This is a genomic window from Actinomadura rifamycini DSM 43936, assembly GCF_000425065.1.
Lineage (GTDB): Bacteria > Actinomycetota > Actinomycetes > Streptosporangiales > Streptosporangiaceae > Spirillospora > Spirillospora rifamycini.
The window spans coordinates 56,264-109,587 of record NZ_AULB01000026.1 but is presented as its reverse complement, the minus strand read 5'-3'; the positions used below and the strand labels follow the sequence as shown (position 1 = coordinate 109,587).

67 protein-coding genes (2 of these 67 running past the window's edge) are annotated in these 53,324 nt (G+C 73.1%); 21 read left to right on the top strand and 46 right to left on the bottom strand.

From position 1 onward, the window contains the following. Positions 1-133 carry the 5' portion of an alkaline phosphatase PhoX gene (locus H505_RS0124585; RefSeq protein ID WP_026404103.1) on the bottom strand. The gene continues 1,256 nt to the left of window position 1, outside the view, so the window shows 133 of its 1,389 coding nt (coding positions 1-133); the start codon lies at positions 131-133; its stop codon lies beyond the left edge, outside the window. Between the two features lie 125 nt (positions 134-258). Here H505_RS0124585 and H505_RS44115 point away from each other — a divergent pair, with 125 nt between their 5' ends. The 3 genes from H505_RS44115 to H505_RS44110 are packed head-to-tail and all read left to right on the top strand — an operon-like array spanning position 259 to position 6,733. Then, positions 259-2,481 (top strand): DUF4132 domain-containing protein, encoded by a 2,223-nt coding sequence (locus tag H505_RS44115; RefSeq protein WP_051301111.1) that lies wholly within the window; start codon positions 259-261, stop codon positions 2,479-2,481. Beyond that, entirely contained in the window at positions 2,481-4,541 is a 2,061-nt protein-coding gene (locus H505_RS0124575) for a DUF4132 domain-containing protein (protein ID WP_026404102.1), read from the top strand. Before H505_RS44115 ends, H505_RS0124575 begins: the two co-directional genes overlap by 1 nt. Continuing rightward, entirely contained in the window at positions 4,538-6,733 is a 2,196-nt protein-coding gene (locus H505_RS44110; protein ID WP_034519613.1) for a DUF4132 domain-containing protein, read from the top strand. The genes H505_RS0124575 and H505_RS44110 overlap by 4 nt, the downstream gene beginning before the upstream one ends. 77 nt (positions 6,734-6,810) lie before the next feature. Here the strand turns inward: H505_RS44110 and H505_RS0124565 are convergent, their stop codons facing one another. From H505_RS0124565 to H505_RS50690, 4 genes are read right to left on the bottom strand one after another with little or no spacing between them, the layout of a single operon-like run. Next, on the bottom strand, positions 6,811-7,611 hold the full coding sequence (locus tag H505_RS0124565) for a methyltransferase domain-containing protein (RefSeq protein ID WP_034519611.1): 801 nt from the start codon (positions 7,609-7,611) through the stop codon (positions 6,811-6,813). Next, on the bottom strand, positions 7,608-7,733 hold the full coding sequence (locus H505_RS52490) for a hypothetical protein (RefSeq protein ID WP_267898520.1): 126 nt from the start codon (positions 7,731-7,733) through the stop codon (positions 7,608-7,610). The genes H505_RS0124565 and H505_RS52490 overlap by 4 nt, the downstream gene beginning before the upstream one ends. 20 nt (positions 7,734-7,753) lie before the next feature. Further along, positions 7,754-8,155 carry an ATP-binding protein gene (locus H505_RS50695; RefSeq protein ID WP_034519610.1) on the bottom strand — a complete coding sequence of 134 codons (402 nt, stop codon included), beginning with the start codon at positions 8,153-8,155 and terminating at the stop codon, positions 7,754-7,756. Next, the gene (locus H505_RS50690) at positions 8,152-8,418 is read right to left on the bottom strand and encodes a hypothetical protein (protein WP_026404100.1); all 267 of its coding nucleotides are present in this window, start codon (positions 8,416-8,418) and stop codon (positions 8,152-8,154) included. The genes H505_RS50695 and H505_RS50690 overlap by 4 nt, the downstream gene beginning before the upstream one ends. Positions 8,419-8,517: 99 nt before the next feature. Between H505_RS50690 and H505_RS44100 the strand changes: the two genes are divergently transcribed. Beyond that, positions 8,518-9,363, top strand: coding sequence for a helix-turn-helix domain-containing protein (locus tag H505_RS44100; RefSeq protein WP_034519608.1), 846 nt, complete (start codon positions 8,518-8,520; stop codon positions 9,361-9,363). 16 nt (positions 9,364-9,379) lie between these two features. Next, a complete protein-coding gene (locus tag H505_RS0124545; protein ID WP_026404099.1) occupies positions 9,380-9,649 on the top strand; it encodes a DUF397 domain-containing protein in 270 nt (89 codons plus the stop codon). A 104-nt stretch (positions 9,650-9,753) separates the two neighbouring features. On the opposite strand, the gene H505_RS0124540 is transcribed toward H505_RS0124545, so the two are convergent. Both H505_RS0124540 and H505_RS0124535 read right to left on the bottom strand, forming a co-directional pair. Beyond that, positions 9,754-10,098, bottom strand: a complete 345-nt coding sequence (locus tag H505_RS0124540; RefSeq protein WP_026404098.1) for a VOC family protein — start codon at positions 10,096-10,098, stop codon at positions 9,754-9,756. A 238-nt stretch (positions 10,099-10,336) separates the two neighbouring features. Further along, entirely contained in the window at positions 10,337-10,954 is a 618-nt protein-coding gene (locus tag H505_RS0124535) for a LysE family translocator (protein ID WP_026404097.1), read from the bottom strand. A 116-nt stretch (positions 10,955-11,070) separates the two neighbouring features. Here H505_RS0124535 and H505_RS0124530 point away from each other — a divergent pair, with 116 nt between their 5' ends. Next, positions 11,071-12,255, top strand: coding sequence for an MFS transporter (locus tag H505_RS0124530; RefSeq protein ID WP_026404096.1), 1,185 nt, complete (start codon positions 11,071-11,073; stop codon positions 12,253-12,255). A gap of 28 nt (positions 12,256-12,283) precedes the next feature. Here H505_RS0124530 and H505_RS0124525 read toward each other — a convergent pair whose 3' ends face one another. Next, positions 12,284-12,607 (bottom strand): hypothetical protein, encoded by a 324-nt coding sequence (locus H505_RS0124525; RefSeq protein ID WP_026404095.1) that lies wholly within the window; start codon positions 12,605-12,607, stop codon positions 12,284-12,286. Positions 12,608-12,759: 152 nt separating this feature from the next. Between H505_RS0124525 and H505_RS44095 the strand changes: the two genes are divergently transcribed. Next, complete coding sequence (locus H505_RS44095) at positions 12,760-14,238, top strand: MGH1-like glycoside hydrolase domain-containing protein (protein WP_064743697.1); 1,479 nt, start codon at positions 12,760-12,762, stop codon at positions 14,236-14,238. A gap of 33 nt (positions 14,239-14,271) precedes the next feature. Here the strand turns inward: H505_RS44095 and H505_RS44090 are convergent, their stop codons facing one another. The 3 genes from H505_RS44090 to H505_RS0124505 all read right to left on the bottom strand — a co-directional run bounded on the left by H505_RS44090 (position 14,272) and on the right by H505_RS0124505 (position 17,015). Next, positions 14,272-14,964 (bottom strand): DNA alkylation repair protein, encoded by a 693-nt coding sequence (locus H505_RS44090; RefSeq protein WP_051301109.1) that lies wholly within the window; start codon positions 14,962-14,964, stop codon positions 14,272-14,274. A 300-nt stretch (positions 14,965-15,264) separates the two neighbouring features. Continuing rightward, a complete protein-coding gene (locus H505_RS0124510) occupies positions 15,265-16,035 on the bottom strand; it encodes an ABC transporter permease (RefSeq protein ID WP_026404094.1) in 771 nt (256 codons plus the stop codon). Continuing rightward, a complete protein-coding gene (locus H505_RS0124505; RefSeq protein WP_026404093.1) occupies positions 16,032-17,015 on the bottom strand; it encodes a daunorubicin resistance protein DrrA family ABC transporter ATP-binding protein in 984 nt (327 codons plus the stop codon). The genes H505_RS0124510 and H505_RS0124505 overlap by 4 nt, the downstream gene beginning before the upstream one ends. An 84-nt stretch (positions 17,016-17,099) precedes the next feature. Between H505_RS0124505 and H505_RS0124500 the strand changes: the two genes are divergently transcribed. Genes H505_RS0124500 through H505_RS44085 form a run of 3 tightly spaced genes read left to right on the top strand, consistent with a single transcriptional unit; the run spans position 17,100 to position 20,217 of the window. After that, complete coding sequence (locus tag H505_RS0124500) at positions 17,100-18,182, top strand: TetR/AcrR family transcriptional regulator (protein WP_026404092.1); 1,083 nt, start codon at positions 17,100-17,102, stop codon at positions 18,180-18,182. A 2-nt stretch (positions 18,183-18,184) separates the two neighbouring features. After that, positions 18,185-18,757, top strand: a complete 573-nt coding sequence (locus tag H505_RS0124495) for a hypothetical protein (RefSeq protein WP_026404091.1) — start codon at positions 18,185-18,187, stop codon at positions 18,755-18,757. Beyond that, positions 18,754-20,217, top strand: a complete 1,464-nt coding sequence (locus H505_RS44085; protein ID WP_064743696.1) for a pyruvate, phosphate dikinase — start codon at positions 18,754-18,756, stop codon at positions 20,215-20,217. Before H505_RS0124495 ends, H505_RS44085 begins: the two co-directional genes overlap by 4 nt. A 6-nt stretch (positions 20,218-20,223) precedes the next feature. Here the strand turns inward: H505_RS44085 and H505_RS0124485 are convergent, their stop codons facing one another. Continuing rightward, complete coding sequence (locus H505_RS0124485) at positions 20,224-20,841, bottom strand: permease prefix domain 1-containing protein (RefSeq protein WP_026404090.1); 618 nt, start codon at positions 20,839-20,841, stop codon at positions 20,224-20,226. Further along, the gene (locus H505_RS0124480) at positions 20,838-21,164 is read right to left on the bottom strand and encodes a helix-turn-helix transcriptional regulator (protein WP_026404089.1); all 327 of its coding nucleotides are present in this window, start codon (positions 21,162-21,164) and stop codon (positions 20,838-20,840) included. The genes H505_RS0124485 and H505_RS0124480 overlap by 4 nt, the downstream gene beginning before the upstream one ends. Before the next feature lie 84 nt (positions 21,165-21,248). Between H505_RS0124480 and H505_RS0124475 the strand changes: the two genes are divergently transcribed. From H505_RS0124475 to H505_RS0124460, 4 genes are all read left to right on the top strand, one after another. Next, positions 21,249-21,665 carry a hypothetical protein gene (locus H505_RS0124475; protein WP_026404088.1) on the top strand — a complete coding sequence of 139 codons (417 nt, stop codon included), beginning with the start codon at positions 21,249-21,251 and terminating at the stop codon, positions 21,663-21,665. 80 nt (positions 21,666-21,745) lie between these two features. Then, positions 21,746-23,962 (top strand): MMPL family transporter, encoded by a 2,217-nt coding sequence (locus tag H505_RS44080; protein ID WP_084550732.1) that lies wholly within the window; start codon positions 21,746-21,748, stop codon positions 23,960-23,962. A 5-nt stretch (positions 23,963-23,967) separates the two neighbouring features. Continuing rightward, positions 23,968-25,149, top strand: a complete 1,182-nt coding sequence (locus H505_RS0124465) for a sensor histidine kinase (protein ID WP_026404087.1) — start codon at positions 23,968-23,970, stop codon at positions 25,147-25,149. Position 25,150: 1 nt separating this feature from the next. Further along, the gene (locus tag H505_RS0124460) at positions 25,151-25,804 is read left to right on the top strand and encodes a response regulator (protein ID WP_026404086.1); all 654 of its coding nucleotides are present in this window, start codon (positions 25,151-25,153) and stop codon (positions 25,802-25,804) included. Positions 25,805-25,840: 36 nt separating this feature from the next. Here H505_RS0124460 and H505_RS0124455 read toward each other — a convergent pair whose 3' ends face one another. From H505_RS0124455 to H505_RS44075, 4 genes are read right to left on the bottom strand one after another with little or no spacing between them, the layout of a single operon-like run. Beyond that, positions 25,841-26,557, bottom strand: coding sequence for an ABC transporter permease (locus H505_RS0124455; RefSeq protein ID WP_026404085.1), 717 nt, complete (start codon positions 26,555-26,557; stop codon positions 25,841-25,843). Then, positions 26,554-27,465: an ABC transporter ATP-binding protein gene (locus tag H505_RS0124450; RefSeq protein ID WP_026404084.1), complete on the bottom strand. Its 912-nt coding sequence runs from the start codon at positions 27,463-27,465 to the stop codon at positions 26,554-26,556. The genes H505_RS0124455 and H505_RS0124450 overlap by 4 nt, the downstream gene beginning before the upstream one ends. Then, a complete protein-coding gene (locus H505_RS0124445) occupies positions 27,462-28,340 on the bottom strand; it encodes an ABC transporter permease (protein WP_026404083.1) in 879 nt (292 codons plus the stop codon). The genes H505_RS0124450 and H505_RS0124445 overlap by 4 nt, the downstream gene beginning before the upstream one ends. Further along, positions 28,337-29,278 (bottom strand): ABC transporter ATP-binding protein, encoded by a 942-nt coding sequence (locus H505_RS44075; protein ID WP_051301108.1) that lies wholly within the window; start codon positions 29,276-29,278, stop codon positions 28,337-28,339. The genes H505_RS0124445 and H505_RS44075 overlap by 4 nt, the downstream gene beginning before the upstream one ends. Positions 29,279-29,515: 237 nt before the next feature. Here H505_RS44075 and H505_RS0124435 point away from each other — a divergent pair, with 237 nt between their 5' ends. Both H505_RS0124435 and H505_RS44070 read left to right on the top strand, forming a co-directional pair. Further along, complete coding sequence (locus H505_RS0124435; RefSeq protein WP_026404082.1) at positions 29,516-30,175, top strand: HNH endonuclease family protein; 660 nt, start codon at positions 29,516-29,518, stop codon at positions 30,173-30,175. Between the two features lie 23 nt (positions 30,176-30,198). After that, complete coding sequence (locus H505_RS44070; protein ID WP_034519606.1) at positions 30,199-30,507, top strand: hypothetical protein; 309 nt, start codon at positions 30,199-30,201, stop codon at positions 30,505-30,507. A gap of 68 nt (positions 30,508-30,575) precedes the next feature. Here H505_RS44070 and glmM read toward each other — a convergent pair whose 3' ends face one another. From glmM to rplM, 3 genes are all read right to left on the bottom strand, one after another. Next, positions 30,576-31,919, bottom strand: a complete 1,344-nt coding sequence (gene glmM / locus H505_RS0124420; RefSeq protein ID WP_026404081.1) for a phosphoglucosamine mutase — start codon at positions 31,917-31,919, stop codon at positions 30,576-30,578. Positions 31,920-32,104: 185 nt separating this feature from the next. Beyond that, positions 32,105-32,620 (bottom strand): 30S ribosomal protein S9, encoded by a 516-nt coding sequence (gene rpsI / locus H505_RS0124415; protein ID WP_026404080.1) that lies wholly within the window; start codon positions 32,618-32,620, stop codon positions 32,105-32,107. 190 nt (positions 32,621-32,810) lie between these two features. Further along, entirely contained in the window at positions 32,811-33,263 is a 453-nt protein-coding gene (rplM, locus tag H505_RS0124410; protein WP_026404079.1) for a 50S ribosomal protein L13, read from the bottom strand. Positions 33,264-33,658: 395 nt separating this feature from the next. On the opposite strand from rplM, the gene H505_RS0124405 reads away from it, so the two are divergent. Genes H505_RS0124405 through H505_RS44065 form a run of 3 tightly spaced genes read left to right on the top strand, consistent with a single transcriptional unit; the run spans position 33,659 to position 37,479 of the window. Beyond that, positions 33,659-34,774: a CAP domain-containing protein gene (locus H505_RS0124405; RefSeq protein WP_051301107.1), complete on the top strand. Its 1,116-nt coding sequence runs from the start codon at positions 33,659-33,661 to the stop codon at positions 34,772-34,774. Positions 34,775-34,803: 29 nt separating this feature from the next. Next, positions 34,804-35,799, top strand: a complete 996-nt coding sequence (locus H505_RS0124400; protein WP_026404077.1) for a hypothetical protein — start codon at positions 34,804-34,806, stop codon at positions 35,797-35,799. 24 nt (positions 35,800-35,823) lie between these two features. Next, positions 35,824-37,479, top strand: coding sequence for a hypothetical protein (locus H505_RS44065; RefSeq protein WP_034519603.1), 1,656 nt, complete (start codon positions 35,824-35,826; stop codon positions 37,477-37,479). Positions 37,480-37,519: 40 nt separating this feature from the next. Here H505_RS44065 and truA read toward each other — a convergent pair whose 3' ends face one another. The 8 genes from truA to infA form a co-directional block, all read right to left on the bottom strand. Further along, entirely contained in the window at positions 37,520-38,422 is a 903-nt protein-coding gene (truA, locus tag H505_RS44060) for a tRNA pseudouridine(38-40) synthase TruA (RefSeq protein ID WP_064743695.1), read from the bottom strand. A 194-nt stretch (positions 38,423-38,616) separates the two neighbouring features. Continuing rightward, entirely contained in the window at positions 38,617-39,117 is a 501-nt protein-coding gene (gene rplQ / locus H505_RS0124385) for a 50S ribosomal protein L17 (protein WP_026404076.1), read from the bottom strand. Positions 39,118-39,212: 95 nt separating this feature from the next. Next, positions 39,213-40,226, bottom strand: a complete 1,014-nt coding sequence (locus tag H505_RS0124380) for a DNA-directed RNA polymerase subunit alpha (RefSeq protein WP_026404075.1) — start codon at positions 40,224-40,226, stop codon at positions 39,213-39,215. 121 nt (positions 40,227-40,347) lie between these two features. Next, positions 40,348-40,974 (bottom strand): 30S ribosomal protein S4, encoded by a 627-nt coding sequence (gene rpsD, locus H505_RS0124375; protein WP_026404074.1) that lies wholly within the window; start codon positions 40,972-40,974, stop codon positions 40,348-40,350. Between the two features lie 21 nt (positions 40,975-40,995). After that, positions 40,996-41,397, bottom strand: a complete 402-nt coding sequence (rpsK, locus tag H505_RS0124370) for a 30S ribosomal protein S11 (protein ID WP_021596710.1) — start codon at positions 41,395-41,397, stop codon at positions 40,996-40,998. Between the two features lie 55 nt (positions 41,398-41,452). Continuing rightward, entirely contained in the window at positions 41,453-41,833 is a 381-nt protein-coding gene (gene rpsM, locus H505_RS0124365) for a 30S ribosomal protein S13 (RefSeq protein WP_026404073.1), read from the bottom strand. Between the two features lie 197 nt (positions 41,834-42,030). Beyond that, entirely contained in the window at positions 42,031-42,144 is a 114-nt protein-coding gene (gene rpmJ / locus H505_RS0124360) for a 50S ribosomal protein L36 (RefSeq protein ID WP_026404072.1), read from the bottom strand. A gap of 106 nt (positions 42,145-42,250) precedes the next feature. Continuing rightward, entirely contained in the window at positions 42,251-42,472 is a 222-nt protein-coding gene (infA, locus tag H505_RS44055) for a translation initiation factor IF-1 (protein WP_034519601.1), read from the bottom strand. 271 nt (positions 42,473-42,743) lie between these two features. Here infA and H505_RS0124350 point away from each other — a divergent pair, with 271 nt between their 5' ends. Together H505_RS0124350 and H505_RS0124345 are read left to right on the top strand one after the other, a co-directional pair. Continuing rightward, on the top strand, positions 42,744-43,301 hold the full coding sequence (locus H505_RS0124350) for a hypothetical protein (protein WP_026404071.1): 558 nt from the start codon (positions 42,744-42,746) through the stop codon (positions 43,299-43,301). Positions 43,302-43,570: 269 nt separating this feature from the next. After that, positions 43,571-44,386 carry a phosphodiesterase gene (locus tag H505_RS0124345; protein ID WP_026404070.1) on the top strand — a complete coding sequence of 272 codons (816 nt, stop codon included), beginning with the start codon at positions 43,571-43,573 and terminating at the stop codon, positions 44,384-44,386. On the opposite strand, the gene H505_RS0124340 is transcribed toward H505_RS0124345, so the two are convergent. The 18 genes from H505_RS0124340 to rpsC form a co-directional block, all read right to left on the bottom strand. After that, positions 44,387-44,818, bottom strand: coding sequence for a DUF1707 SHOCT-like domain-containing protein (locus H505_RS0124340; protein ID WP_026404069.1), 432 nt, complete (start codon positions 44,816-44,818; stop codon positions 44,387-44,389). Between the two features lie 30 nt (positions 44,819-44,848). Continuing rightward, entirely contained in the window at positions 44,849-45,664 is an 816-nt protein-coding gene (map, locus tag H505_RS0124335) for a type I methionyl aminopeptidase (protein WP_026404068.1), read from the bottom strand. A gap of 82 nt (positions 45,665-45,746) precedes the next feature. Then, positions 45,747-46,397, bottom strand: a complete 651-nt coding sequence (locus H505_RS0124330; RefSeq protein WP_026404067.1) for an adenylate kinase — start codon at positions 46,395-46,397, stop codon at positions 45,747-45,749. Then, positions 46,397-47,692 carry a preprotein translocase subunit SecY gene (gene secY, locus H505_RS0124325; protein ID WP_026404066.1) on the bottom strand — a complete coding sequence of 432 codons (1,296 nt, stop codon included), beginning with the start codon at positions 47,690-47,692 and terminating at the stop codon, positions 46,397-46,399. Before secY ends, H505_RS0124330 begins: the two co-directional genes overlap by 1 nt. A gap of 214 nt (positions 47,693-47,906) precedes the next feature. Further along, positions 47,907-48,389, bottom strand: coding sequence for a 50S ribosomal protein L15 (gene rplO, locus H505_RS0124320; RefSeq protein ID WP_034519599.1), 483 nt, complete (start codon positions 48,387-48,389; stop codon positions 47,907-47,909). Between the two features lie 2 nt (positions 48,390-48,391). Beyond that, complete coding sequence (rpmD, locus tag H505_RS0124315) at positions 48,392-48,574, bottom strand: 50S ribosomal protein L30 (protein ID WP_026404064.1); 183 nt, start codon at positions 48,572-48,574, stop codon at positions 48,392-48,394. After that, on the bottom strand, positions 48,571-49,197 hold the full coding sequence (gene rpsE / locus H505_RS0124310; protein WP_125618398.1) for a 30S ribosomal protein S5: 627 nt from the start codon (positions 49,195-49,197) through the stop codon (positions 48,571-48,573). The genes rpmD and rpsE overlap by 4 nt, the downstream gene beginning before the upstream one ends. Positions 49,198-49,240: 43 nt before the next feature. Next, positions 49,241-49,627, bottom strand: coding sequence for a 50S ribosomal protein L18 (gene rplR / locus H505_RS0124305; protein ID WP_026404062.1), 387 nt, complete (start codon positions 49,625-49,627; stop codon positions 49,241-49,243). A gap of 2 nt (positions 49,628-49,629) precedes the next feature. Continuing rightward, a complete protein-coding gene (rplF, locus tag H505_RS0124300) occupies positions 49,630-50,166 on the bottom strand; it encodes a 50S ribosomal protein L6 (protein ID WP_026404061.1) in 537 nt (178 codons plus the stop codon). A gap of 16 nt (positions 50,167-50,182) precedes the next feature. Further along, positions 50,183-50,581, bottom strand: a complete 399-nt coding sequence (gene rpsH / locus H505_RS0124295) for a 30S ribosomal protein S8 (RefSeq protein ID WP_026404060.1) — start codon at positions 50,579-50,581, stop codon at positions 50,183-50,185. Between the two features lie 136 nt (positions 50,582-50,717). Then, on the bottom strand, positions 50,718-50,903 hold the full coding sequence (locus H505_RS0124290; RefSeq protein ID WP_019632606.1) for a type Z 30S ribosomal protein S14: 186 nt from the start codon (positions 50,901-50,903) through the stop codon (positions 50,718-50,720). A gap of 2 nt (positions 50,904-50,905) precedes the next feature. Continuing rightward, positions 50,906-51,481, bottom strand: coding sequence for a 50S ribosomal protein L5 (gene rplE, locus H505_RS0124285; RefSeq protein WP_051301106.1), 576 nt, complete (start codon positions 51,479-51,481; stop codon positions 50,906-50,908). Then, complete coding sequence (rplX, locus tag H505_RS44050; RefSeq protein ID WP_084550729.1) at positions 51,474-51,824, bottom strand: 50S ribosomal protein L24; 351 nt, start codon at positions 51,822-51,824, stop codon at positions 51,474-51,476. The genes rplE and rplX overlap by 8 nt, the downstream gene beginning before the upstream one ends. Beyond that, positions 51,824-52,192 (bottom strand): 50S ribosomal protein L14, encoded by a 369-nt coding sequence (gene rplN / locus H505_RS0124275; protein WP_026404058.1) that lies wholly within the window; start codon positions 52,190-52,192, stop codon positions 51,824-51,826. Before rplN ends, rplX begins: the two co-directional genes overlap by 1 nt. A gap of 64 nt (positions 52,193-52,256) precedes the next feature. Beyond that, positions 52,257-52,526, bottom strand: a complete 270-nt coding sequence (gene rpsQ / locus H505_RS0124270) for a 30S ribosomal protein S17 (protein ID WP_026404057.1) — start codon at positions 52,524-52,526, stop codon at positions 52,257-52,259. Beyond that, positions 52,523-52,762 carry a 50S ribosomal protein L29 gene (gene rpmC / locus H505_RS0124265; RefSeq protein ID WP_026404056.1) on the bottom strand — a complete coding sequence of 80 codons (240 nt, stop codon included), beginning with the start codon at positions 52,760-52,762 and terminating at the stop codon, positions 52,523-52,525. Before rpmC ends, rpsQ begins: the two co-directional genes overlap by 4 nt. Beyond that, on the bottom strand, positions 52,762-53,181 hold the full coding sequence (rplP, locus tag H505_RS0124260) for a 50S ribosomal protein L16 (RefSeq protein WP_026404055.1): 420 nt from the start codon (positions 53,179-53,181) through the stop codon (positions 52,762-52,764). The genes rpmC and rplP overlap by 1 nt, the downstream gene beginning before the upstream one ends. Before the next feature lie 8 nt (positions 53,182-53,189). Further along, on the bottom strand, positions 53,190-53,324 hold the end of the coding sequence (rpsC, locus tag H505_RS0124255) for a 30S ribosomal protein S3 (RefSeq protein ID WP_026404054.1). 687 nt of this gene lie beyond the right edge of the window; only the last 135 of its 822 coding nucleotides appear in the window; the start codon falls outside the window, past its right edge; its stop codon occupies positions 53,190-53,192.

Below are 53,324 nucleotides of genomic sequence, written 5' to 3'. Positions count from 1 at the left end.
CGGGGCCGACGACGGCGTCGGCGCCGTCCCCGAACGTGGTGCCGCCGAACAGGTGGTCGACGGCGCCGATGACCGCGATGCCCGCTCCGAACGTGCCCGTCCCCGCGAGGACCTGCCGACGCGTCACTGCCATGCCCGAATCCCCATTTCCACGGAACGATCCGCTGTCACCCGGTCGTCGTAATCTGCATGATCTCCCACGGTGTGCGACCGCCTGCTCACTTTGTCGCCGCCGGACCCGACCATGAAACGGAAACGATGCCGGAAACACCCCGCGTCCCCGAGGCCGCCGCGAGCGATGTCCCGGCCCTGCTGGCCGAGCCTCCGTGGACCCGCCGCCGGACGCCGCCGCCCGCCGAACCGATCGTCGTGAAGGGCCTGAAGCGCCCGAAGGCGCCCGCCGCCGAGTCGTGGCCGCCCGGGCTGCGGGAGGAGTTCGCGAGCGCGCCGAGCCCGTACGGGGCGTCGGAGACGCCCGTCCCGGACGACGTCGACTGGGAGGCGATCGCCGACTACTACCGCGGCGGCGAGGCCCTGGAGGGCCTGCGCGGCGGGGACCGCAGCATCCGGTGGCGCTGGCTGGTCCTGGACGGGCCGGACGACCTGGCCGTCGAGCTGCTCGCGGACGAGCGGTACTTCGACGACCATTCCGGCTGGGTGTACGTCGACGACCTCAAACGGGTCGCCGCCCGGCACGGGCTCGCCGCGCACCGGCTGCTCCTGCACGCCGCGAAGGAGCACATCACCTGCGCGGAGGCGCTGGTCCCGTTCGTCGACGACGCGACCGCCCAGTTCATGCTGAAGGGCTGGAAGCGGAACGAGGCGGCGGGGCGCGCCTGGGCGGCGTGGCACGGTCCGGCGGCGGTACCGTTCCTCGTCCCGGAGGCGCTGCGCAAGCCCGGCCCGAAGCGGACGCACGCCGAGGAGGCCATCGCGGTCATCGTCCGCGAGCACGGCGGTGACTGCGTCCTCGCAGCGGCGCGGGAGTACGGCGACGAGGCCGTCGCGGGAATGGAGGCGCTCGGCCTCGACCCCCTCGACCGGTTCCCCGATCCGCTGCCGGAGCCCGACGAGGAGTTCGTCCGCGAGAAGCTGCCGCCGGTGCTGCTGCGCGGCCGGGAGGCGGCCCTGCCGGTGCCGGCGGTCCGGAACCTCGTGACGATGCTGCGGATCTCCTCGGTCAAGGACCCGTACGCGGGCTGCGAGCAGGTCTTCGAGCACCTCGATCCCGCGTCGCTCGCGGAACTCGCCTGGGCGATGTACCTCGCGGAGGGGTACGTCCCGAACGCTTGGGCGTCGCCGGGCACCGAGTACGCGGTGCAGCGGCTCGGGGACGCCGAAACGGCCGCGCGGCTCGCGGCGGCGATGGTCCGGTGGAGCAAGAACCGGGTCTATTCGGGCGGGCTGCGGGCGCTGGACGTGCTGACGGCGATCGACTCCCCCGACACGCTGCGGCACCTCGACCGGCTCGCGCGCAAGGCGGCCGACGTCAAGCGGATGCAGGTGCACGCGCACTGGCGGCTGCAGGCCGTCGCTCAGAGGCAGGGCATCACGACCGAGCAGCTCGCGGACCGGCTCGTCCCGGACTTCGGCCTCGACGCCGACGGCGGGATGACGCTCGACTACGGGCCGCGCCGCTTCCGCGTCGGGTTCGACGAGGAACTCGAACCGTACGTGCTCGACGGGAGCGGCGAGCGGCGCGCGACGCTCCCGAAGCCGGGCGCGAAGGACGACGGCGCCCTCGCCCCGGCCGCGTACCGGCGGTTCGGCGACCTCAGGAAGGAGGTCCGGGACGTCGCCGCCGACCAGATCACCCGGCTGGAGCGGGCGATGGTCACCGGACGGTCGTGGGCGGCGGACGAGTTCCGCGAGGTGCTCGCGGAGCATCCGCTGATGCGGCACCTCGCCCGCCGGCTCGTCTGGTCCGCCGGGCCCGACCCGTTCCGCATCGCGGAGGACGGCACGTTCGCCGACGTCCGCGACGACGCGTTCGCCCTCCCCGCGGACGCCTCGGTCACGCTCCCGCACCCGCTGCTGGTCAAGGACCGCGCGGGCTGGGCCGAGGTGTTCGCCGACTACGAGATCCTCCAGCCGTTCCCCCAGCTCGGACGGGTCGTGCACGAGCCCGCGCCGGACGAGCGGGCGGCGTCGCGGCTGGCCCGGTTCGAGGGCGCGCGCGTCCCGAACGGGCCGATCTTCGGGCTCGTCCGCGCGGGCTGGGTCTTCGGGGCGAAGGAGACCGGCGGGTACCAGCGGGACGTCTCGCTCGAACTGGTGAAGGACCGGTTCGTCACCGTCCACATCGAGCCGGGCATCCGCGTCCTCACCCCCGAGGACGCGCCCGTCCAGGAGATCGCCCAGGTGCGGCTCGGCGCCTCCCGGTACGGGAGCCCCCTCACGCTCGACGAGTTCGGGCCCGTCCTGGCGTCGGAGGTGCTCGCCGCGCTGACGAAGCTGACCGGAGCGGACCGGGACGCGTGATGGACGCTCCCCCCGTGCCGGACGCCGCCCCGCGGGCCCTCCCGCCCCTGCTCGCCGACCCGCCCTGGGCCCGGGCGGCGCGCGCCGGGGAGCCGGTCGTCCTGCGCGGGCTGGAGGCCCCGGCGGCGCCGCCCGCCGAAGCGTGGCCGCTCGGGCTGCGGCAGGGGTGGGAGGCCGTGCCGGACGCCGCCCTGCACGACCTGCTGCCGGCGCCGCCCGCCGCCACCGACTGGGCGGAGGTCGCGGAACGCCTCCGCGGCGACCCGGCCGGGTCGCGCCGCGAGTACTACTGGCTGGTCATGCGCGGCCCGGACGATCTCGCGCGGGAGCTGCTCCGGGACGAGCGGTACTTCGACGCCTGGTCCGGCGCGGAGTCCGAGGCGGCCCTCCTGCGGATCGCGGCCCGCCGCGGCCTCGCGGCGCTCGCGCTGCTGCTCCGCGCGGCCGAGCGGCACGGCCTCGTGACGGCTCTCGCGCCCTTCCGGGACGCCGCCGTCGCCCGCGTCATGGTCGGCGCGCTGGACGGCGACTCCGCCCGCGCGGACCAGGCCCGCGTCTGGTTCATGTGCCACGGCCGGGACGCCGCGGTGTTCGTCGTCCCGGACGCGCTGCGCGACCCCGGCCCCGAGCGCGACCGGGCCGGACGGGCGCTGGCGCTGATCGCGCGGGTGCACGGCGTCCGGTGCGTCGTCGCGGCGGCGCGGGAGTACGGCGCGGAGGCCGCCGCGGCGGTGGAGGCGCTCGGCCTCGACCCCTTGCTGCAGTGCCCCGACCCGCCGCCCGAACCGGACGAGGCGTTCGTCCGCGAGCGGCTCCCGCGGGTGCTGCTGCGCGGGCGGGCCGCGGCGCTGCCCGTCCCGGCGGTCCGGGCCCTGGTCACGATGCTGCGGATGTCGACGGTCGAGGAGCCGTACGGGGGCTGCGAGCAGGTCCTCACCCGCCTCGACCGCGCGTCCCTCGCCGACCTCGCCTGGGCCCTGTACGAGCACCGGGACCGCGCGGACGGCCGCTGGGCCGCGCCGGACGTCCGGTACGCGCTGCAGCGGCTCGGCGACGGCCGGACGGCCGCGCGGCTCGCCCGCGAGATGGGCGGCTGGGACGACGCGGCGGTCCCGCCGGGGGCCGGGCACGAGGCCGTCGAGGTGCTGGCCGTGATGGCGCCGGACGACGCCCCCGCCCACCTGGACCGGCTCGCCCGCACCGCGGCCGCCGCGGAGCTGCGCGCCGCCGCGCGGGACCGGCTCGGCACGGCCGCGCGGGTCCGCGGGCTGACGCCCGCGCAGCTCGCGGACCGGCTGGTCCCGCGGCTCGGCCCGGACGCCCCCGCGGACGACGTCCGCGCCGTCCTCGCCGAGCAGGCGGGACGCCTCGAAGAGGCGATGCTGTCCGGGCGTTCGTGGGCGGTGGACGAGTTCCGCGAGGTGCTCGTCGCGCATCCGCTGCTCGGACGCCTCGCCCGGCGGCTCGTCTGGTCCGCGAGCCCGCCCGGCCCGGACGGTTCGGCGGCGTTCCGCGTCCTGGACGACGGCGCGTTCGCCGATGTCCGGGGCGTCCCGTTCGTCCCGCCGGAGGGCGCCCGGATCACGCTGCCGCACCCGGTCCGCCTGGACGGCGCCGAGGCGTGGGCCGACGTCTTCGCCGGGCACGCCGTGTCGCAGCCGTTCGCGCAGCTCGCCCGTCCCGCCCATGTCCTGACCGACGGCGAGCGGGCGTCGGTGTCGCTGGGCCGGCTCCGCGGCACCAGGGTCCCGACCGGCCGGATCGTCGCGCTGACCGCGCGCGGCTGGAGCCTCCCGGCCCCGCCGCTGCGCATGGTCCGGCAGCGGCAGCTGCACCGCACGACACCCGACGGGCACGCACTGATGGTCACGTTCGAACCCGGGATCCACGTCAGGCATCCCCACCGGTACGCGGAGCAGGAGCTCCACGCCGTCCTCCTGGTGGGCGCGCGGCAGGCGCGGTGGGGCGACGTGGACCCCGTCGCCGTGTCCGAGCTCCTCACCGCCCTCACGACCGACCCGACGCCACCGGCCGTCCAGAACCCGAAAGCAGAGACATGACGGAAACGCCCCGCCTCCCGGAGGCCCCCGCGAGCGCCCTTCCGCCCTTGCTCGCCGACCCGCCGTGGGCGCGCGCGTCCCGGACCGCGGAACCGGTCGTCCTCAAGCTGAAGGCCCCCAAGGAGCCCACGGCCGTGCGCTGGGCCCCGGGCGTGCGCGAGGAGTGGCTGACCGACCCCGAACGACTGAAGCGGCTGCCGCGGCTGCCCGACGACACCGACTGGGAGCGGATCGCCGGGATCTTCGAGAGCGGCGGGGCGCTGGAGGAGGACCTCCCTCGGCGGCGGCTGTCGTTCGTCGCGCTCATCATGCAGGCGCCCCTGGAGATCGGGGAGAGGCTCCTCGCGGACGAGCGCTACTGGGACACCTGGACCGAGCATCCCTCGCACCTCCTGTACGAGGGCGCCGCCGCCCGGCACGGGCTCGCGGCCCTGGGCTTCATCATGCACCGGGCGAAGAAGCACCGGCAGTTCTTCGGGCTCCTGCCGTTCCTCGACCCCGCCGTCGCCCAGCTCATGGTCAAGTCGTTCGGCGAGTGGCCGAACGACCGCCAGGCGACGGCCTGGTACGAGATGCACGGGGCCGACGCCGCGCGGCTGACCGTCCCGGCCGCGCTCCGCAAGCCCGGCCCGACCCGGCGCCGCGCCGAGGAGGCGCTCCGCTTCGTCGCGCAGCGGCACGGGCACGAGGCGATCGTGGAGGCGGCGCGGTCCTACGGGGAGGAGGCCGCGGCCGCCATCTCGACCCTGACCACCGACCCGCTCGACCGGTACCCCGACCCGCTGCCGGACGTCCCTGCTGAGCTCGACCCCGGGCAGCTGCCGCAGGTGCTGCTGCGCGGCCGCGAGCAGGCGCTGCCCGCGTCCGCGACCCGGCACTTCATCACCCTGCTGGCCATCGCGCAGGCCCAGCCGTCCTACCCGGGGATCGAGCCGGTCGTGGAGGCGCTCGATCCCGGGTCGCTCGCCGACTTCGCCTACGCGCTGTACGTCGCCGACCGGTACCCGGACCGGTGGGCGTCCCCGGCCGCAGAGACCGCGCTGCTGAAGTTCGGGGACGACCGGGCCGCCGACCTCATGGCCCCGATCGCCAAGCGCTGGGACGGGTGGGACACGTGGAACCGGGGCGGCACGGAGGTGCTGAGCCTGTTCACCCGCCTCGGGACGCCCACCGCGCTGCGGCACCTGAAGATGCTCTCCGAGAAGGCGGCCGACCAGAAGCGGCTCCGGCGGTTCGCGAAGTCGGCCCTGGAGCGGGTCGCGAAGGAGCGCGGCTACACCACCGAGCAGCTCGCCGACCGGCTCGTCCCGCCCTTGGGCCTGGACGTCGACGGCACGATGACGCTCGACTACGGGCGCCGCTCGTTCGTCGTCGGGTTCGACGAGCACCTCAAACCGTTCGTGACGGATGAAGCGGGCAAGGGCCGCAAGACCCTGCCGAAGCCGGGCGTCAAGGACGACCCGGAGCTGGCACCCGCCGCTTACAAGCGCTTCGCCGAACTGAAGAAGGGGGCCCGGGCGGTCGCGTCCGAGCAGATCAAGCGCCTCGAACGGGCGATGGTCACCGGACGGTCGTGGACCCCTGACGAGTTCCGCACGATCTTCGCCGAACACCCGCTGCTCCGCCACATCGTCCGCCGCCTCGTCTGGGCCGCCGACGCGACCACCTTCCGCGTCGCCGAGGACGGCACGTGCGCCGACGTCCACGACAACGCGTTCGTCCTGCCCGACGACGCGTCCGTGACGATCCCGCACCCGCTCCGCTTCGACCTCGCACCATGGGGCGAGGTCTTCGCCGACTACGAACTCCTGCAACCGTTCGAGCAACTCGCCCGTCCCGTCCACACCCTGACCGACGACGAGCGCGGCGCGACCCGCCTCGCCCGGTTCAGCGGCAAGACCGTCGACTTCCGCCGGATCATGGGCATGACGTCGCGCGGCTGGGAACTCGGCGAGAAGGAGGACGGCGGCTTCCGGCGCCAGGTCATGCTGATGACGCCGGACGGCAAGCACGTGATGGCGTTCTTCAGTCCCGGCATCCGCGTGATCGCCCCGGAGGAGTTCGCCGAGCAGGACTTCCGCGACGCGATCGTCCTGTCCGGCCGCCACTCGGGGACCACGATCCCCTTCGGCGACCTCGACCCCGTCGTCGCGTCCGAGGTGATCGCCGACCTCACCCGCGTCACGTCCTGAACCCCGGCGGGCGCCGGTTCCGAGGGAACCGGCGCCCGCCCCCCCGGTGTGGCTTCGTGCGACCGCGAGGTCCTCGTCTAGGAGACGGGCCGCGTCTCGACCGGATTGCCGGGTTCGTCGAGCCACACCGTCTGCCCGTCCGGCGTCACCGTGACCCCGAACCTGGAGGCGTCCGGCCTCCCCCGCGCCTCCCACCGCTCCTGCGTCTCGTCCAGCACCGCCTGCGGGAGCCGCTGCCCGTGCAGCGGCATGAACCAGACGGGGACCGAGAACCGCCCTTCGGCGGTGCCGTCCTCCCGCACAGTGAGCACGGCCAGCGGCCCGGACGGATGGAACGTCGCCGCCCACGGCACCACGACGAGCCCGCCCGGCCTCGTCTGCTCGATCCACGCGTAGGGGACGGTGTGCGCCGCCGCCGTGGCCAGCACCCGGTCGAACGGCGCCCGCGCCGGGACGCCCGCCTCCCCGTCCCCGGTGATCACGGCCACGTCCGGACGGCCCGCGGCGCGCAACGCCCTCCGGGCGTGCTCGGCCGCCTCCCCGTCGATCTCGACCGACACGACCTCGGCCCCGAGCGCGGCCAGGCAGGCGGCGTTGTAGCCGGTCCCCGTGCCGATCTCCAGCACGCGCATGCCGGGCGCCAACCGCAGGACGCCGATCATCCGGGCCATCACCGAGGGCCCGGACGTCGACGAGGTCGGCCACGTCCCGTCCTTGAGCCGCGTCGCGACCGGCTCGTCCGCCGCCACGAGCCGTTCCCACGCGTCCGGCTCGTCGGCGCGCGACAGCCGCACGAACCGGCCGTCCCGCACCGCCCAGACCGTCTCGGGGACGAACAGGCGCCGATCGACCGGCGGAAGCCCCGGAAACCCGCTCACCCCTGCCCCGTTCCGCTGCAGGTGCCGCAGGTGATCTTCTGCTCCTTGCTGTCCAGGTTCACCTTCACCCATCCCTTGCCACCGCACGCGCCGCACGCCTGCTTCTTCCCGTGCTTGCCCATCGCGTCTCCTTCGCTTGTGCTCACGACTCGGCTTCCAGGGGCGCGACCACGAACCAGACCTCGGTGCCGCGCGTGGAGCGGCGGCTGAACCTCCAGCGCACGGCCAGTTCGTCCAGTAACGCGACGCCGCGCCCGCCCTCCTTCGACGTCCCGGCCCGTCGCAGGCACGGCGCCCCGGGCGCGCCCTCGTCGGTGACCGCGGCCCGCACCCACCGGACCGTCCAGCGGATGTTCACCAGGAACGAGCCGCCCGGACGGCCACTGCGCGAGTGCTCGATGGCGTTCGTGCCGATCTCGGACGTGAGCAGGACGGCGTCCGCGCGTCCCGGGTGCTCGCCGAGGACGTCGCGGACGAACCGGCGCGCCGCCGACACCTCGATCGCGAGCCCCGGCAGCCGGATCTCCTTTTCCTGGGTGCTCACCGCGCCACCGCCGTCCCGACGGTGTCCGCCGCGAGCGGGTCGGTGACGAGCACCCAGCCGCCCGAGTAGACGAACGCCCACGTGTCGTGCTGCGGGACGGGCACGCACGCCACGTGCCGGACGCACCGGGCGCGTGCGCGCAGGATGCCCACGCCGTCCACGTCCAGCACCTCCGCCGCGATCCCGCGCCCGTTGAGCTGCCCGGCCAGCCAGGCCAGCAGCACCGCGCGCCTCTCCCGCACCGTCTCCGGCGGCCCGTTCATCCGTATCCCACCCCTCACCCGCTCCGTAGCCGTATGGTGACAGAGTGTTCCAGGATGATGACTGATCGCATGTGCTTCGACGCATAATGTGAGGACGCGATGCCGTACACCGCCACCGTCCGAGGCCGACGCCTCGCCCGCGAGCTGCGGAAACTACGCCAGGAGGCCAAACTCAGCGGCGACCAGGTCGCCCGGGAGCTCGAATGGGAGCAGTCCAAGATCAGCCGAATGGAGAACGCCAAGATGCGGATCACCTCCGGCGAGGTGATGGAGCTCCTCGAGCTGTACGGCATCACTGGCGACAAGCGCACCGAGCTCGTCCAACTCGCCCGCGAGGCCCGCAAGAAGGGCTGGTGGCACAGCTACGAGGACGTCCTCAGCACCGGCTTCAGCGACTACCTGGCATTCGAGTCAGAGGCGCTGACCTACCGCACCTTCCAATCCCAGCTCATTCCAGGGATCCTTCAGACGGCGGACTACGCACGCGCGATCTTCCGGGGCGCACGTCCCCGAACCACGGAAGAGATCGAACGCGCGGTAGAAGCCCGACTGGCTCGACAGGAGCGACTCACAACGTCCACGAATCCGCTACACGCCAGGCTTGTGATCGACGAGTCAACATTGCACCGGTCGGTCGGCGACACCACCGTCATGCGAGCACAGCTACGTCGAGTACTTGAGCTGGGCGAGCTCGCGAACGTTTCGGTCCAGGTCCTCCCGTTCGAGGCCGGCGTTCACGCCGCGATCGACGGCCCGTTCACTTTGCTCACCTTCAAGAGGTACCCGGAGGTGCTTTACATGGAGCACTTCATGGGATGGATTTACTTGGAAAAGCCGTCCGAAACCGAGCGGAGTAACGTGGTTTTCGACCACCTGACCGCTTCCGCCTTGAACACGAGCAAGTCCGCAAGGCTTATCCACCAGATGGCCAGCGGCTCGTCCTAGGACCCGGAGGACAAGCATGACCAGCCACGACTTCACCTGCACGAACTGGCGCAAGAGCAGCCACAGCGGCAACAACGACTGCGTAGAAGTCGGCGCCGCCGGCCCCGCCCCTGCAACCTGGCGCAAGAGCACTCACAGCGGCACCGGGGACTGCGTCGAAGCGGCCTCGCTGGAAGGCATCATCGGCATCCGGGACTCGAAGGACCCGGACGGGGGCGTCATCGTGCTCGGGCGACGGGAGTGGGCGCGGCTCGTCGGCACCCTCAAGGCGACCACCGGCAAGTGACCCGCCCTTCCGGGACGCCGGAACACACGGCCGACGGGGGCCAGGAGAGCAATGGTGGGCGCGATCGGCCGATCTGTTCGGCGGCACTCGGATCGCGGAAGGCGTTACTGGGACAGGACGTTGATGACGCGGCCGTTGGGGTCGCGGACGAAGAAGCGGCGGACGCCCCACTCCTCGTCCTGCAAGGGATGGACGATCTCCGCGCCGGCCTCGCGCATCGCCGCGTAGGCCGCGTCCACGTCCTCCACCTCGACGCTCATGTCGGGGACGACCGGCGCGGTCGCGTCGTGCGTCAGGAAGGTGACCTGGGCGGTGGGGTTGGACGGGGAGGCGAGCGTCATCACCCAGCCGTGGTTCATGACCTCCTCGAAGCCGAGGAGGCCGTAGAAGTCGCGGCTCTCGTCCATGGCCTCGGTATGGAAATCGGGCATGGCGCGGCGGATGGGCATGGCGGCTCCCTCGGCGGACGGTCGGTTCCCGTTCAGGGTCTCATTCCCCTCGTCGTGCAGGGCTTCGAGTCGCGCGCGGCGGTAGCCGTCGCCCCAACCGGTCATGAGGCACATCGTCCGGCGGCGGTCGGGTCGGCGGCGCGCTCGGCGCGCCGCCGGTGCGGGACGCGTGGTTCCTCGCGTTCGAGCCGGGCGTCCAGGCCGCGCTCCCGGCAGTGTCGCCTACGGCCCGCGCCGCTCAGCGTTCGGCGGCGAGGGTGACGCCGAGGCCGATGAACGTGCCGCCGGTGGCCGCGTCGAGGCGGCGGCGGACGGTCTCGCGGGTGCGGAGCCAGCCGCCGATGCGGCCCGCGAGGACGCCGACGGTGCCGTCCGCGAGGAACTCGAGGGTGATCAGGACGCCGCCGAGGATCGCGACCTGGAGCCAGACGGGACCGGCGGCGGGATCGATGAACTGCGGGAGGAAGGCGACCATGAACGTGAAGGTCTGCGGGTTGGCCGCCGCGGACACGACGCCGTTGAGGAACGCGCGGCGGCCGGACGTCCCGTCGGGGGCCTGGTTGCTCCCGCGGTTCCGGATCAGCTGGACGCCGAGGTAGATCAGGTACGCGGCGCCCGCGATGCGGATCACGGTGAACGCGACGGGGAACGCCGTCAGGAGCGCGGCGAGTCCGGCGGTGGCCGCGACGATGTAGAGCGCGTCGCCGGTGATGACGCCGAGCGTGGCCAGCAGGCCCGCGCGGGCGCCGCCGCGCACGCCGCAGCCGAGGACGAACAGCATGTCGGGGCCCGGGGTGACGAGCGCGACGATCGTGGTCACCGTGAACACGGCGAGCAGGTGGGGGTCGACCGGCATCCGTTGATCTTCTCATCGCGGGCGGGACGGTTGAGGTCGCGAACCCGCCAGACCCTCCGCGGCGGCGCTTGTTGGGTGGGAGGCGTCCACCTCCACCGACACAGGACGGGGTCGCGATGACCACGCTCGTCGAACCGGGCGGCCGTCCGGCCGCGCCGCCGGGGCCGGCCGGGTGGCCGGCGGTGCTGTCGGTGACGCTCGGGATCTTCTCGATCGTCACCACCGAGATCCTCCCGATCGGGCTGCTGACGTCCGTCGGTTCGAGCTTCGCCGTCTCCGACGGCACGGCCGGGCTGATGATGACGATGCCCGGGTTCCTGGCGGCCCTCGCGGCCCCCGCGCTCACCGTCGCGACGGCGCGGGTCGACCGGCGGGCGATGCTGTGCGCCCTGATGTTCCTGCTGGCGGCGGCGAACTTCATCGCCGCGGCCGCACCCGCGTACTGGGCGATGCTCGTGTCGCGCGTCCTGGTCGGCGTCGTCATCGGCGGGTTCTGGTCGATCGGCGCGGGCCTGGCCGGACGGCTGGTGCCCGCGCGCTCCGAGCGCCGGGCGACGGCCGTCGTGTTCGCGGCGGTCCCGCTGGGGTCGGTGCTCGGGGTTCCGCTGGGGACGCTGATCGGGAGCGTGGGCGGGTGGCGGGTCAGTTTCGCGGTGCTGGGCGTCCTGTCGGCGGCGGTGCTCGTCGCGCTGGCCGTGCTGGTGCCGCCGCTGCCCGGGGAGCGGGCCACCGGGCTGGACGCGCTGCGCGGCGCGGCCCGCGGCAGCCGCTTCGCGCTGGCGGCGACGGTGCTGGTCGTCCTCGCGCACTTCGGCGCCTACACCTACGTGGCGCCGTTCCTGGAGGGGGTCACGCGGGTGTCCGCGGGATCGGTCACGGTGTTCCTGCTGGCGTTCGGGGCCGCGGGCATCGTCGGCAACTTCGTCGCGGGCGCCGCCGTCGCGCGCCGTCCGCGCGCCGCGTTCGGCACGGCGGCGGGACTGATCGCGGTGGCCGCGCTCGCGCTTCCCGTCCTGGGCAGGTGGGAGGCGGGCGCGGTGGCGCTGCTGGTGGTGTGGGGCCTGGGGTACGGCGCCGTGCCGGTGTGCTCGCAGACGTGGTTCGTCAGGGCCGCCCCGCACGCGCCGGAAGCCGCGTCGGTGCTGTTCACCGCGTCGTTCCAGGCGACCCTGTCGACCGGCGCCCTGGTCGGCGGCATCGTCGTGGACCGCACGTCGCCGTCGGCGGTGCTGCTGCTCGGCGGGGCCACCGCCGCGGTCATGGTCGCGGTCGTCGCGGGCCGCTCGCGCGCGGCGCGCTGACGGACGGCTCAGCGGGCGCGGGCGGCGATCAACTCGACCAGGACGTCCGGTGTGTCGGGTTCGAGGGCGGCGAGGCGGCGCAGGTGCGGGAGGTCCTCGCCGTCGGGGGCGGCCGGCCGAGGCGGGGGCGACGCGTGCAGGTCGGCGGGGTCGAGGGGGGCGGGCGGTCGTGCGGGGCGTCCTGGAACTCGACGAAGCCCGCGACCGTCCGGATCGTCTCCATGCAGGCCCGGTAGGCGTCCGGGAGCGGGAGGCCGACCCGGACGAACACGCCGATCAGCGCGTCGACGTTGCGGAGCATCGCGGGGTGGCGGGCGAGGGTGACGTTCTCGCCGAGGGCGAGGGTCGTCATGCCGGACCCAAACGCCTGAAAAGGCAAAACTTCCTGTGCGGGCCACGAAATTACAAGTTCAGGTCATACCATGACAATGAGTGGTCGATGGACGGTGCATGTTCGGTCAACGCGCCCCCTCGACATGCCCCTGACCTGTGAGGAGCCCCCGAGTGGACCGCGCCGCACCCTTCGCGGGACCCGGTGAGGTCGACGTGCGCGCCGGCCTCCCCCCGGCGACGCGCCCCGGACCCGACGAGCGGCGCCGGCTGGCCGAGGCCGCCGTCGCCACGCTGGCCGGCAACTGGACGGGCGCCGCGACGCTGCCGTCCCGCACGCAGTACCCGCACCAGTGGAGCTGGGACTCGGCGTTCATCGCGATCGGGCTGGCCCGCGTCGACCAGGACCGCGCGCAGCGCGAGCTGCTCGGCCTGCTCCGCGCTCAGTGGGGCGGCGGACGGCTGCCGCACATCGTCTACGGCGACACCGAGGACGAGTCGTACTTCCCCGGCTCCGCCTTCTGGGACAGCCGCGGCGTCCCCGACGCCCCCGCCGTGCGGACGTCCGGCATCGTGCAGCCGCCCGTGCACGCGCGCGCGGCGCTGACCGTCTGCACGCGGGCGGACGACGAGGCCGCGGCCGTCCGGTTCCTCGCCGAGGCGTACCCGAAGCTCGCGGCGCAGCACCGCTACCTGCTGGAACGGCGCGACCTCGACGGCGGCGGGCTGGCGTGCATCGTCCACCCGTGGGAGTCCGGCACCGACAACAGCCCCGCGTGGGACCCGTTCCTGGCGCGGTTCACCGAGGCGGAGTGCGCGTTCGTCCGCCGCGACATGGTGCACGTTCCGGCGGACGAGCGGCCCAGCGACGCGGACTACTCGGCGTACATCGCGCTGGCCGAGAGCTACCGCGACATCGGCTACGACGACCTCAAGCTGCTCGACAAGCACGGCTTCACGGTCGAGGACCCGCTGTTCAACGCGATCCTGCTGGACGGCGAGCTGTGCCTCGCCGAGATCGCCCGGCGGCTCGGCCGCGACCCGGAACCGCACCTGCGGTCCGCCCGCGCCGTCCACCGGGGGCTGATGGAGCGGCTGTGGGACGAGGAGCGCGGCACGTTCGTCGCCCGCGACGTCCGCACCGGCGTCCGGGGGACGGTCGCGACGGTCTCCGGGTTCGCGCCGCTGCTCGACCCGTGGCTGCCCGCCGAGGTGCGCGACCGGCTGGCCGGGCTGCTGCTGTCGCCCGCGTTCATGGACGGCTGCCGCCACCCCGTGCCCACCTACGACCTGCGCGAGCCGAACTTCGACCGCCGCTGCTACTGGCGCGGCCCGACCTGGGTGAACACCAACTGGCTGCTGTGGGTGGGCGCGCTGCGCGCCGGGCGGCCCGACATCGCCCGGACGATCTCCGCGTCGACCCTCGACCTGGTGGGGCGCTCGGGGTTCCGCGAGTACTTCGACCCCGTGGACGGCTGCGGGCGCGGGGCGCACGACTTCAGCTGGTCGGCGGCGCTCGCCCTCGACATGGTGGCCGCGGACGACGGCGCCGTGCCGCTGCCGTCGATCGTCCACGACGGCGCGCGGCGGCTCGACGCGTCGACGCCCGCCCGGTTCGGCGCCGCGGCGCGGACGTCCGCCGCGGAGCGCTGACCCGCGAGGGTCAGGCGGCGGCCCCGCCGGCGCCTACTCTCGAAGAGATCGCTCGATGTGGCTCGGAAGCAGGTACGTCGCGAGGCGCAGGGTCGGGCGACTCATCCGGTGTCGGTGCTCGGCGAGGAAGTCGAGCAGGCGCTGCCGGTCGATCTTGCCGACCTCGCGCAGCGCGGTGCCGACCGGTTTGGTGACGAGTCCGCTGGGGTCGTCGAGCAGGAGATCGGCCAGGGCGAGCGGATCGTCGAGGTCGCCTTGCCGGATGAGCCAGAAGGAGGCGGTGATCGCGGTCCGCCGCTCGATCGCCGCATCGGACCGCGCGAGATCGAACAGCGGCCGGCGCGACTTGTCGAGCAGGTACCAGCCGACGACGCGCGGGGCCGAGCGGTCGACGAGATCCCAGATGTCGATGAACTCGTGGTGGTTCATGTAGGTCTCGTAGAGCCGACGCCGTCCGTCGTCGTCCAGACCGCGGCGCCGCGCCTTGAAGTCGAGGATCGAGACGCCGACCATGCGCATCTCGTACCACGGGCTGGCCAGCAGGTCGGGGACGTGGGAGAGGTCGATGTCCGTCCACTCCTTGGCGGTGTCGAACACCTCCTTCATCCGCACACCGATCACGTCCAAGCCGCTGTCGGGCGGCAGGCGTCGCACGATCTTGTCCCGCTCCGCGGGGCTCCGCCGGTTGCTCAAGGCGTCCTGGATCCGCTCAAGGGGCTGCGCCATTCCGCTGACCTTCCTGTCGCCGTCGGATCGGTGATCTCCGGTGAGCGCCGGGCGTGCGCCGGAGGGTCAGCGTGCCCTGCGATGGTTCGCGGTCGCATGGCTGCCCGCCGCGATCCCGGCGAAGAGCACCGCTCCGACGGGCCACACGACCCATGCGTCTTCCCAAGCATCGCCGATCAAGCCCCAGGCGAGGTGATCGCGGCGAGGATCGGCCGGTAGAACACCGCGATCACGCCGACGACGCTGCGCTCTCCGCCGCTGCCGCGGCGGGTGAGCTGCGCGGCGGGCGGCCGGTCGGGGTCACTCCGCGCGGCCGTAGGCCCGGACGGCGAGAGGACAGAACACCGCGAACAGGGCGGCGCACCAGAGGAGCGCGGTGGTGGCGGCGCCGTCCACCGGGGTGCCGTTGAGCAGGGCGCGGCAGGCGTCCATCACGTGGGTCACGGGGTTGACCTCGGCCCACGCGCCCAGCCAGCCCGGCAGCGTGCCGGTCGGGGTGGCGAGGCTCGTGCCCAGTTGCAGGGGCAGGAAAGTGATGAAGCTGAACGCCAGGACGGCGCTCGCGTCCTTGACCAGCACCCCGAAGAGCACGGTGACCCAGCTCAGGCAGAACCCGAACAGGACGGCGAGGCCCGCGGCGGCCAGCGCGGCGGCGGCCGTGCCCCCGGCGCGGAAGCCGAGCAGGACGCCGAGGGCGAACAGCAGCGCGACGGCGAGCAGGTAGCGGACGAGATCGGCCAGCACGGACCCGAGGAGGGGCGCGAGGCGGCTGATCGGCATGCTCCGGAACCGGTCGGTAACGCCGTTCTTGAGGTCGAGGTTGATGTTCGTGCCGGTGGACACCAGCCCGGACAGCGCGGCGCCCATGACGAGGATGCCGGGGAAGAGGTACTGCAGGTAGTCCCCGGTGGAGCCCGCGACCGGACGGCCGAACAGGTAGAGGAAGAGCACCAGGAACAGTGCGGGCGAGACGACCCCGTTGACGACGGGCCCCGGGTTGCGCTTCGTCTTGGCCAGGCTGCGGCGGGCCAGGACGAGGCTGTGCCGGACGGTGCGCAGTGGACTGGTCATCGTGCCGCCTTCACGGAGTCGGGGGGCGTGGAGCCGGAGCGCGCGTCGGAGCGCGCGCCGGTCAGGGCGTGGAACACCTCGTCGAGGCTCGGCAGCCGGAGGGACAGCTCGATGACGCCGATGCGCTGCGCGCGGAACCGGGCGGCCGTCTCGTAGAAGGCGTCGTCCCCGTCGACGGGGACGGCGAGTTCGGTGCCGGACGGACGGTCGGGGGCGCGCCCGGCGACCGCGGCGAGGATCGCCGCCGCCGGTTCGGCGTCGGCGGGGTCGTCGAGCCGGACGGCGATCGTGTGCCCGCCGATCCGGCGCTTCAGCTCGGCGGGGGCCCCGGCGGCGATCACCCGGCCGCCGTCGATGACGGTGATCGCGTCGGCGAGCGCGTCCGCCTCCTCCAGGTACTGGGTGGTCAGCAGGACGGTGGCGCCGTCGGCCGCGAGGTCCCGGACCATCCGCCACAGCTCGTCCCGCCTGCCCGGGTCGAGTCCGGCGGACGGCTCGTCGAGGAAGACCGCTTCGGGACGGCCGACGAGGGCGGCCGCCAGGTCGAGGCGGCGGCGCATGCCGCCGGAGTAGCCCGCGGCGGGACGGCCGGCGGCGTCGCCGAGCCCGAACCAGTCCAGCAGTTCGTCCGCGCGCTGCTCGGCGCGGCGGCGGGGCAGGTCGAGCAGCCGCCCGATCATGACGAGGTTCGCCCGTCCGGACAGTTCCTCGTCGACGCCGGTGTGCTGGCCCGACAGCGCGATCCGCTCCCGGACGCGCGCGGGGTCGCGCGCCACGTCGAACCCCGCGACGGTCGCGCGTCCGGCGTCCGGGCGCAGCAGGGTCGCCAGGATCCTGATCACGGTCGTCTTCCCCGCGCCGTTCGGCCCCAGCAGTCCGAGGACCCGCCCGCGCCCGGCCGCCAGGGTGACGCCGTCCAGCGCCGTCGTCCCGCCGAACCGTCTGACGAGGCCCTCCGCCTCGAAACCGTACTCGCTCATGACATGCTCCCACCATTCAGATGTTGGCATCATCTGGATGGTGAAAGTATCTTAGGACGCCCGGACGGGCAACGAGGGGTGGCGATGGTCAGGCTCACGCGAGCCCAGCGGCAGGAACGGACGCGCGCGGCCGTGCTGGTGGCGGCACAGGACGAGTTCGCCGAACACGGCTACGCCGACGCGAAGATCGACCGGATCGCGGAGCGGGCGGAACTCACCCGCGGCGCCGTCTACTCGAACTTCCCGAGCAAACGCGCGCTGTACCTCGCGGTCCTCGTCGACGCGCTCGACCGGGACGGGGACGCGGACGGGGACGGGGACGCGGCACCGCCCGCGGCGTCCCTCGACGAGGCGCTCGGCGCGTTCGCCCGCGCCCGGCTCGAACGCCTCCCGATGAGCGGCGACTCCCCGGCGAGCGCCGGGCTGCGGCTGCGGTCCACCGACGGCCTGTTCGACGACGACCGCGGCCGCGCCGCGCTCGCGCAGGTCACGTGGCTGGAGGGGCTGCTGCTCGGGCTGGCGCTGGAGACGTACGCGCCGCGCGTCCGGCGCGTCCGGCTGGCGGAGCTGGTGCTGACCCTGCTCGACGGCGCCGGGCACCTCGCGGGGACGGCGCCCGGGTTCGGCGACCCGTTCGACGTCGCGCGCGCCTGCCGCCACCTGGCCGGACTCGACCTCGGCGACGCCTGGGACCCGCCGCACCTGCCGTTCACCGCCCCCGCGACGCCCGTCCGGGACGCCTGGGAGCCGCCCGCGGAGCCGCTGGACGCGATCACCGGCGACCCGGCCGACCTCGGCGCCGACGGGGTGGTCGCGGTCCTCGGCACCGGCCGGCTGCGCGCGGCCGAGGAGGCGGTCCGCGCCGCCCGCCCCGGCGAGCCGGTGACCGTGGCCGTCGTGACGGCCGACCCCGCCGAACTCGGCCGCCTCGTGCGGCTGCGGATCGGCGACGTCGCCCGCTGCCTGCGCCGCGCGCTCCCCCCTGACGCGCGGCCCGGCCTGCGCCTCGTCCTGGACGAGCGCGGCGCCGTCGCGGCGGCCGCGGGCGTCCCCGCGCCGGACGACGGCACCGAGACCGCCGTGCGCGTCCGCGCCGGCGAGATCGTCGCCCGCGCGGACGGGCGCGGCGCGGCGCACGCCGTCGCGGCCGGCGGGACGCGGGTGTGACGATGCACGCGACCGGCACCGACCTGCTCGTCCTGCACACCCTGCGCTGCGTCGGCGTCGCGGGCGCCGCCCGGCTCGCCGAGGCCGCGGCGCTGCCCGCACCCGACGTGGAGTCCGAACTGATCGACCTCGCCGTGGCGGGGCTCGTCACGCACCTGCCCGGCGAGTTCGGCGGGTGGAGCCTCACCGACGCCGGACGGGCCTCGGACGCCGCCCGCATCCGCGACGAGCTCGACGCGGCGGGCGCCCGCCCCCGGGTCGCCGCGGCGTTCGACCGCTTCCTCGTGCTCAACCCGGAGATGCTCGACCTCTGCACGGCGTGGCAGCTCCGCACCGGCGACGGCGCCCGCGTGCTGGACGCGCTGGCGGACTTCCACCTGCGCGCCGACGCCGTCTGCGCCGACCTCGCCGCGGCGCTGCTCCGGTTCCGGCGCTACCGCGACCGGCTCGCCCGCGCGCTCGCCCGCGCCCGCGCCGGCGCGACCGAGTACGTGGCGGACGACCTCGCCTCGTACCACACGGTGTGGTTCCAGCTCCACGAGGACCTTCTCGTCACCCTGGGCATCCCGCGATGACCTGGACGTACCCGCTCGCGCCCGACGTCGCCGAGCCCGCGGACGTCCTCGGCGGCAAGGCCCGCGGCCTGATCGAGCTGCGGCGCCTCGGGCTGCCGGTGCCGCCCGGGTTCGTCGTCGGCACCCCGGCGTGCCGCGCGTTCCTGCGGGACGGCCGCCTCCCGGACGGCCTCGGCGCCGAACTGGACGCGGCCGTCGCGGACCTGGAGGCCGCCACCGGGCGGCGCCTCGGCGGCCGCACCCGCCCGCTGGCGCTCGCCGTCCGCTCGGGCGGCGCGGTGTCAATGCCCGGCATGATGAGCACGGTCCTGAACCTGGGCCTCACGCCCGAGGCGACCGCGGCCCTCGCCGCCGAAACGGGCGACGCGCCGTTCGCGCACGACTCCCGCCGCAGATTCCTGGCCGGCCTCGCCGCCGCAACGGCGGGCGTCCCTCCACGAACGTGGAGGGACGGCGCGAGCGGGACGCACCGGTCGGCCTCGCCGCTCGCCGCCGTCCCGGGCGAGGGGGCCGCCGAAGACGCCCGCGGGCAGCTCGACCTCGCCGTACGGGCGGTGTTCGCGTCGTGGAACACGGCACGCGCGAAGACCTACCGTGCGATCCACGGCATTCCGGACGATGCGGGGACGGCCGTGACCGTGCAGGCGATGGTGTTCGGCAACCGCGACGGCCGCAGCGGGACGGGCGTGGCGTTCGGCCGCGACCCCGCCACGGGCGAGCCCGTCCCGTCCGGGGAGGTGCTGTTCGGCGGGCAGGGGGAGGACGTCGTGTCCGGGCGGTCGAGCCCGCTGCGGCTGTCCGCGCTGGCCGACCGGGAACCGGCGGTGTGGGCGGCGCTCCTCGACGCGCTGCGGCGGATCGAGGGGCACTACCGGGACGCGTGCCACGTGGAGTTCACGTTCGAGTCGGGCGAGCTGTCGCTGCTGCAGGTCCGGGCCGGGGGCCTCGCCGGGCGCGCGGCCGTGCGGGTCGCGGTCGACCTGGCCGACGCGGGCGTGATCGACCGGGCCGAGGCGGTCCGGCGCGTGTCGCCGCACGACCTGCGGCACGCGCGCGCCCCGCGGCTCGACACCGCCGGACTGGACGTCCTCGCCCGCGGTGTCGGCGCCTCCCCGGGCGTCGCGGCCGGCCGGGTCGCCGCCACCGCGGACGACGCGGTCCGCATGGCGGCCGGCGGCCCGGTCGTCCTGGTGCGCCCGGAGACGTCGCCGCTCGACATGCACGGGCTCGCGGCCGCCGCGGGCGTCGTCACCGCCGCCGGCGGGACGACCAGCCACGCGGCGGTCGTCGCGCGGTCGATGGGCAAACCGGCCGTCGTCGGCGCGCCGGACTGCCTCGGCCTCCCGCCGGGCGCACTCGTCACGATCGACGGCGCGAGCGGCGAGGTCGTCGCCGGGCGCGCCCCGGCGGCGGCGGAGGCGAACCCGCACCTGGAGCGCCTCCTCGCCTGGCTCGACTGACCGGCGTCAGGCCAGGCGGGCGCAGTGGCGGCAGGCTCGGGCGGAGGCCGCGACCTTCGTGTGGGACACCAGGGTGAGGGCGGCGATCGCCGCGGCGAGCGGCCAGTCCGCGGACAGGGCGGACGCGGCGGTGAGGGCGACCGCGCTGGCGCCGAGGGCCGCGCCGGAGACCGTCCCGGCCCACGCGACCGTCCGCGGCAGGCCGGACGGGACGGGCATGCGGCGGGCCCACGCGCCCGTGGCGGCGAGGCCGCCGGCGCCGAGCAGGGCGGCGGCCGCGGCGACGGCGCCGACGAGCCGGGCCGCGTGCGGGAGCACGCCGCCGCCCGTGCCCGCGAGCTGCCAGCAGAGCAGGAGGACGGGGGCGCTCAGCGCGACCGCGAGGGCGGTGCGGCGGGCCTGCGCGATCGTGAGTTCGCGCTGGAAGTCGGGGGCGACGTCCGCGACCGTGCCGAAGTCGCGGACGGCGCGGCGCGCGGCGTCCGCGGCGGGCAGGCCCGTCGCGGCGAGGTCGTCGGCGGCGTCGGCGAGCCCGGCGCGGGCCTCGTCGAGCATCCGCGCCTTGGCGCGGGCGGGGCCGTGCAGGGCGGCGGAGAGCGCCCCGACGTGCTCGTCGATGATCACGTCGGTCCCGGTTCGAGGACCGCGCCGATCGCGGACGTGAACGCGCGCCAGGCCGTCCGCTCGCCCGCGAGGGTGCGGCGGCCGGCGTCGGTGAGCGCGTAGCGGCGGCGGCGGCGCCCGCCCGCCGACTCCCAGCTCCCGCTCAGCAGCCCGATGCGCTCCAGCCGGTTCAGCGCCGGATAGACGGTGCCCGTGCGCAGTTCGAGGGCTCCCCCGCTGCGCTCCTGGACGGCCGTGATGATCGCGTACCCGTGCAGCGGGCCGGATTCGAGCACGGCGAGCAGCAGGGCGTCCAGGTGCCCCCGTACCGCGTCTCCCCTCATGCGTACGCAGCCTACCCATTCGACGTGTTGGCATGCTATGCATTGGTGGCCAATATGTTGGCCACCAACTTAAGAGGAGTCACGATGACCGAGGTGCTGCTGACGCTGCACGTCCTGGCGGCGATCCTGGCGATCGGGCCGGTGTCGGTGGCCGGGTCGCTGTTCCCCCGCTACGCCCGCGAGGGCAACGCCGGGGTGATGGCGGCCCTGCACCGGATCTGCCGCGGGTACGCGCTGGTCGGGGTCGCGGTGCCGCTGTTCGGCTTCGGGACGGGGGCGACGCTCGGCGTGCTGGCGCAGGCATGGCTCGTCGCGTCGATCGCCCTGACGGGCGCCGCGGCGGCGCTGCTGGCGTTCGCGGTCCTGCCCGTCCAGGCGCGGGTGGTGGCCGGGGACGTCCCGGGCGAACGGGTCGCGGGCCGGCTGGCGATGGTCACCGGGATCTTCAACCTGCTGTGGACGGCCGTCGCCGTCCTGATGATCGTCCGCCCCGGCGCCTGACGCGTCCACCGATCGGTGGACGGGAGGTTCAGCCGGTCGGGGCTCATGCGGGAAGGGCCCGCCCGGCGAGGCTCGACGGCATGACGAACCTTCCTGTGCGCATGGCCCGGTGGAGCGCCGGGCATCCGTGGCGCGGCATCGCGGCGTGGTTCCTGTTCGTCGCGCTCTGCCTGGGCGCGGGCTTCGCGGTCGGCGGGAACGCGGCGACGACCGAGGACTTCCGGATCGGCGAGGCCGGACGGGCGGAGGCGATGGCGGACGCGGGCGGGCTCGCCCAGGCACCCGTCGAGCACGTGCTGATCACCGCGAGGTCGGGGCCCCTCGACCGGGACGCGGCGCGGGCGGCCGCGCACGACGCGGCCGTCCGGATGGAGCGGCTCCCCGAGGTCGAGCGGGTGTCGGCGCCGGTGTGGTCGCGGGACGGCACGGCCGTGCGCGTCGACGTGACCATGCGGGGCGTCGAACTCGACGCCAAGAACCATGTGGACGCGCTGCTGGCGCAGACCGGGGCGGTGCAGGAGGCGCACCCGGGCCTGCGGGTCGCCGAGACCGGCGGCCCGTCCGTCGGCAAGGGCGTCGGCGAGCTGCGCAACGACGACCTGGCGCGGACCGAGATGATCGCGCTGCCGATCACGCTGCTCACGCTGCTGGTCGTGTTCGGGTCGGTCGCGGTGGCCGTGGTGCCGGTGGTGCTCGCGCTGACCTCGATCGCGGCGGCGATCGGGCTGTCGATGCTGGCCTCGCACGTGTTCCCGGACGCGGGCGTCGGCGCGAGCGTCATCCTGCTGATCGGCATGGCGGTCGGCGTCGACTACACGCTGTTCTACCTGAAGCGGGAGCGGGAGGAGCGGGCCAGGACGGCCGGACGGCTGGACGCGCGGGCGCTCGTGGAGATCGCGGCGGCGACGTCCGGGCGGTCGGTGGTCGTCTCAGGTCTCGCGGTGGCGGTGTCGAGCGCGACCCTGTACCTCGCCGACGACGTGATCTTCGCGTCGATCGCGACGGCGGCGATCCTGGTGACGCTCGTCGCGGTGGTCAGCTCGCTGACCGTGCTGCCGGCGGTGCTGGCGAAGCTCGGCGCGTGGTCGGAGCGCCGGGCGGCGCGGCGGAACCGGGCGCCGAAGCCACCGCGGATCGGCGCCGGGCGGATCACGAACGCGATGCTGCGCCCGGTCGGCCGGCGGCCCGGCGCGGTCCTGCTGGTGTCGGCGGCCGCGATGCTGGCGCCGGCCGCGCCGCTGCTGAACCTGAACCTGACCGACATGGGCCGCGACAGCCACCCCCGCGACGTCCCCGCCATGCGGGTGTTCGACCGGCTGAACGCGGCGTTCCCCGAGCTGAAGGCGACGCACCGGATCGTCGTGCGGGCGGACGCGGACCGCGCCGGCGAGGTCGCGGCGGCGCTGCGGCAGATCGCCGGACGGGCGGAGCGCGACCCGCTGTTCGCCGGACCGGCGACGCTGCTGGCGTCCGCGGACGGGCGGACCAGCCTCCTCCGGCTCCAGGTGCCGCACCACGCGAGCACCGACCGGGCGCGGCGCTCGCTGGAGCTGGTCCGCACCGAGTACGTGCCCGCGACCGTCGGACGCCTCGGCGTGGACGTCGCCGTGACCGGCGACGTCGCCCGGTACGCCGACTATCCCCGGCACCAGCGGAGCAGGCTCCCGTTCGTCATCGGGGCGCTGCTGCTGGCGACGTTCGCGATGACGGTGTGGGCGTTCCGTTCCGTGGTGCTCGCACTGATCGGCGTGGTGCTCAACCTGCTGTCGGCGGGCGCGGCGCTCGGGCTGCTGGTCCTGGTGTTCCAGGGGACGTGGGCCGAGGGCCTCCTCGACTTCGACTCGACCGGATCCATCGGCTCCCGCGTTCCGCTGTTCCTGTTCGTCATCCTGTTCGGCCTGTCGATGGACTACCAGGTGTTCGTCATCAGCCGCATCCGCGAGGCCGCACTGGCGGGCGTCCCGACGCGGCGGGCCGTCCTGGACGGCATCGGCCGCTCGGCGAGCGTCGTGACGAGCGCGGCGCTCGTCATGGTGACGGTGTTCGCGAGCTTCGTGTCCCTGCACATCATGGAGATGAAGCAGATGGGGTTCGCGCTGGCGGTGGCCGTGCTGCTGGACGCCGCGATCATCCGGATCCTCGTCCTCCCCGCGATGATGCTCCTGCTCGGCGACCGCTGCTGGTGGCCGTCCCGGCAGATCAAACAGGCACGGACGGATCGGGCACGGACAGATCGGGCAGGGACGGATCGGACCGGGGCGGGCGCGGCGGAACCGTCGCCGGGAACCCTAGGCTGACCATCGTGACGCAGCGGACTCGGACGGCCGCGCCGCCGGACGACCGGTTCCGGCTCCGGCTCCACCAGTGGTACGCGCTCGCGTGGATGGTGTTCGGGCTGATCCCGCCCGGCCTCGCCGTCCGGGACCAGCCCGCGGCCGTCCGCTCCCCGATGCTGGTGCTGCTGGTGCTGCTCGGCGCGGGATACGCGGTCCTCGTGACGTGGCCGCGCAACCGCGCCGTCCGGCCGGGGGTGTTCGTCGCCCTGCTGGTGGCGGCGCTGGGCCTGCACTCCTACCTGCTGGACGGCGGCGCGGCGATGCTGGTCGTGTCCCTGCCGCAGTTCTGGATCTTCGGCGGCGGCGCGCGGCGCGCGATCGCCCTCACCGCGGCCGGCACCGCCGCCGTCCTCGCCGGCGACCTCGCCCAGGACCTGCCGCGCGTCGCCGCCGGCGGCAACCTGGTGGCCGCGCTCGTCGGCTGCGCCGCCGGAATCCTCGGCGGCCTGCTCGTCCGGCGGATCGAGCGGCGCGGCGACGAGCGCGCCGCCGAGCTGGGCGCCGAGCTGGACGACGCGCGGCTGGAACTGGCGCGGGCCCACCAGCGGCAGGGCGCGGCGGAGGAGCGCGAGCGCATCGCCCGGGAGATCCACGACACGCTCGCCCAGGGCTTCGCGTCGATCGTCGCGCTCGCCGAGGCCGCCCGCTCCGGCCTCGCGACCGACCCGGACGCGAGCGCCCGGCAGCTCACGTCCATCGAGCGGACCGCGCGGGAGAACCTCGCGGAGGCGCGGGTCCTCGTCGGCTCGGCGACCCGGCCGCCCGGGTCGGTCGCGCGGACGCTGCGCCGCGCCCTCGACCGGTTCGCCGAGGACACCGGCGTCCGCGTCACCGCCGACCTGCCCGACGTCGACTGCGACCAGCCGACGCGCATCGCGCTGCTGCGCTGCACGCAGGAGTCCCTCGCGAACGTCCGCAAGCACGCGGCGGCGTCCGCGGTCGGGGTCGTCCTGACCCGGCGGCCGGACGGCGTCGAGCTGGAGATCACCGACGACGGCCGCGGCTTCGCCGTCGCCGACTCCCGCGGGTTCGGCCTGGACGGGATGCGGCGCCGGCTGGCCGAGCTCGGCGGCGAGCTGACCGTGACCAGCGCGCCCGGCGACGGCACCCGCGTCCTCGCCGCGATCCCCCTGGACCGGGAGGGCTGACATGACCGAACGGAAGATCCGCGTCGTCGTCGCCGACGACCACACGGTGATGCGCGGCGGGGTCGTCGCGCTGCTGGCGGCCGAGCCGACGCTCGACGTCGTCGGGGAGGCGGGCGACGGCCGGGCCGCCGTCGAACTCGTCGCGGCGCTGCGGCCGGACGTCGCGCTGCTCGACCTGCGGATGCCCGTCCTGGACGGCGTCGGCGCCACCGCGCGGATCGTCGCGGGCGCCGCGCCCACCCGGGTGCTGATCCTGACGACCTACGACACCGACGCCGAGATCGAGAGCGCCGTCGAGGCGGGCGCGATCGGCTACCTGCTGAAGGACGCGACCCGCGAGCAGCTCGTCGACGCGCTGCACGCCGCCGCGCGCGGCGAGACGGTGCTGGCGCCGCGCGTCGCGCGGCGGCTCGTCGCGCGGATGCGGCGCCCCGACCCGGCGGCGCTGACCCCCCGCGAGGTGGAGGTCCTGCGGGCGGTCGCCGACGGGCTGTCGAACGCCGAGATCGGGCGGCGGCTCGTCATCGGGGAGGCCACCGTGAAGACGCACCTGCTGCGGGTGTTCGCGAAGCTGGACGCCCGCGACCGCACGCACGCGGTCGTCCTCGCGATGGAACGCGGCCTGCTGCGCGCCCGTCCGGACGCCGCCCCCTGACCGGCGGCGCCCGGACGGGACGCGGGACCGCGCGGGCTACTCGGCGCTCGCGACCGACAGGGTGCGCAGCCGGAACACCGCGAGGAACGCCCCGGCGACCGTCACCGCGGCCAGCAGCGCGACCGCCAGCGGCAGGCCGACGGACGAGTCCACCATCGTCGCCGAGGTCAGCGAGTCCGTCACCGACAGCGCCCACGCCTGGACGGACGCGGACTTCGCGCCCGGCGCGAAGCTCGCCAGCAGCGACTCCCACACCAACGCGTACAGCAGCCCGACCGTGACGGCGTTGCGGCTCAGGACCGCGAGCGCCACGAAGATCGAGCTGTAGGCGAGGCCGCCGACGAGGACGCCCGCGGTGTACGCGGCGGTCACGCCCGCGGTCGTCCCGGCCAGCAGGATCCCGGCGAGCAGCGTCGGGACGACCGCGAACGCCGTGACCAGGACGATCGCGACGGCCAGCTTCGTCAGCACGATCACCCCGCGCGGGATCGGCTTGGTCAGCACGTACATGATCTGGCCGTCGTCGATCTCCGGGCCGATCACGCCGGTGCCGGCGATGAGCGCGAGCAGCGGCAGCAGCGTCGCGAGCCCGAACTGCTGCAGCACGAGGGCCGCGGTCTCCAGGTCGTCCTCGCCGGTGGCGCGGATGCCGGCCGCGAGCGCCAGCAGGATGGCGGGCAGCACGAGCAGCAGCAGCGCGCGGCGCCGGCCGAGCATCGCCCGGAAGGTGATTCTCGCGATCGTCGCGTTCATTTCGCCACCAGGTAGGAGAAGACGCTTTCGAGGGACTCGTCGGCCGGGGAGACCTCCCACAGCCGCACGTCCGCCTGCTTCGCGACCTGCGGGAGCAGCCAGGTGAACCGCTGGAAGTCGGTCGCCTCGACCTGGAGGCCCTTGTCGGTGAGCCGCACGCTGCGCGCCGACCCGTCCGCGATGATCGCGGCGGCGAGCGCGCGGTCGTCCGCGGACCGGACGAGGAACAGGTGCGGCCGGTCGGTCATCAGCCGGCGGATCCGGCGGAAGTCGCCGGACGCGGCGTGCCGCCCCGCGACGATGACCTCGATGTGCCCGGCGAGCCGCTCGACCTCCTCCAGGATGTGCGACGAGAACAGGATCGTGCGCCCCTCGTCGGCCATCCGCCGGATGAGGTCCATGAGCTGGAGCCGCTGCCGCGGGTCCATGCCGTTGAACGGCTCGTCCAGCAGCAGGACGGGCGGGTCGTGCACGAGCGCCGACGCCATCTTGATCCGCTGCTTCATGCCCTTGGAGTAGTTGCCGATCGCGCGGTCCGCGGCGTACTCCATCTCGACGAGGCCGATCGCGCGGCGGGCGGCGGCGTCCGGGTCGGGCAGCTTGTGGAGCTTCGCCATCGCGTGGATGAACTGGGCGCCGGTGAGGAAGTCGTACGCCGCCTCCCGCTCGGGGACGAGCCCGAGGCCGCGGTACACGTCCGGGTTCCGCCAGATCGGCGCGCCGTCCAGCGTGACCGTCCCCGAGGACGGCGCGAGGAACCCGCCCATCATGTGGATGAGGGTGGACTTCCCGGCGCCGTTCGGGCCGAGCAGCCCGGTGACGCCCGGGCCGATCGTCATCGACACCCCGTTGACGGCGACGACGTTGCCGTACCAGCGGGACACGTTCTCCAGTTTCAGCTCGCTCATGAGAGGCCCGCCTTCCGGAACCGGCGGTACAGGACCGCGATCGAGCCGGCCGCCAGCGCCGCGCACAGGGCCAGCGCGGCCAGGCCGCCGCCGGCGCCCGGCGCCGCGGCCATCGAGGCCGGTTCCGCGCCGAGCAGCCTGACCTGGACGGTGTCGACCAGGTCGAACGGGGTGAACAGCGACATCCACCCCTGCAGGGTGTAGTTGCCCTGCACTTCGGCGAGGGTCTGCACGATCGCCACGAACGCGACGGACAGCATGTACACGGCGATGACCGCGGCGACGCCGAACCCGCGGCGGGGCGTGAACGCGGCGACGACCATCCCGATCGCGGCGAGCACGGCCGCGAACAGCACGCAGCCGACGAGCGCCGTCAGGAAGTCGAGGAGGTGCCGCCCCGAGTCCGGCGCCTTCGCGACCAGCCCGCCCACGTACAGCACGGTGATCGGCACCGCCGTGATCGCGAGCAGCGAGGTCGCCATCGCGCCGATCTTGGCGAGGACGAAGTCCAGGTGGTCGATCGGGCGGGAGAAGTACAGCGGGACGACGTGGAAGCGCAGCTCCCGCGACGCCAGCACCGGCGCCTGCGTCGCCGTGAAGATCGCGATGACCACCTGCATGACCACCGCGTAGGCCGAGTACGGGATCAGCGCGTCCGCCTGCTTGCTCACCGCGAACGCGGCGACCGACCCGGCGGCCGGCAGCAGCATGATCGCGCCGAGCAGGAACGGCATGATCTTGGCGCGGGCGGGCCGGCCCAGCCCGAACGCGGCCCGCAGGTTGTGGACGTACAGCGACCGCAGCACGTACCCGCGGCCGTTGCGGCGGCCCTCGTAGTGCCGGTAGCCGATGTCGTGGATCGTGCTGGTGCTCATCGGGGCGCCCCCTGGTCCTGCGCGGCCGCGGCGGCCGCGGCCGGGTCTCCCTGGAAGACCTCCTCGATGCGGTGCCGCCGCTGCTCCATCCGGACCAGCCGCAGCCCCAGGTCCGCGACGCCGTCCCGGACGAGGTCGTAGGTCGCCTCGTCCGCGATGTCGACCACGAGGAGCCGCCCCTCGGGACGGACGGCCGCGCCCTGCTCGTGCAGCCGCGCGCCCAGCTCGTCCCGCCCCTCCTCGACCTCCACGGTGAGGACGCCGCTGGCCTCGGTGTACGCCTCGACGGCCTGCGAGCGCAGCAGCTTCCCGCCATCGATGATGACCACGTGGTCGCAGACGCGTTCCAGCTCGCCGAGCAGGTGCGAGGTGACCAGGACGCTGATCCCGAACTCGGTACCGATCCGCCGGATCAGGTCGAGCATCTCGTCGCGTCCGGCCGGGTCGAGGCCGTTGGTCGGCTCGTCCAGGAAGACGAGCTTGGGGTCGTGGACGAGCGCCTGCGCGAGCTTCACCCGCTGGCGCATGCCCGTCGAGTATCCGCCCATCGGGCGGTACCGCTCCTCGTACAGCCCGACGTGCCGCAGCGTGTCGGCGGCGCGCTCGCGGGCGGCGGTCGCGGGCAGCCCGCACATCCGGGCCATGTGGACGACGAACTCGGTCGCGGAGATGTCCGGCGGCAGGCATTCGTACTCGGGCATGAACCCGACGTTCTCCCGGATGCGGACGCCCTCGCGCGCGATGTCGAGCCCGAGCACGCTCGCCGTCCCGGCCGTGGGCGGCTGCAGGCCCAGCAGGATCTTGATGAGCGTGGACTTCCCGGCGCCGTTGGCGCCGACGAGCCCGACGACGCCCGGTTCGACGGCCACGTTCAGGTCGTCGAGGGCGGTCACCCTGGGGAACCTCATCGTCAGGCCCTGGGTGGCGATGATCGGCATGCTGCCGAACCTATCGCCTGTGTTGTCCGGTGACGTCGCCCTTAGGAGCGATGCCGTGGGCCATTGGTCTGATTTCCGTACCGACCAAAGTCGCTCCGCGGGACGACGTGCCGCGCGCCCGGGCACCGGCCGTCCGGCGGGCGTCCCGCACGGCCGCTTCCGCCGCCCCGTACGGTGAGATCGTTTATTCACCCTCAATTGGGCGAAAACCCACAGAAACCCCAGGACGGTGACGGCATGCAACGCGCGGCACCCGCGGCGGCCCTCGCGCTCGCCGCGGCCCTCCTCACCGGATGCAGCGCCGACGTCGGCATCTCCGGCGCCGGGACGCCCGCCCCGGCCGGCGAGGCGACCGGGAGCGCGGCCGAGGCGCGCGGCGCGCTCGCGGACCTGCGCGTCGCCCCCGAAGGCGACGGCGACGGCTACGAGCGCGAGGCGTTCGGCACCCGCTGGAAGGACACCGACCGCAACGGCTGCGACCAGCGCAACGACGTCCTCGCCCGCGACCTCGCCGACGTCCGCAAGCGCGGCGACTGCGTCGTCGTCGCCGGGCTCCTCCGCGACCCCTACACCGGCCGGAAGATCACCTTCTCCAAGGCCGACGCCGCCGAGGTGCAGATCGACCACGTCTACCCGCTCGCGCTCGCCTGGCGGATGGGCGCGTCCGGCTGGACCGAGGACCGGCGCGAGCGGTTCGCCAACGACCCCCGCAACCTGCTCGCCGTGTGGGGCGTGCCCAACGGGCAGAAGGGCGACTCCGGCCCCGGCGAGTGGAAGCCGCGCAAGGCGTTCCAGTGCGAGTACGCGGTCGCCTACATCGGTGTCGCCGACGCGTACGGCCTCCCGGTCACCTCCGCGGACGAGCGCGCGCTCGGCGGCTTCCTCGACCGCTGCTGAACCGGCCGCCCTATGCTCGACGCATGAGCGAACCCACCGAGCAGCCCGCCGACGAGCGGGACGAACGCCCCCGCGTCCGGACGGAGCGCGCCGTCGGCGCCCGCGCCGCGGGCGCCCAGGTCACCGGCGCGTCCGCCACCGGCTTCGACCTGCGCCTCGGCAACGCGCTCGGCTCCCTGGCGCTGGGCGCGCTCGCCGTCGGCGCGGTCGCCGTCGGCGCCGTCGGCATCGGCAAGCTCGTCGTCAAGCGCGCGATCGTCGAGCACCTGGAGGCCGGAACGGTCGAGATCAGGCACCTCAAGGTCGGCCGCCTGGACATCGAGCAGCGCTAGCGAAGCCGCCGGACGCGAGGTACTTCGCCCCGCGGGAAGCATCGACCGCGGGGCGAGGGCCGGACGGCTCAGCCGAGGGCGGCTCGGACGACGCCGGCGAGGTGGTCGGCGACGCTCTGCGCCTGCTCCTGCGACGCCGCCTCGACCATCACGCGGACCATCGGCTCGGTGCCGCTCGGGCGGATCAGCACCCGGCCGGTCTCGCCCAGGCCGGCCTCGGCGGCGGCGACGGCCGCGGCCAGCTCGGGGGACGTCTTCGCGCGGGCCTTGTCGACGCCCTTGACGTTCACCAGCACCTGCGGCAGCCGCGTCATCGCCTTCGCGAGCTCGTCCAGCGGGCGGCCGCGCCGCGCCATCGCCGCGAGGAGGTGCAGGCCGGTGAGGACGCCGTCGCCGGTGGTGGCGTGGTCGAGCATGATGACGTGGCCGGACTGCTCGCCGCCGAAGACGAACCCGCCCGCTTTCATCGCCTCCAGCACGTACCGGTCGCCGACGGCGGTCTCGACGACCGTGATCCCGGCCTCCCGCATCGCCGTCTTGAAGCCCAGGTTCGACATCACGGTCGCGACGACGGTGTCGGCGGTGAGGGCGCCGGACTCGCGCATCTCCAGCGCGAGGATCGCCATGATCTGGTCGCCGTCGACGACCTCGCCGGCGGCGGTCACGGCGAGGCAGCGGTCCGCGTCGCCGTCGTTGGCGATGCCGGCGTCGGCGCCGTGCTCGCGGACCGCGGCGCGGAGCGCGTCCAGGTGCGTCGAACCGCACCCGGCGTTGATGTTGAGGCCGTCCGGGGCGGTGCCGATCGTGAAGACCTCGGCGCCCGCGCGGCGCAGCGCCTCCGGCGCGACGTCGCACGACGCGCCGTTCGCGCAGTCGACGACGACGCGCAGGCCGTCCAGCGACACCGGGACGGACGCGACGAGGTGCGCCACGTACTGCTCGACCGCGCCGTGCGCGTCGCGGACGCGGCCGACGCCGGCGCCGGTCGGCCAGTCCCACTCCTCGCCGAGCCGCGCCTCGATGCGGTCCTCGGTCTCGTCGGGCAGCTTGTGCCCGGACCGGTCGAAGAACTTGATCCCGTTGTCGGGGGCCGGGTTGTGCGACGCCGACAGCATCACGCCGAGGTCGGCGTGCAGCTGGTGCGTCAGGTACGCGACCGCCGGGGTGGGCAGGACGCCCAGGCGCAGCACGTCCACACCGGAACTGGCGAGGCCCGCGACGACGGCGGCCTCCAGGAACTCGCCGGACGCGCGCGGATCGCGCCCGACCACCGCCAGCGGCCGATGCCCCCGGAACTCGCCCTGCTCGCCGAGGACCCGCGCCGCGGCGACGGACAGGTCCATGGCGAGCCGGGCGGTCAGATCACGGTTGGCGAGCCCCCGCACGCCGTCGGTCCCGAACAGACGAGCCACAGTTCAACTCCCGGAGAGACGAAAAAAGCCGCCCGGACGGGACGGGACGTGCGGCGTCCCGGCCGTGCCGTGCGGCATACAAAGCGAACGAACCGGAAAAAGCGGACGAGCCGCCGCACCCGGCGCGCCGACCATGCGGGGTCGGCCACGGAGAAGCCATGGGGTGCGGCGGCTCGTGCCGTCGATCAACGCTTGCTGTACTGCGGAGCCTTGCGGGCCTTCTTGAGACCGGCCTTCTTGCGCTCCGGCACCCGCGCGTCGCGGGTGAGGAACCCGGCCTTCTTCAGCGCCGGGCGGTGCTCGATGTTCGCGAACTGCAGCGCGCGGGAGATGCCGAGGCGCAGCGCACCGGCCTGGCCGGTGGTGCCGCCGCCGTTCACGCGCGCGAGCACGTCGAACTGGCCCTCCAGGCCCAGCAGGACGAACGGCTCGTTCACGATCTGCTGGTGGACCTTGTTCGGGAAGTACTGGTCCAGCGTACGGCCGTTGATCTTCCACTGGCCGTTACCGGGGACGATGCGCACCCGCGCGATGGCCTGCTTGCGGCGGCCGGTGCCGGCGGCGGGGCCGGTCGCGACCGGCTGGCCGAGGTAGCCCTCGCCCTCGGCCTCGGGGCTCTCGGTGGTGTACTCGGACGGCGCGTCCTCGTACGAGTCGAACTCGACGCCCTCGGGCGTCTCGGTGCCGGTGGACTCGTCCACGGTTCTCCTAGGGTCTTCTAGCCAGGGCGGCTGGCCCGGTCGTCGGGTGCCCCGGCGGCCACTGGTTCGGACGCGCACGCGGCCGCGTGCACGCAACCGGACGACGCGAGGGCGCTGTGCCCCGACGCCGACCGGATCGGTACGGCGACTGGCGGACGTTCCACGTCCTGACGCCGACCGGTTCTCTGCTTCAGCTGCCGGTCTGGCTGATCTGGGTGATCTCGAACGGGACCGGCTTCTGCGCCTGGTGCGGGTGCTCCGGACCGGCGTAGACCTTCACCTTGCGGAACATCTGGCGGCCGAGGGTGGTCTTGGGCAGCATGCCCTTGATCGCCTTCTCGACGGCCCGCTCGGGGTTCTTGGCCAGCAGGTCGGCGTAGTTCACCGACCGCAGTCCGCCCGGGTAGCCCGAGTGCCGGTACGCCCGCTTCTGCTCCAGCTTGTTGCCGGACAGCGACACCTTGTCGGCGTTCACGATGACGACGAAGTCACCGGTGTCGAGGTGCGGAGCGTAGATCGGCTTGTGCTTACCCCGAAGCAGCTGCGCGACATGACTGGCGAGACGGCCCAGCACGACATCGGTCGCGTCGATGACGTACCACTGACGCTGAACGTCAGCGGGCTTAGGGGTGTACGTGCGCACGGTCGTCAGCCTTCGTTTCTCGTCGACTTTCTAGCGGATCTCCTGCTCGCGCCGATCGGGCTCGTTCTCGTTCCGATCGGGCGCTCCGGGAGGCCGGGGCCCGTGCGAGCGCACATGGGGCACACCGACACGTGGATGCCGTCGCCATCCCACCGCCCGGGCAGGCGCCGACGCATACAACAAACCCGCAGGATACTAGTCCGCGCGGGCGCGGGTCAAAGCGAGCAACCGTGACAGTCTCCCAGCCACCCACCAGTATGCCTCACCTCGCGGACCGCGGTCCCCGGCGGACGCGCGGGCCCGCGCGGGACCGGTCCGTCCGCACGCCGCGTGGTCACGGAACGTCGCGACATGTACGCAGAGTGATCATTTTGCCGGATTCTTCTTACTCCGCCGTGCATGAAGAGATAAGGTGCCGCCGACCGGTCCCCCTGCCGGCGTACCGGCGTACGCCGGCCAGCCCCAGGGAGCCCCCGCTGTCCACTCCCCGCAGACCCGGCCGCCCGGCCGGGCGCCCCCAGCAGCCCCACGGCGACGGCCGCACCGGCCGTCCCGCCCCCGCCGCCGGCCCCGGATTCGGGCCCGCCGCGGGCCCCCGCCCCCGTCCCGGCGCCGCGCCGCCGCCCCGTCCCGGCCGTCCCGGACCCGCCGGGGACACGCTCGTCGCCGCCGGGCGCCCGCGCCCGGCGCCGCCCGGCGGCCGCCCGCCCAAGCGGCCACGCCGCCGCCTGCGGACGGTCGTCACCGTCGGCGCGACCGTCGCCGCCTCCGCGCTCGCGATCGGCACCGGCGTCGCGCTCGACCGGCTCGTCCTGCCCGCGCAGGGTCCCGAACGGACCGCCGCGGCCGACGCGCTGCCCGAGGACCGGCCCGCGCCCGACCCGTCCGCGCCCGCGGACGCGCCGTCGCCGGACGCCCCCGCGAACGCGGCGGTGCCGTCCGCGACGGAGGAGCCGCCGCCGCTCAAGACCATGAGCGCCCCGCCGAGCCCGACGCCGAAGCCGTCGACGTCGCGTCCCGCGAAGACCGCGGACACGCCCGCCCGGTCGTCGTCCCCCGGCGGCTCCGGCGGTTCCGGCGGGTCGGGCGGTTCGTCGGGCGGCGGCGCGCCGACGTACCGGACGACCGGCGCGTCGTCCGTCGAGCGCGCCGTGATCGGCCTCACGAACGACGAGCGCGCCGCCGCCGGGTGCGGCCCGCTGCGGACGGACGAGCGGCTCATGGCCGCGGCCGAGCGGCACTCCGCCGACATGGCCGCCAACGGTTACTTCAGCCACACGTCCCAGAACGGCGACACGCCCTGGGACCGCATGGAGGCCGCCGGCTACTCCAGTCCCGGCGCGGAGAACATCGCCAAGGGCTACGGCAGCGCCGAGGCCGTCGTGCGCGGCTGGATGGACAGCCCGGGGCACCGCCGCAACATCCTGAACTGCGACCTCCGGGCGATCGGCGTCGGCATGGTCGACGGCCCGGACGGCAAGCTGTGGACCCAGAACTTCGGCTGGAAGTGACCCGTCCGGGGTTCGGTAGGGTCCAGGCCATGGGTTACCCGGGTGATCAAGGCAATCCCGGCGGCCGCACGCCGCGGCCGCCGCAGTCGCCGTACGGTCCCGGAGACGACCGTCCGTTCGACGGCCCCCCGGGGCCGTACGACCAGGGCGGCGGCCTCCCGCCCCCGGGCGTCCCGGACGGCCCCGCGTTCGGCCGCGAGCGCGAGTTCGGCCCCGGGCCCGGCCGCTACGACGACCGCTACGACGACGGCCCCTACGACGACCGCTTCGACGACGACCGCTTCGACGACGAGCGCCCGCGGCGGCGGCGTCCGCTCGTCATCGGCGCGATCGTCGGCGCCGGGATCGTCCTCGTCGGCGGCGGCGTCGCGCTCTCGTCGACGCTCGGCGGCGACTCCGGCGCCCCGGCCGCGGCCGACCGGCCCGCCCCCGCCACGACCCCGCCCACGCCGACCCCGTCGGTGACGCTCGCGCCGGTGAAGCTGCGGGACCGCACCACCGACCCCGCGCCGCTGACGCTCAAGGAGGTCTTCGGCAACGGCGAGTTCGAGGTGAACGACCACAAGTACGCGCGGACGGCCTGGCACAGCGAGAAGAAGTGCACCGGCATCGTCGGCGGCGCCAAGCTGGACACGGCCGTCGCGAAGGGCGGCTGCACCCAGGCCCTCCGCGCCACCTACGCCATCAGCGGCGGCGCGCTCATCGGGACGCTGGGCGTCCTCAACCTGAAGTCCGAGGCGCACGCGGAGGCCGCCGAGAAGGCCGCGACGGCCGACGACGCGTACCTGCTGGCGCTCCCCGGCAAGGGCATCACGAAGACGAACGGCAAGGGCGTCGCGCTCGGCACCGCCCGGGCGCGCGGCCACTACCTCGTGATGACCTGGGTGCAGCGCCCCAACGGCAAGACCATCTCGAAGCGCCACCACGGCACCGTCCGGGTCTTCGGGGACGAGATCTACAGGGGCAGCAACCTCGCGCTGGCCCTGCACTACAGGGAAACCGAAGGCAAGCCCCTCCAAAAGTGACCGGTTTGAATACCCTCTCTGCTTATGTCTGGACCTGAAGACACCCGGGAGACCGGCGGGGAGGCGGACGCGTCCGCCGCCACCGCCTCCCCCGCGCCGCCGCACTTCGGCGGCGCGTCTCCCCCGGCCGGCGCCCCGGCCGTCCCGCCGGCCGACGGGGCCGAGGCGCCCGCGCCCCCGGCCCCCCGGCTCCCCCCGTTCGGCCTGGAAGCCCCCTGGTGGGCCTCCTCGGCCGACCCGTCCGAGGAGGCCCCCGCACCGGCGGCGGACGACACCGCGCCCGGCGCCGCCGGCGCGCGGGCGCCCGCGGGCGGGGACCGGCCCCCGGCCGCCGCGCCGCACGCCGCCGCGGGACGTCCGCCCGGCACGCTCGTCGCCGGCGCCGGCATCCCGCAGGTGGACTCCCGCGGCGCCGTCCCCGCCGAGCCGCTGGTGCCTCCGACGCCGTCCACGTTCACCGACACCGACCCCGACGGCATCCCGTCCGTCCGCCCCGAGGAGCCGGCGGCGGCCCCCGCGGCGGCGCCGGAGCCCGTCGCGGCGGCGCGGCCCGCCCCCGCGCCGGTGCCCGAGACCGGGCAGGCGGTCGTCGCGGCGAACGGGACGGCCGCACCCGCACGGGCGCCGGGCCCGACGACCGCCCCGTCCGGGGAGGCCGCGCCCACCGCGTTCGAACGCGCCAAGGAGGCCGAGAAGGCCGCCGCGGCGGCGGCGCCGGTGCTCGTCCCCGACGCGATCCTGCCGCCGGGCGTCCTGCCCCCCAGCGGGGAGAGCGGGGAGCACCCGCAGCCGGGCGCGCCCGGCGCGGCGGCCCCGGACGAACCGCCGGTCGTCCCGCCCGGCCACCACGAGCAGGGCGTCCCGCCCGCCGGCCCGCCTCCGCCGCCCGGCGGGGCGGCCCCTCCCGGCGCGGGCGCCGGGGGCGCGAAGGCCGCGCGGTCCGGCACGTCCGGCAAGGGCCCCCGGAACAAGCGGACGCTGCTGATCGGCGGCGGCGCGGCGGCCGTCCTGGCCGCGGGGGTCGCGCTGTTCGCCCTCGGCGGCTCACCGGACGACGGCGCCACCCGCAAGGCCGCCGAGCGCCCGGTGACGACGCCGCCGGCGTCGGCGCCCGCGCAGCCGTCGCAGGCCCCGCCGCCGCCCGCCCCCGACCCGTCCCCGCAGAAGATCGACAACGAGCGGACCGACCCGAAGCCGCTGGAGTTCTCCGAGGTCTTCCCGACGGCGGCGATCAAGCTCGGCGGGCACACCTACCGGCTCGACCGCCGGTCCATCAACCGCGACCTGAAGTACGCGGCGAACGGGGCGATGCTCCAGACCCTGCAGCGGCAGCAGTGCCGCAAGATCGTCCGGGCGACGTACCTCGACCGCGCACGCTCCGTCGCCGTCACGTCCGGCATCGCGGTCATGCCGACCAGGCAGGCCGCCCTCGCCGTGAGCGAGGCCGGGGACCCGGCCCGCTACGAGTGGTTCCGCGGCATGCCGGGCGAGCACACCGCCGCCATGGACCGCGCGGGCGGCTACGCGGCCGCGACCGTCCGCGGCCGGTACGTCGTGTACGCGTACGTGCAGCGCTCCGACGGCAAGCCCGTCCAGCCCGGCGACGAGGTCGTCAAGCAGGTCGCGCAGCAGTTCATCGACCACAACGCGCGCCCGCTGGACGCGCGGGCGGGCGGCTGAGGCCGCACGCCGCACCGGGCGCCGCCCGGCCGCGCCGTCCTCAGGACGGGCCGCCGGGCGGCGCCTCGGCGCTCTCCGCGGCCTCCGCGGCCTCGGCGGCGGCCACAGCCGCGGCGGCGTTCAGGGTGCGGACGCGGCGGGTCTCCTGCGCGCGGCGCGCCAGGTCCTCGTCCTCGGGGTAGCGGATCTCCTCCAGCGACAGCCCGTGCGCGGGCGCCACGTTCACCGCCGAGTCCCGGACGCGCGCCGACAGCACCTGCGCGGGCCACCCGACGTCGCGGCGGCCGTCCCCCACGACCAGCATCGCGCCGACCAGCGCCCGCACCATCGAGTGGCAGAACGCGTCCGCCTCGACGGTGGCGAGCGCGAGGTACGGGTCGCGGTCGTCGCGCGCCCAGGAGAAGCGCAGCAGCTCCCGGATCGTCGTCGCGCCCTCCCGCTTGCGGCAGAACGCGGCGAAGTCGTGCTCGCCGACCAGCAGCCGCGCCGCCTCGTTGATCCGGTCGAGGTCGAGCGGCCGCGGATGCCACAGGACGTCGTGGCGCCGCAGCGGCTCGACGCCGTTCGGGTTGTCGCACACCCGGTACACGTAGCGTCGCGACAGCGCGGAGAAGCGGGCGTCGAAGCCCTCCGGGGCGACCGACACCCGCCAGACCCGGACGTCCGGGGGCAGCAGCCCGGCGAGCCTGCGCGGCATCGTGCCGTTGATGGCCGAGTACGCGGCGACGGGCACCACCAGGTGCGCGACCTGCCCGCGCGCGTGGACGCCGGCGTCGGTGCGGCCCGCGACGGTGAGCATGGGGGGCGGGTCGAGCCGCAGCATCCGCGCGAGGGCGTCCTCGATCACGCCCTGGACGGTCCGCTGGTTCGGCTGCCGTGCCCAGCCCGCGAAGTCCGACCCGTCGTAGGAGATGTCGAGCCGGAGTCGTACCAGTGCGGTCATGTCAGTCGGAGTGTCCTGTTCCTCGCATTCCTCGCCCGTCCTCGTCGGGGCCGGGCGCCGCCCTCGCTGAACCGGCGGCTGATTAACATGACCATGGACCCAAGTCTGGCAAAGAACCGGGCCCGCCGTCCTGTACCGGACGGCGGGCCCGTTTCAATGTCTTACCGAGAACGGCGGCCCGGAATATTACCGGGTCACTCCTTGGCGGACTCGTCCTTGCCCTCGGCGGACTCGGCGGACTCGGCCTTCGCGGCGTCGTCGGCGCCGGTCTCGGCGACGTCCTCCGCCGGCTCCTCCGCCGGAGCGGCGGCCGGGGCCGCGGCCGTCGCGGCCGCCATCGGCTCCTGCACCAGCTCGATCACGGCCATCGGGGCGTTGTCGCCCTTGCGCGGCCCGATCTTGGTGATGCGCGTGTAGCCGCCCGGACGGTTCTCGAACTTCGGCGCGATCTCCGTGAAGAGCTCGTGCACGACGCCCTTGTCGCGGATCGTCTTGGCCACCTGGCGACGGTTGTGCAGGTCGCCCTTCTTGGCCTTGGTGATCAGCTTCTCCGCCAGCGGACGCACCCGCCGGGCCTTGGCCTCGGTGGTGGTGATGCTGCCGTGCTCGAACAGCGCCGTGGCCAGGTTCGCCAGGATGAGGCGCTGGTGCGCGGCGGAACCGCCGAGGCGGGCACCCTTGGTGGGCTTGGGCATGGTGCTTCCTTCCTGCGCCGGCCGTATCAGGTACCGGCGTCAGTCGAGTCCCGGGACGGCCGGGGAACGAGCCCCCGGCCGCCGGGATCTGGGTTCTAGTACTGCTCGGTCTCGGCGTAGCTCTGGTCGTCGTCGCCGTAGTTGTCGGCCGCCGCGCTCGGGTCGAACCCGGGCGGGGAGTCCTTCAGCGAGAGGCCCATGTCGTTGAGCTTCTGCTTGACCTCTTCGATCGACTTGGCGCCGAAGTTCCTTATATCGAGCAGGTCCTGCTCGGAGCGGGCGACGAGCTCGCCCACCGAGTGGATGCCCTCGCGCTTGAGGCAGTTGTAGGAGCGGACCGTGAGGTTCAGCTCCTCGATCGGCAGGGCCAGGTCCGCGGCGAGCGCGGCGTCCGTCGGGGACGGGCCCATGTCGATGCCCTCGGCCTCGACGTTGAGCTCCCGGGCCAGCCCGAACAGCTCGACGAGGGTCTTGCCGGCGGACGCGACGGCGTCGCGCGGCAGCATCGCCTGCTTGGTCTCGACGTCCAGGATGAGGCGGTCGAAGTCGGTGCGCTGCTCGACTCGGGTGGCCTCGACCTTGTAGACGACCTTGAGGACGGGCGAGTAGATCGAGTCGATCGGGATGCGGCCGATCTCCTGGCCCGGCTGCTTGTTCTGCGCGGCGGAGACGTAGCCGCGGCCGCGCTCGACCGTGAGCTCCATCTCCAGCTTCGCCTTGCCGTTCAGCGTGGCGATGCGCAGGTCCGGGTTGTGGACCTCGACACCGGCCGGCGGCGCGATGTCGGCGGCGGTCACCTCGCCCGGGCCCTGCTTGCGCAGGTACATCACGACGGGCTCGTCGTGCTCCGAGGAGACGACGAGCTCCTTGAGGTTCAGGATGATGTCGGTGACATCCTCCTTGACGCCCGGCACGGTCGAGAACTCGTGCAGGACGCCCTCGATCCGGATGCTGGTGACGGCGGCGCCGGGGATCGAGGAGAGCAGCGTGCGGCGGAGCGAGTTGCCGATGGTGTAGCCGAAGCCCGGCTCCAGCGGCTCGATGGTGAACCGCGACCGGTACTCGTCGACCTGCTCTTCGGTGAGAGTGGGACGCTGAGCGATGAGCATGGTTGTGCCTTCTTCCCGCGGTGCCCGCTATTTGACGACCGCGATCGGAGTACCTCAAGGGGATTGTTCCCCGTTCCGCCGGGATCCCCACCTGCGCGGGGATCCCGGCGGACCCGAACTCTTACTTGGAGTAGAGCTCGACGATCAGCTGCTCCTGGACGGGAGCGTCGATCTGCTGCCGGACCGGCAGCGAGTGCACGAAGATCCGCATCTTGTCGGCGTCCACGCCCAGCCACGCCGGGACCTGGCGCTCGCCCGCCTCGGCCTTGGCGACCTGGAACGGCGTCATCTCCAGCGACTTGGGCTTGACGTCGACGATGTCGGCCTCGCTGACGAGCGCCGACGGGATGTTGACCTTCCGGCCGTTGACCCGGATGTGTCCGTGCCGGATCAGCTGGCGGGCCATGTCGCGGGACTTCGCGAAGCCGCCGCGGTAGACCACGTTGTCGAGGCGGCGCTCGAGGAGGCCGAGCAGGTTGTCACCCGTCTTGCCGTCCTGGCGGTTGGCCTCGACGTAGTAGTTGCTGAACTGCCGCTCAAGCACGCCGTAGATGCGCTTGGCCTTCTGCTTCTCGCGGAGCTGCAGCAGGTACTCGGTCTCCTTCGGCCGACCGCGGCCGTGCTCACCCGGCGGGTAAGGACGGATCTCGATCGGGCACTTCGGGCCCTCGCACTTGCTGCCCTTGAGGAACAGCTTCATCTTCTCGCGGCGGCAGAGCTTGCAGTCCGCACCGGTGTAACGAGCCATTGTTCTAGATCTCCCCTGACCTCAGACCCGGCGACGCTTCGGCGGGCGGCAGCCGTTGTGCGGGACGGGCGTGACGTCCTGGATCGAGCCCACCTCGAGGCCGGTCGCCTGGAGCGACCGGATGGCGGTCTCGCGGCCCGAGCCCGGGCCCTTCACGAAGACGTCGACCTTGCGCATGCCGTGCTCCATCGCGCGCCGGGCGGCGGCCTCGGCGGCCTGCTGGGCGGCGAACGGCGTCGACTTGCGGGAGCCCTTGAAGCCCACGTGGCCCGAGGAGGCCCAGGAGATCACGTTCCCGTTCGGGTCGGTGATCGAGACGATCGTGTTGTTGAACGTGCTCTTGATGTGGGCGTGCCCGTGAGCGACGTTCTTCTTTTCCTTGCGGCGCACCTTCTTGGCGCCGACACGGCTCTTAGGAGGCATCTGCTCTCTCTACTCTCGAGGTCGTCGGACCGCGGCGGGCGGAGCCCGCGGCGGACTACTTCTTGCCGGCCTTCTTCTTGCCGGCCACGGTCTTCTTCTTGCCCTTGCGGGTGCGCGCGTTGGTCTGCGTGCGCTGGCCGTGGACCGGCAGCCCGCGGCGGTGCCGGATGCCCTGGTAGCACCCGATCTCGATCTTGCGCCGGATGTCGGCCTGGATCTCCCGGCGGAGGTCGCCCTCGGTCCGGTAGTTGCCCTCGATCCAGTCGCGCAGCTTGATCAGCTCGTCGTCGCCGAGCTGGTGCACCCGCAGGTCTCCGTTGACGCCGGTGTTCGCGAGCGTCTCGAGCGCCCGCGTCCGTCCGATCCCGAAGATGTAGGTGAGAGCGACCTCGACGCGCTTGTCGCGCGGGAGGTCGACGCCGAGAAGGCGTGCCATGTGGGCAGTTCCTTTCATTGCGCGGAGGTATGGACGCATCGCGTCCGCACACACCCTGCCCGGGTGGCGGCCTCGGCCTCCGTCGATCCGAGGGTGGTCCCTTCACACGCCGCTGCCGTACGCCCCGGCGGGACGTACGGCTGAACGTGCGAAGACTGCGATGCGCTTGTCTGGCGGGTCGTCCGGCCTCGCGGCCGTCAGCCCTGACGCTGCTTGTGGCGCGGGTCGGAGCAGATCACCATGACCCGGCCGTGCCGGCGGATGACGCGGCAGTTCTTGCAGATCTTCTTGACGCTCGGCTTGACCTTCACTGGGTCTCCTAAGGCTTAGGGTCACCCCCGCACCGCCACGCGCGAGAGAGGCAACCTCAGTGAGTGGGCGCCGCGGGACGTCCGGGAGGGACGCCGCGGCGCGCGTTCACTTGTACCGGTAGACGATCCGACCGCGCGTGAGGTCGTAGGGGCTCAGCTCCACAACGACGCGGTCGTCCGGCAGGATCCGGATGTAGTGCATCCGCATCTTGCCGCTGATGTGGGCGAGCACCTTGTGCCCGTTGTCGAGCTCCACCTTGAACATGGCGTTGGGCAGCGACTCGATGACGGTGCCCTCGATCTCGATGGCCCCTTCTTTCTTGGGCATGTCCTCCGCGCTTCACTGATCGGCTCATTGGACGACGGTCCGACGCGCCCTTCGATGCGATCCTGGCCCGCATGGCGGGCGCCACGGCGAATCAACGCCGAGAACAGGGGAATCGGGCGGCCGACGACGGACCGACACGGGAGTCTACGTCACCGACCCGCCGAATGCGAAATCCGTGCATGATACGGCTGCGGAGACTGCTCCCAACACAAGCATACCCTGCCAGGGCGTTGGTACCTTTCAGTAGTAGAGACGCACGAGGAGGGTCAGCATGCCGAGCTATGACTTCGCGCTGATCCTCAGCCGTCCCCTCTACGAGGAGGAGCTGGACCCCCTGTTCGCCCGCACGCACGGCGCGGTCACGGTGTCCATCATCACCGAGCCGCAGCACGCCGACCGCGCCGGCAACGCGTCCTGCACGTGGGAGGGCCCCACCCTCGCCGCGGCCATCATGGAGCTCGTCGAGCACGTCGAGACGAGCGCCCCCGGCCTGCACGTCCTGCAGGTCGAGGCCGACCCGCTGCTGACGATCCGCGACATCGCCGAACGCGTCGGCCGCTCCGCCGACTCCGTCCGGCACGCCATCACCGGCGCGCGCGGCGCCACCGGCTTCCCGGCGTCGGAGATGTCCTCGGCGGGGCACCGGCTGTGGCGCTGGTCGAAGGTCGCCGCCTGGTACGGCCTGGACGACCCGCAGCTCGTCGAGGCCAAGCCCACCGTGCAGGCGATCAACGGCTGGCTCGCCCTCCGCGACGTCGTCCCCGACGTCGCCCCCACCCCCGAAGAGGTCACCTCGGCCCTCAGCCTGGTGATCCCCCACGTCGCGTGACGCCCCGCGCCCGCCCGCGGGCCGGGCGTGCGCCCGTCCGGCGCGGCGGTCGGCGGGCGGGGCGTCCAGGCGGCGTTCAGGGTCCGGGGACAGCACCGATACGGTGCCGAGACCGGGCCGTGATCTTCTTCTCATTTCGCCGAGTCGACAGCCCGGCCCGCTGACGACAAGATCGTCCCGCAACGGGTCCCCCGGCGGCGCGGCCGGACGGCGGCCCCTCCGGACGCCCGGGTCGCGGGTCCGTGGTTTTCTTGCAAGGGGGAGGATCAATGGCGATCATCGCGCAGCTGAGCGACATCCACCTGGCGGCCGGGCGGGACGGCGAGGTGGACGACGGCTCGGGGCCGGTGCGCGCGCTGCGGGCCGCCGTGTCCAGCCTGCTCACGCTGCCGGCGCGGCCGGACGCGGTCGTCCTCACGGGCGACCTGGCCGACGGCGGGCTGCCCGCGGAGTACGCCCGCCTGCACGCGCTGCTGTCGCCGCTGCCGATGGCCGTCTACCCGATGCCCGGCAACCACGACGACCGCGACGCGCTGCGCGCCGTGTTCAAGGACCATCCCGCCGTCGCGGCGACCGGGACCGTTCCACAGGCCCCGCTGCAGTACGCGGTGGACGTCGCCGGGACGCGCCTCATCTGCTGCGACACCACGGTGGACGGGCACCCGCACGGGCACCTCGACGAGGACCGGCTCCGCTGGCTGGACGAGACGCTCGCCGAGGCCCCCGACACGCCGACGGTCGTCGCGACGCACCACCCGCCGTTCCCGATCGGCATCCGGTTCATCGACGACATGCGGTTCGTGGACCCCGCGGGGTTCGCGGCGGTCGTCGAGCGGCACCCGCAGATCGTCCGCGTGATCTCCGGGCACGTCCACCGGGGGTCGGTGGGGTCGGTCGGCGGGAAGGTGAGCACGACGTGCCCGAGCACCTACCGGCAGCTGTTCCTCGACCTGACGCACCCCGGACGGGCGGCGGTCACCGGGGAGCCCGCGGGGTTCGCCATCCACCTCGTCGACGAGCACGGCTCGGCCACGACGCACTTCGTCCCCACCGGCAACTACCGCCCGCTGATGGACGTCGAGTGATCAGTCGCCCCGCGACCCCATGATCGTCCGCAGCAGCAGGACCGCGGCCCACGGGCCCACCACCCAGATCCACCACGGGTACACGAACCCGGCCGTCACCCCGATGATCAGCCAGATGGTGAAGTTGAGCCCGCCGACGGCCGCCAGCCCGGCCCACGCGGTGCGCTCGACGCTCGGCCCCGAGGGGCGGCGGACGGGCAGTTCCGTGCTCTTCGGCTGCGCGGCGGGCACCGGCAGCTCGTAGAGGTCCTCCTCGGGGAGGTCCGCGGTGATCTCGTCGAGCCGGCCGAGCGTCCTGGCGCTGTAGACGTCCTCCAGCCGCTCGTGCAGCTCGTCCACGGTGATGCGGCCGACGGCGCAGTGCTCGCGCAGGCTCGCGGCCACCCGGTCGCGGTCGGCGTCCGACGCCCGCATGTCCGGATTCGGCGCCACGTCAGCTCCCTCCCGACGCGCCCGCGCGTGTCAAGGCGTGTCTGCTCCCAGCTTGGCGAACCACTCCCGGCCCTCGTCAAGAGCGGTGAGCACGCGCGGCCCGTCCGGCGTGACGGCGAACGTGTGCTCGAAGTGCGCCGAGGCGCGCCCGTCGGTGGTGACAACGGTCCAGCCGTCGTCGAGTTCCACGGTCTGCTTCGTCCCGAGGTTCACCATGGGCTCGACGGCGAAGCACATCCCGGGCCGCAGCACCGGGCCGTGCCCGGGCGCGCCGTGGTTCGGGATGAGCGGGTCCATGTGCATCTCGGTCCCGATGCCGTGCCCCCCATACCCCTCGACGATGCCGTACGGGCCCTGAGAGCGGACGTACGACTCGACGGCGTGCGACATGTCCGTGAGCCTGGCCCCGGCGACTCCGGCCGCCAGGCCGTGCCACAGGGACGCCTCGGTGACCTCCAGCAGCCGCTTCAGGTCGTCGGTGATCTCCCCGACCGGGACGGTGACCGCGGCGTCGCCGTGCCAGCCCTCGACGATCGCGCCGCAGTCGATCGAGATGACGTCGCCCTCGTGCAGCACCTTCCCGGCGCGCGGGATGCCGTGCACGATCTCCTCGTTGACGGACGCGCAGATCGTCCCGGTGAAGCCGTGGTAGCCCTTGAACGACGGGACGCCGCCGTTGTCGCGGATGTGCTCCTCGGCGAGCGTGTCGAGGTCGAGGGTGGTGATCCCCGGCTTGACCGCCTCCCGGAGCAGTTCGAGCGTGCGGCCGACCAGCAGGCCGGCGGCCCGCATCAGCTCGATCTGCTCGGCGGTCTTGACCTGGATCGCGGGCCTGCGTCTGAACATCCCTCTCCCAAAATGACGTCGCCGGGACCGCGAGTGCGATCCCGGCGATCGTGCGGCCGCGCGCGGCCCGGCGCCTCCGCCGTCACTTCCCGGACGGGCGGAGCGCGTCCAGCGCGCGGGCGGTGACCTCATCGACCGGGCCGGTGGCATCGATGCGCACCAGGACGCCCTCGTCTCCATAGAACTGCACGATGGGCGCGGTCTGTTCCTGGTAGACCTCGAGCCGGTGCCGGACGACGTCTTCTTTGTCGTCGTCCCGCTGGAACAGGTGGCCGCCGCAGTCGTCGCAGATGTCGTCCTTCTTGTCGTCGAAGTCGACGTGCCAGATCTTCCCGCACTTGGTGCAGGTGCGCCGGCCCGACAGCCGCCGGACGACCTCCTCCTCGTCGACGACGAGCTCGAGCACGATGTCGAGCCGGACGCCGAACTCGTCGAGGATCTTCTTGAGGGTCTCGGCCTGCGGCACGTTGCGCGGGAAGCCGTCCAGCAGGAAGCCCTGCCGTGCGTCGTCCTCGGCCAGCCGGTCGCGCACCATCGCGATGGTCACCTCGTCGGGGACGAGGTCGCCGCGGTCCATGAACTCTTTGGCCTTGCGGCCGAGTTCGGTGCCGCCGCTCACGTTGGCGCGGAAGATGTCACCTGTCGAGATCTTCGGGATGGACAGATGCGATGCGATGAACTGGGCCTGCGTCCCCTTGCCCGCTCCCGGGGGGCCCACCAGGACGATACGCACTACCGGAGGAAGCCCTCGTAGTGATGCTGCTGGAGTTTGCTCTCGATCTGCTTCACGGTATCCAGTCCGACGCCGACGATGATCAGGATGCTCGCGCCCCCGAAGGCGAACTGCTGCGTGGCGTTCAGGAGTGCGAACGCCACCATCGGGATCAGGGACACGACCCCCAGGTAGAGCGCTCCGGGTGTGGTGATCCGGGTCAGCACGTAGTCGAGGTACTCGGCGGTGGGCCGGCCAGGACGGATACCTGGGATGAAACCACCATACTTCTTCATGTTGTCGGCGACTTCAGTGGGGTTGAAGGTGATGGCGACGTAGAAGTACGTGAAGAAGATGATGAAGGCGAAGAACACCGCCATGTGCCAGGGGTTGTCCTGCTGGAGGTAGGGCTGGGCCTCCTGCAGCCACTTGGTGTCGGGCCACAGCTGCGTCGCCAGCACCGGCAGGTACAGCAGCGACGAGGCGAAGATGATCGGGATGATGCCGGCCTGGTTCACCTTCAGCGGGATGTACGTCGAGGTGCCGCCGTACATGCGGCGCCCCACCATCCGCTTGGCGTACTGGACGGGGATGCGGCGCTGGGCCTGCTCGACGAACACGACCCCGGCCATGATGGCCAGCCCGACCGCGATGACGAGCGCGAAGACGAAGCCGCCCTGCGCCTTGTAGATGCCCCAGAACTGGGCGGGGAAGACCGCGACGACCTGCGTGAAGATCAGGATCGACATGCCGTTGCCGACGCCGCGGTCGGTGATCAGCTCACCGAGCCACATGATCACCGTGGTGCCCGCGACCATCACGACGACCATCGTGATGATCGGGAAGATGCCGGTGTCGTAGAGGATGTCGCCGCTGCCGGAGATGCCCTGGAAGAGCTGTCCGGTGCTGGCCATCGCCACGATGCCGGTGCCCTGCAGGATCGCCAGCGCGACCGTCAGGTACCGGGTGTACTGGGTGATCTTCGTGGTGCCGGACTGGCCCTCTTTCTTCAGGGCCTCCAGCTTCGGGATCACCACCGTCAGCAGCTGCAGGATGATGCTCGCGGTGATGTAGGGCATGATGCCCAGCGCGAAGATCGAGAGTTGCAGCAGCGCCCCGCCGCTGAAGAGGTCGACGAGGCCGTACAACTGGCTGCTGTCGCGGGCCGCGTCGGCGGTCTCTCGCAGCACCTGCACGTTCACGTTCGGGGTCGGGATGTTGGACCCCAGCCTGAAGATCAGGATGATGAACAACGTGAAGAGCAGTTTTTTACGCAGGTCAGGCGTACGGAAAGCCCGAGCGAACGCGGTCAGCACCATTCCTCCTGCGCGACTGACGAAATCATGGCCGCCGAGGGGCCGGTTACAGGTCCTTGCGATCCGGCGGGGACCGCCGTGTCCAAGCTCACGTTAGCCGCCTCGCCGGTGTGACTCTAACAGCAGATGCGAACGGGGCCGCCCCGCCCGGCGCCCGGACCCCCAGGCCCGCGGCGAAAGGCGATGACGGCCCCCGCATCGAAGGTGTTCCTTCTTACAGCTCGTCGGCGGTGCCACCGGCCGCGGCGATCTTCTCCTTCGCGGAACCGGAGAAGGCGTGCACCTTCACCTGGACCGCGACGGAGATGTCGCCGGTGCCGAGGACCTTGACCGGACGGCCGGAGCGCACCGCGCCCTTCGCCGCCAGGTCCTCCGCCGTGACCTCGCCGCCCTCGGGGTAGAGCGCGGCGAGCTTGTCCAGGTTCACGACCTGGAACTCGACCCGGTTCGGGTTCTTGAAGCCCTTGAGCTTCGGCACCCGGCGGATCAGCGGCATCTGGCCGCCTTCGAACCCGACGGGAACGGTGCTGCGGGCCTTCGTGCCCTTGGTGCCGCGACCGGCCGTCTTGCCCTTGGACGCCTCGCCGCGGCCCTTGCGGGTCTTCGCGCGGTTGGCGCCGGGGGCCGGACGCAGGTCGTGCAGCTTCAGGGGCGCGCCCTCCGAACCCGAGGCGTTCTTCTCGAGATCAGCCGCCATGGTCAGTCGACCTCCTCGACGGTGACCAGGTGGGCCACCGTCCGGATCATGCCGCGAACCTCGGGGCGGTCCTCGCGGACCACGCTCTGCCCGATCTTCTTCAGGCCGAGGGTGCGCAGCGTGTCACGCTGGTTCTGCTTCTCGCTGATCACGGACTTCTTCTGCGTGATCTTCAGCTGGCTCATGACGAGGCGACCTCCGCCCGGGGCTCGCTGCCCGCGGCGCGGGCCCGCAGCATGGCCGCCGGAGCGACGTCCTCGATCGGCAGGCCGCGCTTGGCCGCGATCTCCTCGGGACGCTTCAGCGACTTCAGGCCCGCGATCGTCGCGTGCACGATGTTGATCGCGTTGTCGCTGCCCAGCGACTTGCTCAGCACGTCGTGGATGCCGGCGGCCTCCAGGACGGCGCGGACCGGACCGCCCGCGATGACCCCGGTACCGGGGCTCGCCGGACGCAGCAGGACCTCGCCCGCGGCGTCGCGCGCCTGCACCAGGTGCGGGATGGTGCCCTGGATCCGCGGCACCTTGAAGAAGTGCTTCTTGGCCTCTTCGACGCCCTTGGCGATCGCGGCCGGCACCTCCTTGGCCTTGCCGTAGCCGACGCCGACGGTGCCGTTGCCGTCACCGACGATCACGAGGGCGGTGAAGCTGAAGCGACGCCCGCCCTTGACGACCTTGGCGACCCGGTTGATCGCCACGACCTTCTCGATGTACGACTGGCCCTTGTCGGCGCCACCGCGGCGGTCGTCGCGGCGGCCGTCGCGACGGTCGCCACCCTGACCGCCACCACGCCTCTGCGCTGCCATCAGTGGTTCCTCTTCTCGTTCGTCGTGCAGACCTTCACAAGGGCCGTCACAGCTGCAGGCCCCCCTCGCGCGCACCGTCCGCGACAGCGGCGATGCGGCCGTGGTACTTGTTGCCGCCCCGGTCGAACACGACGGCGGAGACGCCGGCCTCCTTCGCACGGGCGGCGACGAGCTCGCCGACCTTGCGGGACTTGGCCGTCTTGTCTCCCGAGTCGGCGCGCAGGTCCGCCTCCATCGTCGACGCGCTGGCCAGCGTGTGGCCCTTGGCGTCGTCGATGACCTGGACGAACACGTGCTGGTTGGAGCGGGTCACGACCAGGCGCGGCCGCGCGGCGCTGCCCACGACCTTCTTGCGGACCCGCAGGTGCCGGCGCCTGCGGGACTTCGCCCGCGCCGACGTGGCCTTCCCGGCCAGGGTCTTGGTGCCTGCCATGACTACTTACCAGCCTTTCCGACCTTGCGGCGGATCTGCTCGCCCTCGTAACGCACGCCCTTGCCCTTGTACGGGTCGGGCTTGCGCAGCTTGCGGATGCGGGCGGCGATCTCGCCGACGAGCTGCTTGTCGATGCCCTCGACGGTGAGCTGGGTCGGCTTCTCCACCGTGAAGGTGATGCCCTCCGGGGGCTCGACCGTGATCGGGTGGCTGTAGCCGAGCGAGAACTCGAGGTTCTTGCCCTTGGCCACCACACGGTAACCGACGCCCTGGATGACGAGGGTCTTCTTGTAGCCGTCCGTGACGCCGACCACCATGTTGCTGATCAGCGTCCGGGTGAGGCCGTGCAGGCCCCGGACCTTCTGCATGTCGTTCGGCCGGGAGACCGAGATGACGCCGTCCTCGAGGCTGACCTCGATGGGCTCCGCGACGGTGTGCGAGAGCGTGCCCTTCGGCCCCTTGACGGTGACCGACCGGCCGTCGATGTTCACGTCGACGCCGCCGGGCACGGTGATGGGGGAACGTCCGATTCGCGACATTGTTAGATTCCTCCCCTCACCACACGTAGGCGAGGACTTCCCCGCCCACGCCGCGCTTGCCGGCCTGCCGGTCCGTCATCAGACCGGACGACGTCGAGATGATCGCGACGCCGAGTCCGCCCAGGACCTTCGGCAGGTTGTCCTTCTTCGCGTACACGCGCAGACCCGGCTTCGAGACGCGCTTGATACCGGCGATCGAACGCTCACGGGTCGGGCCGAACTTGAGCTCGATCAGGAGCTTCTTGCCGACCTCGGCGTCCTCCACGCTCCAGCCCGAGATGTAGCCCTCCTGCTGGAGGATCTCGGCGATGTGCGCCTTGATCTTCGAGTACGGCATCGCCACCTGGTCGTGGTACGCCGAATTCGCGTTCCGCAGACGCGTCAACATGTCTGCGATCGGGTCGGTCATCGTCATGGCCTGCTGGCCCTCCTCGCCACGGTTTCCTCGGCCCGGCGGCCGTGGACCTTTGGCGCGGTCGAGGGCACCCCGCGGGGTGCCCGGTGGTTATTACACGCCGGCACCGCTCCCCCTCGCGGAGAGGGGGACGCGGTCACCAGCTGGACTTGGTGATGCCGGGCAGCTCGCCGCGGTGGGCCATCTCCCGGAAGCAGATCCGGCACAGGCCGAACTTCCGGTAGACCGAGCGCGGACGCCCGCAGCGCGAGCATCGAGTGTACGCGCGCACACCGAACTTCGGCTTCCGCGCCGCCTTGGCGATCAGCGACTTCTTCGCCATGCTCAGCTCTCCTTGAAGGGGAAGCCCAGGAGCTTGAGCAGCGCCCGGCCCTCGTCGTCGGTCTTCGCGGTCGTCACGACCGTGATGTCCATGCCCCGCGAACGGTCGATCTTGTCGGGGTCGACCTCGTGGAACATGACCTGCTCGGTCAGCCCGAAGGTGTAGTTCCCGTTGCCGTCGAACTGCTTCGGCGACAGGCCGCGGAAGTCGCGGATACGGGGCAGCGCCGTGGCCAGGAGCCGGTCCAGGAACTCCCACATGCGGTCGCCGCGCAGCGTGGCGTGCGCGCCGATCGGCATGCCCTCGCGCAGCTTGAACTGCGCGATGGACTTGCGGGCCCGGTTCACGGCGGGCTTCTGGCCGGTGATCGCCGACAGGTCGCGGATCGCGCCCTCGATCAGCTTGGCGTCCTTCGCCGCGTCGCCCACGCCCATGTTGACCACGATCTTGGTCAGGCCCGGGATCTGCATGACGTTCTCGTAGCCGAACTGCTCGCGCAGCTGCCCCGCGATCTCCTCGCGGTAGCGCAGCTTGAGCCGCGGCTGCGGAACGGGACGCTCGGTCACGGTCTCAGTCATCGGAAGCAGACTCCTTACCGCCCTTGCCGACCGACTTGGCGCGGCTCTTGTGCGGGCGGGTGACCCGGACCTTGTTGCCGTCCTCGTCGAACGTGAAGCCGATCCGGACGGGCTCGCCCTTCTCGACGAGCGCGACGTTGCTGACGTGGATCGGAGCCTCGACCTGGACCCGGCCGCTCTCCTTGCCGGCCCGCTGCGCGTCGGCCTTGATGTTCTTGGTGATGATGTTGACGCCCTCGACGACGACCCGGTCGCTGACCGGGTCGGCGCGCAGCACCTTGCCCGTCGCGCCCTTGTCCTTGCCGGCGATGACGACGACCTCGTCGCCCTTGCGGATCTTCATCACAGCACCTCCGGCGCGAGCGAGATGATGCGCATGAACTTCTTCTCGCGCAGTTCACGGCCCACCGGGCCGAAGATACGGGTGCCCCGGGGGTCGCCGCCGTCCTTGATGAGGACGGCCGCGTTCTCGTCGAAACGGATGTAGGAGCCGTCCGGGCGCCGGCGCTCCTTGCGGGTGCGCACGATGACCGCCTTGACGACATCCCCCTTCTTCACGCCGGCGCCGGGAAGGGCGTCCTTCACCGTCGCGACGATGATGTCGCCGACTCCCGCGTAGCGCCGACCCGAGCCGCCGAGAACCCGGATGCAAAGGATCTCCTTCGCACCCGTGTTGTCGGCGACCTTGAGTCGCGACTCCTGCTGGATCACGTTGACTCCTGTTCGTCACACCGGTTCTGCTCGCTTCGCGGAGCAGCCTGGTGGAACCGGGTAATTACTTGGCCTTCTCGAGGATCTCCACCACGCGCCAGCGCTTGGTGGCCGACAGGGGGCGGGTCTCCATGAGGCGGACGCGGTCGCCGACGCCGCACTCGTTGGCCTCGTCGTGCGCCTTGTAGTTCTTCGTCCGCCGGATCACCTTGTGGTACTTCGGGTGCTTCACGCGGTCCTCGACGGACACGACGACCGTGCGGTCCATCTTGTCGCTGACCACGAGGCCCTCGAGCACCTTGCGGGAGTTCCGCTGCTTGGTCTGCTCGGTCATTCGTTGCCCTCCACGGCGTCCTCGACCGTGACGATGCCGAGCTCCCGCTCACGCATCACGGTGTAGATGCGAGCGATCTCGCGCTTCACGGTGCGCAGCCGCCCGTGGCTCTCGAGCTGGCCGGTGGCGGCCTGGAAGCGAAGGTTGAACAGCTCCTCCTTCGCCTCCTTGAGCTTGGTGACCAGGACGTCGTCCGGCTCGGTCCGCAGATCTTCGGCGGTAAGACCCTTGGCCATCAGGACTCACCCACCTCTCGCTTCACGATCTTGCACTTCATCGGGAGCTTGTGGATCGCGCGCATCAGCGCGGCCCGAGCGACCTCCTCGTTGGGGTAGGACAGCTCGAACATCACGCGCCCCGGCTTGACGTTGGCCACCCACCACTCGACCGAGCCCTTACCGGAACCCATGCGGGTCTCGGCGGGCTTCTTGGTCAGCGGGCGGTCCGGGAAGATGTTGATCCAGACCTTGCCGCCGCGCTTGATGTGACGCGTCATGGCGATACGCGCGGCCTCGATCTGGCGGTTCGTGACGTACGCGCCCTCGACCGCCTGGATGCCGTACTCGCCGAACGTCACCCGCGTGCCGCCCTTGGCCATGCCCCGGCGCTTCGGGTGGTGCTGCTTGCGGTGCTTGACCTTGCGAGGGATCAGCATGGGTTACTTCAGCTCCCCTCACCCTGCGGAGCAGCCTCGGTCGCCTGGGCGGGCTGCTCGGAACTCTGCTGCTGCTTGTTCGCGCCACCGCGCTCGCCGCCGCGGCCACCGCGGCCGCCACGGCCGCCGCCACGACGCTCGCG

Coding starts and splice junctions, on each gene's coding strand:
- H505_RS0124505 (WP_026404093.1), bottom strand. CDS start 17,015: ATGAGCGAGTACGGTTTCGAGGCGGAGGGCCTCGTCAGACGGTTCGGC.
- H505_RS0124530 (WP_026404096.1), top strand. CDS start 11,071: ATGACCACGCTCGTCGAACCGGGCGGCCGTCCGGCCGCGCCGCCGGGG.
- rpsD (WP_026404074.1), bottom strand. CDS start 40,974: ATGGCTCGTTACACCGGTGCGGACTGCAAGCTCTGCCGCCGCGAGAAG.
- rpsM (WP_026404073.1), bottom strand. CDS start 41,833: ATGGCACGCCTTCTCGGCGTCGACCTCCCGCGCGACAAGCGCGTCGAG.
- H505_RS0124445 (WP_026404083.1), bottom strand. CDS start 28,340: ATGAGCACCAGCACGATCCACGACATCGGCTACCGGCACTACGAGGGC.
- H505_RS0124460 (WP_026404086.1), top strand. CDS start 25,151: ATGACCGAACGGAAGATCCGCGTCGTCGTCGCCGACGACCACACGGTG.
- rplX (WP_084550729.1), bottom strand. CDS start 51,824: ATGAAGATCCGCAAGGGCGACGAGGTCGTCGTCATCGCCGGCAAGGAC.
- H505_RS0124575 (WP_026404102.1), top strand. CDS start 2,481: ATGGACGCTCCCCCCGTGCCGGACGCCGCCCCGCGGGCCCTCCCGCCC.
- H505_RS0124455 (WP_026404085.1), bottom strand. CDS start 26,557: ATGAACGCGACGATCGCGAGAATCACCTTCCGGGCGATGCTCGGCCGG.
- H505_RS50690 (WP_026404100.1), bottom strand. CDS start 8,418: ATGAACGGGCCGCCGGAGACGGTGCGGGAGAGGCGCGCGGTGCTGCTG.
- H505_RS44110 (WP_034519613.1), top strand. CDS start 4,538: ATGACGGAAACGCCCCGCCTCCCGGAGGCCCCCGCGAGCGCCCTTCCG.
- rplO (WP_034519599.1), bottom strand. CDS start 48,389: ATGGCGGCTGATCTCGAGAAGAACGCCTCGGGTTCGGAGGGCGCGCCC.
- H505_RS0124540 (WP_026404098.1), bottom strand. CDS start 10,098: ATGCCCATCCGCCGCGCCATGCCCGATTTCCATACCGAGGCCATGGAC.
- H505_RS0124500 (WP_026404092.1), top strand. CDS start 17,100: ATGGTCAGGCTCACGCGAGCCCAGCGGCAGGAACGGACGCGCGCGGCC.
- H505_RS44075 (WP_051301108.1), bottom strand. CDS start 29,278: ATGCCGATCATCGCCACCCAGGGCCTGACGATGAGGTTCCCCAGGGTG.
- rpmD (WP_026404064.1), bottom strand. CDS start 48,574: ATGAGCCAGCTGAAGATCACGCAGAAGAAGTCCGTGATCAGCGAGAAG.
- rplE (WP_051301106.1), bottom strand. CDS start 51,481: ATGACTGAGACCGTGACCGAGCGTCCCGTTCCGCAGCCGCGGCTCAAG.
- H505_RS44065 (WP_034519603.1), top strand. CDS start 35,824: ATGTCTGGACCTGAAGACACCCGGGAGACCGGCGGGGAGGCGGACGCG.
- rpmC (WP_026404056.1), bottom strand. CDS start 52,762: ATGGCCAAGGGTCTTACCGCCGAAGATCTGCGGACCGAGCCGGACGAC.
- H505_RS0124290 (WP_019632606.1), bottom strand. CDS start 50,903: ATGGCGAAGAAGTCGCTGATCGCCAAGGCGGCGCGGAAGCCGAAGTTC.
- rplP (WP_026404055.1), bottom strand. CDS start 53,181: ATGCTGATCCCTCGCAAGGTCAAGCACCGCAAGCAGCACCACCCGAAG.
- H505_RS0124510 (WP_026404094.1), bottom strand. CDS start 16,035: ATGACCAGTCCACTGCGCACCGTCCGGCACAGCCTCGTCCTGGCCCGC.
- map (WP_026404068.1), bottom strand. CDS start 45,664: ATGTTCAGACGCAGGCCCGCGATCCAGGTCAAGACCGCCGAGCAGATC.
- H505_RS44085 (WP_064743696.1), top strand. CDS start 18,754: ATGACCTGGACGTACCCGCTCGCGCCCGACGTCGCCGAGCCCGCGGAC.
- H505_RS0124400 (WP_026404077.1), top strand. CDS start 34,804: ATGGGTTACCCGGGTGATCAAGGCAATCCCGGCGGCCGCACGCCGCGG.
- rpsK (WP_021596710.1), bottom strand. CDS start 41,397: ATGCCTCCTAAGAGCCGTGTCGGCGCCAAGAAGGTGCGCCGCAAGGAA.
- H505_RS0124435 (WP_026404082.1), top strand. CDS start 29,516: ATGCAACGCGCGGCACCCGCGGCGGCCCTCGCGCTCGCCGCGGCCCTC.
- rpsH (WP_026404060.1), bottom strand. CDS start 50,581: ATGACGATGACCGACCCGATCGCAGACATGTTGACGCGTCTGCGGAAC.
- H505_RS44115 (WP_051301111.1), top strand. CDS start 259: ATGCCGGAAACACCCCGCGTCCCCGAGGCCGCCGCGAGCGATGTCCCG.
- infA (WP_034519601.1), bottom strand. CDS start 42,472: ATGCCCAAGAAAGAAGGGGCCATCGAGATCGAGGGCACCGTCATCGAG.
- H505_RS0124480 (WP_026404089.1), bottom strand. CDS start 21,164: ATGAGGGGAGACGCGGTACGGGGGCACCTGGACGCCCTGCTGCTCGCC.
- H505_RS44090 (WP_051301109.1), bottom strand. CDS start 14,964: ATGGCGCAGCCCCTTGAGCGGATCCAGGACGCCTTGAGCAACCGGCGG.
- H505_RS0124545 (WP_026404099.1), top strand. CDS start 9,380: ATGACCAGCCACGACTTCACCTGCACGAACTGGCGCAAGAGCAGCCAC.
- H505_RS0124380 (WP_026404075.1), bottom strand. CDS start 40,226: ATGCTCATCGCTCAGCGTCCCACTCTCACCGAAGAGCAGGTCGACGAG.
- H505_RS44080 (WP_084550732.1), top strand. CDS start 21,746: ATGACGAACCTTCCTGTGCGCATGGCCCGGTGGAGCGCCGGGCATCCG.
- H505_RS0124495 (WP_026404091.1), top strand. CDS start 18,185: ATGCACGCGACCGGCACCGACCTGCTCGTCCTGCACACCCTGCGCTGC.
- H505_RS0124345 (WP_026404070.1), top strand. CDS start 43,571: ATGGCGATCATCGCGCAGCTGAGCGACATCCACCTGGCGGCCGGGCGG.
- H505_RS44100 (WP_034519608.1), top strand. CDS start 8,518: ATGCCGTACACCGCCACCGTCCGAGGCCGACGCCTCGCCCGCGAGCTG.
- H505_RS0124475 (WP_026404088.1), top strand. CDS start 21,249: ATGACCGAGGTGCTGCTGACGCTGCACGTCCTGGCGGCGATCCTGGCG.
- H505_RS52490 (WP_267898520.1), bottom strand. CDS start 7,733: ATGGGCAAGCACGGGAAGAAGCAGGCGTGCGGCGCGTGCGGTGGCAAG.
- rplF (WP_026404061.1), bottom strand. CDS start 50,166: ATGTCGCGAATCGGACGTTCCCCCATCACCGTGCCCGGCGGCGTCGAC.
- H505_RS0124450 (WP_026404084.1), bottom strand. CDS start 27,465: ATGAGCGAGCTGAAACTGGAGAACGTGTCCCGCTGGTACGGCAACGTC.
- H505_RS0124535 (WP_026404097.1), bottom strand. CDS start 10,954: ATGCCGGTCGACCCCCACCTGCTCGCCGTGTTCACGGTGACCACGATC.
- rpsQ (WP_026404057.1), bottom strand. CDS start 52,526: ATGACCGAGCAGACCAAGCAGCGGAACTCCCGCAAGGTGCTCGAGGGC.
- truA (WP_064743695.1), bottom strand. CDS start 38,422: ATGACCGCACTGGTACGACTCCGGCTCGACATCTCCTACGACGGGTCG.
- H505_RS0124350 (WP_026404071.1), top strand. CDS start 42,744: ATGCCGAGCTATGACTTCGCGCTGATCCTCAGCCGTCCCCTCTACGAG.
- H505_RS0124525 (WP_026404095.1), bottom strand. CDS start 12,607: ATGACGACCCTCGCCCTCGGCGAGAACGTCACCCTCGCCCGCCACCCC.
- H505_RS44070 (WP_034519606.1), top strand. CDS start 30,199: ATGAGCGAACCCACCGAGCAGCCCGCCGACGAGCGGGACGAACGCCCC.
- rplR (WP_026404062.1), bottom strand. CDS start 49,627: ATGGCAGGCACCAAGACCCTGGCCGGGAAGGCCACGTCGGCGCGGGCG.
- rplQ (WP_026404076.1), bottom strand. CDS start 39,117: ATGCCCAAGCCCACCAAGGGTGCCCGCCTCGGCGGTTCCGCCGCGCAC.